The following is a 57,671-nucleotide window of genomic DNA, read 5'->3' as shown; positions in this document are numbered from 1 at the left end:
ACATCTTCAATGTCATAAATACTTATTTTCTCCCCATGTTTGAGCTCATGTCCTATACGTCTAACGATGTTTCGAAAGCTTTGTCTCCATTGTCCATCTACCATCACAGAACGGAAATCCCGAACAACATCATAGGTGACGAATCGAATAGCTGGAAACAACTCGCGCACCGTAGAAGTAAGTACGAGGACGTGCTCATCCGCTGCTAATTCAACTCCATCAATACCTATTTCTTGTTGGGTAAGCCCTTCAGCTATAATCCCATCAACGACAAAGTATCGATCGAGCTCATGGTCGTATCGAGCAATCGTTCCAATCTCAATGGAACCGTACGTATCTGTAATATCCTTTTTATCTAGTCCAAGTCGTTCAGCAATACGTTGTTGCCAAGAAAGTGATGCTACTTCACCGACGAGAACGACTTTACGAATACCGTAAATTAAGGGGTTATCAGAGGCCATGAGAATGCGATCGAGAATAGAGGGCATGGTGTATAACACATCAGGTTTGAAAGTAGAAAGCCGGTCTAAATGTTGCTGTATCGGTAATTGAAATGAAACGGTCTCGACGTCTAATCCTAGTTGATGAAATATGGCTTCAGCAGTGGCTGCTGCATGTCCTGTTCCCATATCAATTAACGCTCGGTGAGCCTGATAACTATTCAAAATAGCTCCCAAAACTTCTGCTTTAATTCGGATGTACCGCTCTTCATCACGTTCAGAATAATAAATATTTTTTCTATAATTTCGACTTGTACCAGATGTTTGATAGCGGTGTAGGTCGTAACGTTGTTCGAAGGGGTGATCTTGAATATAGTAATGTTTCTCCATCACATCGGATGTTAGTAGAGGCAGATCTTTAAGATGTTGCACTTTCGTAAAATCTTGATGTGTTGTTGATCTTAGAGATTTGTACCATGGGAAATGGTTGAATGTACGTTGAATGACTTGTTCTAATTCATGATTGATATGCATCATTGATCCTCCGTAAGTCTGGATACTTACCCTATGTGTATTTATCGTTGTAGGTTCTTCTATTGATAAATAAAGATAATTGGAAGCAGCACCTAAGAAGGCTCTAATCCATAAATTATTAGTAATCGTCCAAATGTACTGAAGAGGAGAAGTTATGTATGAACCGATATAAGAAATATGTCTCTAGTAAGCTCATTAAGACGAAAGTCTTATTGCAAAACCACAGCTTAAATCAATATGTACCCCGAACAGAAAGCTTAACCAGCCATAGGCTATTGCATATGTTGAACCGATACAAAATGGTATATATCAAGCCAGTAAATGGCTCACTTGGCATAGGGGTGATCAAAGTTGAGCAGATCGGTTCGCATTATCATTATCGAGAGGCTATTCAGACATATACCTTCAGAACGTTCCATCAAATGTACGATTCCATTCAACGTCGTATTGGAAGTAAGCCATATTTAGTGCAAAAGGGCATTATTATGTTGCGGCATAACAATCGCCCTTTCGATTTTCGAGTAATGGTACAACGTAACGGTGAGGGAACGTGGGATTGCACAGGTGTAGCTGCCAGACTTGCGCATCCCAAGAGAGCTGTTACAAATGGAAGCCAAGGGGGTACCATTTATACAGCAGAAGAGATACTCCGTAAGGTGACGGACCAAGCGAAAGCGGAGGAAATGGTTAACCTGATGAGGCATATAGGATTATTGACAGCTAAACAATTCGGTTCTTCTTATCCAGCAATGAATGAGCTAGGGTTGGATGTAGCTGTTGATCGTAAGCATAGGTTATGGATTCTAGAGGTAAATACAAGGCCTGACCCTTGTCCCTTTACGAAGTTGCCAGATTCTACAATGATCAAGACGATAGTGGAATATGGAAAGGGTTATGGTAGGACGTATGACTTAAGGTGTACAAAGGCTCGAAAGGCAAAAGCTAATATGAAATAAATATTAGATATTTAAATTTCAGATTATTGCCCGGAAAATATAAAGGCGAATTATTGTATTGCATGTCGGTTCATAAGAGTTGAGTATTAACTGAAACCTCCCGTATCCTTTGAACGTATAGGTATGTATGTTTAAGAATGTCAGGAGGAAATGTAATGAAATGTCCGATCTGTGATGATGTTAGAATGAGAGAAGTAGACAAGAATGGTGTTCATATTGACGTTTGTCCTGAATGTAAAGGGGTATGGCTTGATCGAGGAGAATTAGACAAGTTAATGACGGGTGTAAGAGAAGTGCGCAAAGAGTATGATGAATGGTATCGTGAAGATGATAACAAAAGACAAAATGATAAATACTCGTCAGATTACAACAATAAATATAAAAAGAAAAACTCAGTTCTAGACATATTTGGTGATTTATTCTAAGAAAATAAAAATAAGTAAAATGAGACCTCCAATTCTTCTGATTGGAGGTTTTTCTTCGCGAAATGGTGAAATTGACCCTTAATACGCAATTCCTTATATAATCAGGTCCCATCTTTTAACAAGGACGGCATTGCCGGTTGTAATTGTTAACGAAGCTAAGACATGGAAACATTCGACCTCACACAAGACTAGGTTATCGTGGTATAATAAGATTATCAGTCAATTGGATCATCGACTGATTCCGAAGAAAGGTTGATGATATTGAAATGCAAGAATTTGAAGATTGGAACCAGAAAGTAAAGAAAACTTTCAATGCAACTAGTAATGAAGCCGTGTTAACTATTACCGAAGCAGGGAATTGGTTAGGGCTTACGAAGGATCAGATGAAAGTATATGTTGAAAAGAACAAGTTGAATAAAATTCCAATTATGAGAAGTACGCATAGATATCTTTTACTGAAAAGTGAAATTGAGCAAATTATAAAGAAAGCCTAATTATCGGGTAAATAGAGAATTAGCTAAGACACGCATATATGAATAAGGTGTCTTTTTTAATTTATACAGATTTGGATACCTTCTTTACCGGAGGGTATCCATTTTTTATTAGTGGTGACCAACTTTTATCAATGGATAGGTTATAAATAAATTATTTCATAATTAGGTAACTTTTAGCTAAGCAATAGCGTCAATAATGTATGAAAAGGAAATGTTGGAAGACCAGTATGAAAAGGGAGGGTAATTAATGAAAAAGACCATATACACTTTTATGGCATGTATTCTTATCATATCTTTAGCGTTTCAAACGCAAGTGCAAGCTGCTGGATCTATAGGTATTTATATTAACGGAAATAAGTTGTCAACGGATCAGGCACCAGTTGTAGTCTCAGGTCGAGCACTATTACCTTTACGTGCTATCTTTGAAGCTCTAAATGCACAAGTAAATTGGAATCAGAATACGAAGATCGTAACAGCAACAAAGGATGACAAAACGATTGTTCTAAAGCTGGGAGCAAAGACAGCAACAATTAATAATAGTACGGTAGCGTTGGATGTTCCTGTTCAAAGTATAAAAGGTAGAACATTAGTTCCAGTTCGCTTCGTTAGTGAGGCGCTTGGAGAAAAGGTGGATTGGAATTCATCAACTCAAAGAGTGACAATAACAACGGAAACAAAGGTTAATCCAGTATCGTATGTTAATGCAAAGGTCATTGGTCAAGTTGGAGATGGACGTGATTTACAAGTTAGTTTTCCTAAAGCTTCCGTGGAGTCTGGAGTGAACCAGTATCGTATTCTGGTCGTAAAGGCTGCCCAAACTTCATCCTTTAATCTAGCAGTTGCCTTAACAAACAATAACTATACGCCAGTTCCGGTTCAAGGGTATGATGTTAACGTTACGTTATCCTCTCAGGCTAAGGATGTGAATGGAGATTTAATTCAGGCAAATCAACCCTACGTTATATATGTACTTACGGTAGCTAAGGGGGAAATCCCAAGTGTTCTTTCTAATGGTTCATCGTCTGTAATGATATCTTCGCTTACGCCTTTAGCGGCTATAACTAGTTTAACTGTAAGTGATGTAAGCGACTATAATGATGGTCGAGATCTATTAGTTGGATTTAAACGCGTAAGTGATGAATCGAATATTGATCATTACCGTGTGATGGTTGTGAGATCAGAAAATGCAGGTAGTTTCAATCTAGCAACAGCAAATGGGGTATCAAGCTCAAATTACACTTATATAGCGAAAACAGGTTCAAATATAAGCCAAGTGCTGTCTTCCAGTGCAAAGGATGTTAATGGAGCAACGATTAAGAAAGAAGTAAACTATCGGATATTCGTATTGTCTGTAGGTAAAGGAAGTTACGTGGGAAATAATGCGTTGTCTGCTTATTCATCAGCCATTACGTTAACTAACAATTATAACGTTAATGTGGTGACTAATCTCACTGTAAGTGATGTTAGCGACTATAACGATGGTCGAGATTTATTAGTTGGATTTAAACGTGTAAGTGATGAGTCCAACATTGGACATTATCGTGTGATGGTTGTGAAATCCGAAAATGCAGGTAATTTTAATCTAAAAGCAGCAAACGGAGTATCAAGCTCAAATTACACTTATGTAGCTAAAACAGGCGCGAATATAAGCCAAGTGCTGTCATCTAATGCGAAAGACGTTAATGGAGCTACGATTAAGAAAAATGTAAACTATCGGATATTCGTCTTATCTATTGGTAAGGGAAGTTACGAGGGAAGTAATGCATTGTCTGCTTATTCGTCACCGATTACGTTAACAAGTAATTATAAGGTTAGTGCAGTAACTAATCTAAATGTAAGTGATGTAAGTGACTATAATGATGGTCGGGATCTACGGGTGTCGTTCAATCGAATAGATGATGAAACCACGGTCAGTCAGTATCGAGTTATGGTTGTAAAAGCGGATAACTCAAGTAAATTCAATCTGGATATGGCCAATGCATTATCTAGTTCGAATTATACCGTTGTAAGTAAAACAGGGGCGAATATAAGCCAAACACTTTCCAATACTTCAAGAGATGTAGACGGAGCGACAATTAAGAAGGATGTAAACTATCGGATATTCGTCTTGTCTGTAGGTAAAGGAAGTTACGAAGGGATTAATGCATTATCTTCCAACTCACAAGCAATCACGTTAATGAATAATTATAGCGTTAGTGCAGTGACCAATGTAACTGTAAGTGATGTAAGTGACTATAACGATGGTCGGGATCTACGGGTGTCGTTCAATCAAATAGATGATGAAACCACGGTCAGTCAGTATCGAGTTATGGTTGTAAAAGCGGATAACTCAAGTAAATTCAATCTAGATATGGCCAATGCATTGTCTAGTTCGAATTATACAGTTGTAAGTAAAACAGGGGCGAATATAAGCCAAACACTTTCCTCTACTTCAAGAGATGTAGACGGAGCGACAATTAAGAGGGATGTAAACTATCGGATATTTGTCTTAACTGTAGGTAAGGGGATTGCCGAGGGAAGTAATGGTTTGTCTTCTTATTCTTCGCCGATTACTCTAACCAATAATTATCATGTTAGTGCGGTAACCAATATAACCGTAAGTGATGTAAGTGACTTTAATGACCGTCGGGATTTATTTGTGTCGTTCAATCGAGTAGATGATGAAACTACGGTTAGTGAGTACCGAATTATGGCTGTAAAATCGGTTAATGCAGATAAATTCAATCTGGATATGGCCAATGCATTGTCTAGTTCGAAGTATACAGTTGTAAGTAAAACGGGAGCGAATATAAGTGAAACAATCTCCTCAACTTCCAGAGATGTAGATGGAGAAACGATTAAGAAAGGTGTGAACTATCGGATATTTGTCTTAACGGTAGGCAAGGGGATTTCTGGTGAAAGTAATGGGTTATCTTCTTCGTCAGATTTTGCAATTTCAAGTATTGAGCCTGTACCAGGTGTGACAAACTTATCTGTGACGCTATTAGGTAAAACAGGAGATTCCAGTGATATTCAAGTTGGATTTAATGAGTCTCCTAATGAGAGTGAGATTTCAGAATATAGAATTATGATTGTACGGTCTAGTGGCTCTAAGAAATTTGATATAAGTAAGGCGAGTAGTGTTATTGCAGACAACTATATACCTGTAGCTAAGCAGGGAGGGAATGTTACGTTGGCTTTACCTTCTGCAGCTAAAGACGTTGATGGAGCAACTATTAAGCAAGGATATGGATATAGAGTTTTCGTTCTTACTGTAGTAAATGGCGCAGCCTATTCCAATTCGTTATCAGACCCTTCAGATATTGTTGAGGTAATTGTTAAGTGAGATTAGACTAGTACTATAAAATATAAGTGTAGCTTAGAAGCATCAAAACAAGACTTGAGATGTCATCTCAAGTCTTGTTTGTGTTTACTCAACATAGGAGCCGTAGGTTATGAATTGTAGTCTTGATAGGGTCGAGTATCGGTGATAGGGAATTCAACAATGAAGGCAGAGCCTTTACCTTGTTGGCTCTGGACGTGAATACTTCCGCCATGGGCTTCAACAATAGATTTGGTAATGGATAACCCCAATCCAGTTCCACCGTATTTACGATTACGGGATGAATCGCTACGGTAAAATCGTTCGAATACATGTGTAAGATGCTCTTCATGGATACCAATACCGTTATCTCGTACGGATAGTTCAGCCTTATTATCTAATGTATAAAGGGATATTGTAATTTCCCCAGTTCTGGGATCCGTGTGCTGGACGGCATTCTGAAATAAATTTAGAACGACTTGCTTCACTTTATCAGAATCGAAGGTTCCCTTAATGCCATAAGTCAGATCTAAACGAATGCTACGTTCACTTGCGAGTATCTCAAGTTGAGGTTTCATATCACGTATTAATTTATCTAAATTGACTTCTATTAAATGAAGTTGAGGGGAACGATCCATCTTGGCTAGTAGTAATAAGTCCTCCACTAACTTATTTACCCTTTGGGACTCTCCATGCATACTATTTAATGCGCTTTTGAGTTGTTGAGGGTTATCGGCTGCTCCGCGAAGTAGAACTTCTAGGAACCCATGAATGGATGTCAAAGGTGTTCTCAGCTCATGAGAAGCATCGGCAATGAAGCGACGCATATGTTCACGGGCTTCCTTTTCAGCATTAAATGATACTTCCAGTCGTTCAAGCATTCCGTTAAAGGACACCGACAGACGATCGATTTCTTCCTGACCCTGAACAGGGAATCTTTCCGCCAGATTTCCGACATCTGTATGTTCAACAGATTTAACCATATTAGATAAAGGGACCAATGTTCGCAGTAGTATGGGTAAATATAGAGCCGCTCCACCTACTAATGCAATGGCGGATAAACTAATAAATATGAGTAACTGCTGTATGACCTGATCTTGCAGATGTGATGTCTTCGTACCCATTTGAATGATTCGATCCGAACGGTTTGGAGATCCCAAGGCTTTGAATACAACTAATTGTTCAACACCGTTACTATCTTTCAGAATCTTGTACGGCACTTCTTTATGAAGGTTAGCTTTCTCTAATATCTCGTTATATTCGTCAACGGTGAGCATAGGAGAGACATTTCCATTGTTACCTGTGATGTCGATGAAGTTACCATTATAATCTACTATAGCTAATGAGGAGTCTGGAATGAACAGAAAGGCATCCCCTCCAGGTCGAGTAGAAGGTTTCTCAGGTAATTTGTCAAACATGGATCTCATAAACCATTCCTTTGGCATAGATAACATTTGGGCTTCCATAGTCTCTGCTTGTTTCCGATAGAGGAAATCCTTCATGACGACATACTGTAACAGTCCAACCAATAGAAGGAGCACGGCCATAATTAATAATGAACGGGTGAGAAGCTGGAATCTTAGTGAACGAGGAGCGAATATCCGTCTTAATCTTGTAATCCAGGTCCTATTCATGGCAAATCAATCCGATACCCGGCACCTCTAAGGGTCCGAATAAGTCGATGTTCTTTATCATTTAACTTCTCTCGAATAGAACGAATATAGACTTCAACAATATTCTCTTCGCCTCCAAAATCGTAGCTCCATACCTTATCTAATATTTTACTTTTGCTGAGGACAATACCATGATTGAAAACCATGAATTTAAGAAGCTCGTATTCCGTAGGAGAAAGCTCTAATACTTTCTGTTGATACGTAATTTCTTTTCTTAGATCGTCAATCTGGAAGGGCCCATAAATAACCTCGCCTAATAAGCTGGGAAATTGATTTCGTAGTCGAGCTTGAATTCTCGCTAATAATTCAGCGAAGCTGAATGGTTTCACCATGTAATCATCTGCTCCGAGGGTTAATCCCTTGACTCGATCGTCTACCTCGTCTTTCGCTGTCAGCATAATAATCGCTACATTAAAACCACTCTTTTTAATCATACGGCATGCTTCAAACCCGTCAACACCAGGCATCATTACATCAAGAATGACAACATGCGGCTGAAACTCTTGTGCTAACGTGACAGCACTCATCCCATCGGGGGCCGTTCTTATTTCAAATCCTTCATTCGTTAGGCCAATCTCCAAGAACTGCAATATATGTGGTTCATCATCGACCAACATGATTCGTATTCCTTTAACTGAATTCATCTTGTCACCGTCCCTAGGGGAATTCCTTTTTTTCGTCATGAATCACTAATTTTGAACTTTTACTGAGTATATACTGAACAAGAACTTAATCATAGTATGTACGACTTTTTTCAGCTAACGTTCAGCCATCCCTCATCGAGTATTCAGCAACAATACATACAATATGCGTATATAAGTTCCGTATAATATTAAATTCCTTCAAGTAATAATAACAAATTGTTGTATAAATTGACGCTATAGAAAAGGAGGATATTCAAATGGTTTCTACCCTACGATATTCGGTTGTCATACTCATGTACAACGAAGAAGAAGTCATTCAAGAAACCTACAGACGACTAAAGAGGGTTATGAGTGTAGCGGGAGAGTCATATGAGTTAATCTTTGTTAATGATGGTAGTCAAGATCGTTGTGCTCACATAATTAAAGAATACAGCGCCTGGGATGAAACGGTTAGGCTCATCGATTTCTCACGTCATTTCGGTCACCAGATTGCGATGACAGCGGGTATGGATTATGCGTCAGGGGACGCCATTATTCTTATTGATGCAGATCTTCAGGATCCTCCGGAATTGATCATACAGATGATCACAAAGTGGAAGGAAGGTACGGATGTTGTAAATGCACAGCGTATCAAGCGGAGGGGACCATTTGGGTTCACAAAGTGGGTATCATCAGCCTTTTACCGGATATTTCATGCATCAATGGAGTTCAGCTTCCCCATCGACACAGGTGATTTTCTATTACTAGATCGAAGGGTTTGCGATGAAATACAATGCTTTCCCGAGAAGAGTCGTCATGTCCGAGGGTTAGTGAGCTGGATCGGATTCAAGCAAGTAACGATTGAATACGAAGGGGATGTACGACTTGCGAGCAAGACAAAATACTCTTTTAAAAAAATAGGTAACCTTTGTATTGACAGGGTAACTTCTTTTTCCATTAGACCGTTAAGGCATGCGAGATATATGGGGCTGCTCTTGTCTGGTGGTGGCTTTCTTAATCTACTATATGTATTGTATTTAGTCATATTTGCGAATGCGACGCTCATAGGATGGTCTGCTCTGATTAGTATTCTGTTGATATTTAATGGGTTCGTACTCATCATGCTTGGTATTCTAGGGGAGTACTTAAGTCGAATTTATGAGGAGGCTAGAGGTCGCCCGCTATACATTGTACGTGAGAGTTATGGGTTTGAGGATAGATAGGAAGACATACCTACTCTAATGTCAAAATGCAACAAAATATATCTGAAAACTCATGACATAAGTCATGAGTCTTTGTGTTATTGAAATAATGAAAAGGTTTGTTATAATCTTGTATGTATACATAAGGAAACGTTTACATTTTATTCTAAAACGCTTTCTCACTAGCAGAATTCATCAAGAGTACGAATAGTTTGGCAAGTAAGACAATGCTTAATCAACCGTCATGTATAAACTATTTGGAGGGGGTAGCACATGTTTAAAAAGATGGTGAACTTGTGTTTGATCGCAGTTCTGACTATTCCGATGATGGGTACTAGCTCTATGTATGCTGACAGTTCTAAGAAGGGACCGTCTCCGGACATCTCGAAGAACGTCCAAGCTTATGATTGGGGAAGAGCTAAGGTCGTAGGTGGGAGGATTCATCCCGGGAATTGTCTATAATCAGAAGGAAAGGGACCTTGTATACGCTCGTACTGATATGGGTGGCGCCTATCGTTGGGATCCGAATACGAATTCATGGACCCAACTGATGGATTTTGTGAGTTTTGATGAATGGAACATGCTAGGTGTTGAGAGTCTAGCAACAGATCCTGTTGAACCGAATCGATTGTACATTGCCTCTGGAACATATACGAATGATTGGACGACGATGAATGGTGTTCTATTACGTTCGAAAGATAAGGGGAATACCTTTGAAAGAACAGAGTTACCTTTTAAACTAGGGGGTGATATGCCAGGTCGTTCTATGGGTGAACGTCTTGCTATTGATCCGAACAATAATAAAATTCTCTACCTGGGTGCACAAGTCTCTCTGAAAGTGAATAACGGAAAATTCAATGGAAAACTCACACTTGAGGAAGGTGAAAATACGATAATCATTGAAGCCACGGATATTGCAGGTAATAAAGCATCTAAGACACTTATAGTAGAGTACAAAGGGAAAAACAAAAAGTAATAAATGAGACGGATTAGTACTGGAAAGTGAAGTATCCTATATGGAAGTCTTCTAAGAGAAGTAGATAGACAGGAGTAGCAAATAGTCAGGTCAAGTGTTCCTTGACCTGACTATCTGCTGTGTTTTTTTAGAATGAGATAAATGGTTCTCAGAAGTTTACCTTGCGGTTGAAGGTATTAAAGGGATCTTTAGCTTAACTTTCCGTTCGATCTCACTAATTTGTTGTTCTAATGAGTACGTTTTTTGTTTATAGTCTATAACTTTTTTGATATGTGTAACTAAGGCTTCAAGAGACTTCAGGGTAGAACTGACATGGCCATTTTTAATGGATTGTTTAAAGATAGATGTCTCAGCAGTAAATTTTTTCTGTGTAGTACTGGTATTACTTTTGGTTGTTTGAATCTGTTTCTTTAGAGTAGAGATAGGGTCAAGCATCGCACGAAGTGTTTTTTTAGTTCTCGCCGCATCGTTCTTTGCTGTTGTATGGATGCTCACTTTATTTCGAATATCCGTACGTGCAAGTTGGACTGCAATCTTCATGTTTTCTGTCTGTGTCTGGAGAAGGTTGTAGTACGTTTTGTTAGATAGTTTCTTGGCGGCAGCCTTCTGTTGATTAAGTGACTCATACATATTAAATAGCGGTTCATATCGATTCCTAGCTTCGGTAAGTTGTGTTTGTAATGTTGCGAGTTTCTCCGAATCAACGAATTGGATTTGTTGCTTTATTGCGACTAGTCCTCCCTCATTTGTCGCATGGAGGTCTTTGATCTTCGTGTCCCAGTCTTGACTCTGTTGTTGCAGATTCAGAATGTCGGCATAACGATTGTTCATCAGGTTGGCTGATGTAGCATTAGTAGATGCCACCATTGTATCAAAGGAGCCCTTTGCTGTAGCTGATAATTCAAAAGATGCAGCTAATGCGGAGATGGGAAACGACATAACAAGTATTAGGGTGAGCATAAGACTGAGAAATAATATGGGTATTCTCTTCATCATATATAACCTCCTAAATAATTGGACACAAAAAAACCTGCAAGAAAGGCGTCATAAGCCTTGTCTCACAGGTGCTTCCTGTATCTATACCGAAATGAGAAACTATCAATTTCCATAAATATACATCATTATATATTAGGAGTCAATGTTAGCTTTCAGCTTACGTTCAGCTGTGCTTTAGTTTTATTTCAGAAACTTTATATATAATGATAGCATCTAGTATTTTTCTTAGTATTTGCTTATCTTGTTAGGGTGGGAAGAAATTTATTATTATTTTCTTTACAATAACTAATTTTTTACAAGAAATTGTCATAAAAAGTGGTATAATATTTTATGAGTTGTTTAAATATTTGATGGTAGACATAATGGAGTGGGAGTGAAAGGTTTGCTGTTCAATACGTATGTTTTTATATTCGTTTTCTGGCCGATTTCGGTAGCCGTATATTTCTTACTTAATCGTCTTCGGTATGTCACTGCAGCAAAGTTATCTTTAGTGCTTGCTTCGCTTTTTTTCTACAGTTATTGGAATATTAAATATCTTCCTTTAATTCTTGCTTCGATCGTATTTAATTATAGTGTTGGTCGGTTACTTCAAGTAGCGGTACATGGTAAACTCGATGCAACTCTAGATCAAGACCAGAATATAGTTCATGGCCAACCGTCTAAGAGAAAAGGGTTGTTTGGATCTCCTAGAACACTATTAACCATAGGTCTTGTTGGGAATATCCTATTGCTAGGATACTATAAGTATACCGATTTCTTCTTGATTAATTTAACCAACATATCCGGTCATACATTCCCCTTACTTCAATTGATATTACCTTTAGGAATAAGCTTTTTTACCTTTACACAAATCGCTTATTTAGTGGATGCTTATCGTGGCAAGACTCGTGAGTATAACTTCATGAGTTATGTCTTATTCGTTACGTTCTATCCGCATCTTATCGCGGGGCCGATTCTTCATCATAGTGAGATGATGCCTCAATTTGATAGACTACGGAATAAGCATTGGAATTGGAATAATGCATCTAAGGGTGTTTATATTTTTTGTATAGGTTTATTCAAAAAAGTCGTTATTGCGGATACATTCGCAGGATTTGCAAATGATGGGTTCGCTTCAGCTCACCAATTTGTAGACACTTGGGTTGCAACGCTGTCTTATACATTACAATTGTATTTCGATTTCAGTGGATATACAGATATGGCGATTGGGGCGGCACTCTTGTTCAACATTGTATTGCCGCAGAACTTTAACTCGCCTTACAAGGCATTAAGTATTCAAGACTTCTGGCGCCGTTGGCATATGACGCTTAGTCGTTTCCTTCGTGATTATATATACATCCCTCTTGGTGGAAGCCGACGCGGTGAGTTGATTGCCATGCGCAATGTCATTATCACATTCGTCATAGGTGGGTTCTGGCATGGTGCAGGTTGGACCTTCTTAATGTGGGGATTCCTACATGGAGCGGGACAAGCTGTTCATCGCATGTGGATGAAGATTGGTAAACCTCTTCCCAAATGGTTCGCTTGGTTTATAACGTTCTTATTTATTAATATAGCTTGGGTATTCTTCCGTGCGGATACAGTGCCTCAAGCTTTACGTCTTCTAAAAGGTATGATAGGACTTAATGGGATGGATATGAGTTCCCTTAAGACGCTTGCCCCAGCGGGTATATTTATTCTTATTTTCTTAACCATCGTATTGTTTGCATCCAATTCTTCTGAGAGAATTGAATCTTTCCGTCCAACATGGAAGAAAGCTATATTTATGGCCGTTATCTTTATTATTTCATTACTTTATTTCAACCGTATTACAGAATTTCTGTATTTTAATTTCTAGCTGGAAGGGAGAAAGACGTTTTGCAACATTTAACACCGGAACCAGTGCCAGACTCTTCAAAGAGTCAGAACCATGGGCGATCGGGTAAAGGTCGTCGGAAGCGTGTTACTGCCAAACAGAGTAGAAGAATGCTTATTCAGTTTGCTGCTTCTGCCATTATCATGGCATCTATCGTTATTATGCTTACTGTAGTCCTTGACCCACTGCAGTTTTACCACAAATCCTTTTACCCGGCTATTTATTCAAATGAACAGCGATATCAGAATCCAGGATTAGCTAGGAATTATGATTATGACACGATCATTATTGGAACTTCGATGACGGAGAACTTTCTTCCTTCGGAGGTGGATAAAGATTTAGGTGGTAAGACGCTAAAATTGTCTGTTCGGGGGTCAACGGCCGATGAACATAATGCCATTGCTAGTATTGCACTAGAAACAGGTAAGGTAAAGAAGGTGCTATGGGGTCTTGATTATTTCTCTCTCAAAATGGGGAGTAAAGAAGAAATCGATAATCCACAGTATCTTTATGACGATAAATGGTGGAATGATTATAAGTATTGGTTTAATTATTCTATCTATCAGGATCTATATAAAGAAGCTGTATTAAGACCTCTAAATGGGTTAGAACCAAGACAATTAGAATACTTATATAACTGGAATAGAGAGGTTACTTTCGGAGCGAAGAAGGTAGCAGGTGTTTATAAATCGTCTCGTGCAGGGGAAGCCTACTTTGGTTTAAATGAGGAACCTATTGAGACGATTAAAGAAGCTTTTAATAAATATATTTTAGAACTTGTGGAGAAGCATCCGGATGTTGAATTTGATTTCTATTATCCTCCATACAGTGTCTTGAGACAAAAGGTATGGGAGGATACGAATAATGCTCGTTATATCAATCAACTTGAGATGAAAGAGTGGATGTTTGAGCAGTTTGATAAACTACCTAACGTGAATATATATGACTTCCAAGTGGAGTCCGCATGGACGTATAATCTCGATTTATACAAAGATCTGTCGCACCATAATCAAGATGTGAATAGCTGGATTGCCGATGCGATTGGGAAAGAAGATCCCAAATATAAAGTAACGAAAGACAATGTTAAGCAATTCACGCTTGATATGGAGGAACAACTTAAGAATATTATGGTCACTAGCGAATATAAGGTGGTCAATGCAGAGGTTTCGTTAAAAGAAGGAAATGCAACCACACCTCTGTCATTTACAGCTGTAAACACAGCGGGTAAAGAAGAAGATATCTTCGTTCCTGTAAAAGAGCTGACATCTATGCTAGGTGCAGAGATGGAATGGGATCAGGTGGCGAAGTCAATGACGTTCAAACGTAGGGATCAACAGGTAGTATTGCATGTTGGAAGCACAACTGCTGAGACCTCAAGTGGTTCCAAGGATATTACTTATAAACCACAAATCATTGATGGGACCACGATGGTTCCTCTTGGTTCTGTATCGGCACTATTTGGTTTGAAGTCGACGATCGAGCAACCGGAAGATGGGATTATTCGAATGATGTTAACTTCGTTGGAGTAGAAAACTAGTCTAACAGTGAAGTAGTAAATGGGAGAGTATGTACAAATTAATGATATAACCCAAAGACCCTAGCATTCGTGCTGGGGTTTTTGAGTTTAAAAACGAAGAATTAAATGGTCCAAGGAAGGTGATCTTCTTCACGCCTTTAACACGTTGCTTCATGTTAGTATTTACATTAATTTAGATAGATAACTTCTAGGGGTTCGGATTAAATTTATGAGAGCAGGGGTGAGTTAGACTTATGGGTAAAACAACTGGGTTTATGGAGTACCCGCGTGAAATTCCAGGAGAGGTGAATCCGCTCGATCGTATTAAGCATTGGGAAGAGTTTGTGATTCCTATGGATGAGGAGAGACTTCAGCAACAAGGTGCTAGATGTATGGATTGCGGTACACCTTTTTGCCATGTAGGACGATTACTATCAGGTATGGCTTCAGGTTGTCCAGTTAATAATCTCATTCCAGAATGGAACGATCAGATATATCGTGGTCAATGGCGGGAAGCATTACATCGATTGCATAAGACAAATAATTTCCCGGAATTCACGGGTCGTGTCTGTCCTGCTCCATGTGAAGGATCTTGTACGGTAGGACTTGCAGATTCGCCTGTTACTATTAGGAATATCGAAAAAGCGATTGTCGACCGTGGATTTGCTGAAGGGTGGATCGTACCCGAACCTCCTAAGACTCGTACCGGCAGAAGGATAGCGGTTGTTGGCTCTGGTCCTGCAGGACTTGCATGTGCTGCGCAATTAAATAAAGCCGGACATGAAGTGACGGTATATGAGAGAGCCAATCGCATCGGTGGGCTGTTGATGTACGGAATTCCGAATATGAAGTTAGACAAAAAAACAGTGCAGAGACGTATTGATTTACTCATGGCTGAGGGTGTCACGTTCGTAACGAATACGGAGATAGGTAAAGATATCTCATCTATCGAATTGAAGGAAACATTCGATGCTATCGTTCTATGTGGAGGGGCAACCCAAGCTAGGGATTTATTCGTTGAGGGTCGAGAACTCGGTGGTATTTGTCAAGCGATGGATTTCTTGACACGGAATACGAAGAGTCTACTTGATTCGGATCTAATGGATGGAGAGTATTTGTCTGCTAAAGGCAAGGATGTAGTCGTCATCGGAGGTGGTGATACGGGAACAGACTGTGTAGCGACTGCTATCCGACACGGCTGTCGTAGCGTGAAGCAATTAGAGATTATGCCTCAGTCACCAGTAGAACGTCTACCGAGCAACCCATGGCCAGAATGGCCTAAGGTGCTTAAGGTGGATTATGGACAACAAGAAGCTTCCATCCTGTATGCACGAGATCCACGTCGTTACTTAGTCTCTACCAAGCGATTCGTTGGTGATGAACATGGGGATGTTAAAGAGTTGCACACCGTACAAATGCAGTGGGTCATGGATGACCTGGGACGTTATTCCCCCGTCGAAGTTCCGGGTAGTGAGCAGATCATTCCCGCCCAAATGGTGTTACTTGCTATGGGTTTTACAGGTCCTGATGCAAACTTACTAGAACAGATGGGCATTGCTCGTGATGAACGTTCCAATGTATTTGCTGAATTTGGGAAGCAGGTCACGAATGTGGAAGGTGTCTTCACAGCAGGTGATATGCGTCGAGGTCAGAGTCTTGTCGTCTGGGCAATTAATGAAGGACGCCAAGCTGCCCGCGAGGTCGATCGTTATCTCATGGGTAGTAGTCATTTGCCATAAATAGATGAGATGAACATGATCATCTTATATGAACAGTACAACATCCCATTATCGAGTGAATATGGATAATGGGATGTTGTTTGTTGTTTAGAGTACACATTTTAAATTTGACGCATTAAATAGGCTGATGTAACAAACAAATGTTGACAACTGATGGTGAATATTAGGAAGATGTATCTATGGATGAAGCTTATGAAGATTCGAATAAAAGGTGGTTATGGACACAATGTTAGAAAACATTGATGGGTTTGTAATAGATTTAGATGGAACGGTGTATAAGGGGAAACAGGCAATCGATGGGGTAATGGATAGTATTGCCTATATCAAGTCTATCGGTAAACGCGTAGTGTTCTTGAGCAATCGAGGGAATATATCGAGAAAGATGTGTCATGATAAATTGCAAGGAATGGGTATTGATGTTCAGGAAGAAGAGATTCTATTAACTTCGACGGTAACGGCTACATATCTAAAGAACCATCATAAGGATTGTCAGGTATGGGTATTAGGTGAACAGGGATTGCGTGATGAGATTACGATTGCGGGTATTAAGTTAGCCGAGAAACCAGAAGAAGCTGATTGGTTAGTCATTACGCTGCATGAGACGCTTACCTATAAGGAATTAAATGAAGCATTTAGAGCTGTTCGACATGGAGCTCGGATGATTGCTACGAATGCGGATAAGACATTTCCAGGTGACGAGGGAGACTCCATTGATGTTGCAGGTATGATTGGTGCGATTGAGTCTTCGACCGATCAGAAGGTAGAAGTGGTTATTGGTAAGCCTTCCAGCTTAATGGCTGAAGCAGCTTTGGAAGTGATAGGTTTACCTGCTGAGCGTTGTATGGTCATAGGCGATAGTCTTGTATCTGATATTACACTTGGTAAGAATGCTGGGATGGTAACTACGCTTGTATTGACGGGATCTGTTAGTAGAGAATTAGCAGAAGTAAGTGATGTGCAACCGGATTACATCTGGGATTCCCTTGCAGATTTGAAAAGCATTTTGAAATCCCAATAAGAAGCTAATCTTTTAAATCGTATTTACAGAAGATCATAGGTCGAGGTGGAAGTGGCGAAGGAAACCCCACAATAAATAGAAAAGAGATGATCTTATGACAGATATCATGAGTCGAATTAAACGTGCAGCTCCTGAACTAGATGAGAGTGCTCTAAGAGCGATTGAAATGGATCTAATGATTGAGAATGGAGCAGTTCAGCATGTCGCATCCTATTTGGTTGAGAAATCATACTCTAAAGTTATCATCGTTGCAGATGCGATAACCTATGAGATCGCAGGAAGAACCCTTGAGGAATCCATAAGTCACGTGGGTATTGCTAATCAAGTCACGATTATCAAGCCTAATCATCAGGGGGATGTCATCGCAGATGAGGCTTCCATTATTCAGTTGGTGCTAGAGATTCAGAGACTCGCTCCTGATATTGTTGTGGCAGCAGGTTCGGGAACCATTCACGATATCACTCGATATACTGCGTATACTACAGGCATCTCTTTTATATCTGTACCAACAGCGCCTTCCGTGGATGGATTCAATTCCAAGGGGGCCCCTATTATTCTTCGTGGAGAGAAAACGACGATTCAGGCGATTGGTCCGGATGCTATTTTTGCAGATTTAGAAATTCTGTCACAAGCACCTAGATCGATGGTAGCCGCAGGATTTGGAGATATGATAGGTAAGTATACCTCGTTGTTCGATTGGAAGTTTGGAAGCCTTGTTGCAGGGGAACCTTACTCGGTAGCAGTGGCAGATATCACTAGGAATGCACTACAGTCTTGTGTAGATCAAGTCGATCTTATTGCACAGCGGGATGAAGCGGGCATACGCACCCTAATTAGTTCTTTAATTGAGTCAGGGCTTGCCATGTTGTTGTTCGGTCAGTCCCATTCCGCTTCGGGTGCAGAGCATCATCTGTCGCATTACTGGGAAATGGAATATATTCGTCTTGGCAAAAGACAACTGTTACATGGCGCCAAAGTAGGTGTGGCTTGTATACAAATCTCACAACTATATCATCAACTGGCCGAATCTTCATTCGCTAAGGAAATGACGGCATCTGATGATAATGCGATGCTAAAGGATCGAGCTTCAGCTATTCAAGCACATTGGGAGGAAATTCAACAGGAGATCACTACTATTCCAGATGCAGCTAGTCTAGCTAGCCTTTTAAACAAAGTAGGAGGACCAACGGAGCCGTCAGAACTTGGGATTGAGCAGGAACTTCTTGATCGTAGTCTTCATGAAGCTCATCATGTGCGTATGAATCGGTTTACATTGTTGAGAGCGCGAAATGAATTGTCCATATGAGTTACGGAATCCCATGAAAATGATAGTAAATATTTAAATAGTAAAATAACAGACATCTAAAGGCTTCATCATCTGTCACTTTTGGCGTTATTTTGCACCTGTTTTAAGTGCTATTTCGCATTATAAGAAAATAAAAAAGGCTACCATCATCCGAAATGATAGCGCATTATATTTACTTAATTCCGATACTTGTGAAAAATGATGCCCCTTCATTAACTGACAAAGATGTTGACCGGATGTTTGACCGATTTTATATGGCAGATCAATCCCGTTCGCGCCAAAGTACCGGGCTAGGCTTGTCGATTATAAAAAACTTTATGGAAAAAATGAGCGGGACGATTACGGGAAAGCTAAATGATGGGCAACTGTCCATCATTTGTGAATGGGAAACAGTGAAAAATAAATAAATATAGAATTTAGAATGGAGTAGTATATGTGTAAGAAACTAGGTATTGTTTTTCTAATGGCAATTATTTTATTGAACTTATGGAACCATCCTTTATCAGCTCAGGCTGCTGAATCGTTCGATACAGCAGATGTTGATGAATTTGTTACGAAGTATCTCGAACGAAACGGACTGCCCGGTACATCCATTGTAATTGTAAAAGAAGGCAATATACTGTACGAAAAAGGTTATGGCCACGATTCTGATGAGAAACCCTTAACAGAAAAGTCGCTCTTGAGAATAGGTTCTGTTTCCAAAACATTTACGTCATTTGCCGTTTTACAATTGGTTGATGAAGGAAAAATCCAATTGGATGACCCAGTAGTAAAATATCTACCAGAAGTTAAACTTGATGATTCTAGATGGAAATAAGTTACAATACGTCAACTATTGAGTCACACATCAGGGATTCCGAATCCAACCATTGTAGCTCCAGCGAATAACTTAAAATCGGGTGTGGAGCGTTTACATGACTTGAAACTTCAATCGCAACCTGGAGAGAAATATGCCTATAGCAATCCGAGTTACTGGATTTCAGCTTTTTTAGTAGAAAAAGTGAGTGGCATCGAGTTTTCTGATTATCTTAAGCAAAAAGTATTCTCTCCACTAGGGATGAATGACTCGCTCACGGCTGTGAACTCCGGAGATCCTGTACAAGGGCTACCAAAAGGATATGTAACGGCATATGGAACTGCAATACCATGGACAGGGCTTGAAAATATGTTTATGGGGTCAGGAGGAGTCATATCAACAGCATCAGATATGGGGAAATGGCTTTCTATGCACACGAACGAGGGGAAAAATGAATTAGGAGAACAATTATTATCAAAAGAATTATTGGAAGAATCTTATTCACCGCAACCCGGAAGTGAAAAATACGGACTTGGCTGGTCATTAAGTTCTCTAAACGTAAAACCTGCTCGCATTTCACATAGTGGTACGTTAACTACTTATCAAACTCAACAAGACATCGTTCCAAGTAGTGGGTATGCAGTAGCTGTATTACTCAATAGCTATACCACTACTTTAGAACATGCATATGAGATTAGTTCAGGGATTATTCAATTGACTGAGGGACACGAACCCAAAATGAAAGCCCCTGTACCTACAATAATTGATTTATCACTTGGTATCATTACATTGATATACCTGGTTTTAGGAATCAGAGGAATGATCCGAAGTGAAAAATGGTCGAATAAACGAAAACAACATCCTGTTTGGAGATTTTATCTGCGGTTAATCCCGCAATTGGTGCCAGTCACGGGTATCGGATGGATATTCTTTATTGTTCCGACACTACAGGATAATAGTTCTACAACGATAGATGCTTTTGGTATTTGGCCAGCAGCGATGATCTTATCGGCAATTGTTTTCATCATTGGATTGGTTGTTACAACTATGAGAGTCTATTATCGAATAAGGTTAAGCAGAAATTAGGGATTGTGAAGAATTACACTTAAAGTAACGGGGCGTCAAAAGCCATTTATCAAGTATCAGTAGGCCAAATAGCCCCCACCTAGCGGCGGGAGCCACGGATGTGCAGGACTTTTCCGTTGGCGATGAGGTGTTCGGCATGGTTCGCTTTCCTAGCTTTGGGGAGAGCGCTGCTTATGCCGAGTACGTCGCCGCGCCGGCGTCGGACCTTGCACTCAAGCCAGCTGGCATCGATCACGTGTACGCTGCAGGGGCGCCGATGGCAGTTCTCACCGCGTGGCAGTTCCTGATCGAGCTGGGGCACAATGAACCGAACCCGCTTCAACCGGAGAAGCATCGCCCGTTGCCGCTGGGCGGCAAGAAGGTGCTAGTGAATGGTGCCGCGGGGGGCGTAGGACATTTCGCGGTGCAGCTTGCTAAATGGAAGGGTGCGCACGTTATCGCGGTAGCATCGGGCAAACATGAGTCGTTCCTGCGCGAGCTTGGTGCCGACGAATTCATCGACTACACCAAGAGCCCTCCCGAGGACATCGCACATGACCTTGATCTCGTCCTCGATTCTCTCGGTGGTCCCACCACTGGTCGTTTCTTGCGTACGCTCAAGCGTGGCGGTGCTTTGTTCCCGGTGTTCTTAGGATTCTCCGACGCTGAGGAAGCTGCGAAGCTGGGAGTCACGGTCTCGATGACCCAAGTGCGCTCGAACGGCCCGCAGCTGACTGAAGTCGGACGCTTGCTCGATACTGGAACGATTCGCGTCGCCATCGACAGCACGTTTCCACTTGCCGATGCTCGCAAGGCGCACGAACGAGCCGCCCATGGTCACATCCAAGGCAAGATCGTGCTCACGGTCGAGTGAGGATGACAGCTCGGATGATCATCGCACTCTTCTTAGAACGTCGCAGTTTAACAAAGTGGGGAAACAGAATCAAAATCGACACTCTAAAATACGATGCCTCAAACGAACGCTCGTTCATGGAGTGAAAGAGGGAGGGTAGACTGGAGAAGTCCCCCAGTCTCTTACAGAATAACACTGATGGTCTCCCTTGATTCGGCGTTTGTGATCCAAACGCGGGCAGGCAGTCCTTTGTGCTTCTACATATTTGGGATATCATGCGGACATGCATAGCCACGATTCGTGATTAAAACCTACTTTAATATTAATTCCAAGTAAACTATACTGTTATAATAGGGATTGATGAAGGGGAGGCTATATCGCCATGACACAACAGCGGATATCAGACTTTTGTATACGTAATGAAAGAGAGGCTGAAATAGCCTTACTGGCGGATCAACTAGCTATAAAGTTTGCAGAACGTGCATCGAAACATGATAGGGATGGTTCATTTCCCTTCGATAATTTTACGGATTTACGGGATTCGGGATTTTTGAAACTAGTCGTATCGAAGAAATATGGAGGGGAAGAAATATCTCTCTATGAAATGGTCATTGCACAGGAAAGAATCGCTCGTGGTGATGGTTCAACTGCTTTAGCAGTGGGTTGGCACATGCATATGATGTTAAGTCTACGATATACGAATCGTTGGCCTGAAGACTTATTCTCGCGGTTCAGCGAAGAAGTGGTTAAGGATGGAGCGATCATCAATCATTTTGCCAGCGAACAAGCAACCGGAAGTCCAACACGAGGCGGTAAGCCCCAGACGACAGCAGTTAAAGTAGATGGGGGTTGGTCCATTAGTGGACGCAAAACGTTCAGTTCGTTAAGCCCCATTGTAGAACACTTTACGATCTCAGCGGGGATTGAGGGTACAGACGAGGTAGGCGAGTTTTTCGTTCGAAAAGGCCCTGGATTGAGTATCGAAGAGACCTGGGATACTCTAGGTATGCGTGCTACAGGAAGCCATGATGTGATTCTACATCATGTATTTGTGCCTGACCATGAGGTGATTAGCCTTTCGCTTGTATCGAAGCAACAGCAAGTGACAGATGATGGGGGCGGATCGCTTCTTCATATTCCAGCATGTTATATCGGTATTGCCTATGCTGCCCGTAATTTCGCAGTAGAGTTCGCTAAGAATTATCAACCGAATAGTCTACCTGGACCTATTGCAGAGTTACCACGTATTCAGCAACAGATTGGGGAGATGGAGGCGGAGTTGATTACAGCACGTACCTTGCTATATTCCGTAGCCGATCGTTGGGATCGTGATCCTGCTGGAAGAGTTGCGCTGAAGCCAGACCTTGGACTCGCCAAATACATTGCAACCAATCACGCCATGCGTATTGTGGATAAAGCGATGCGTATCGTTGGGGCTACAAGTCTATCACGTAACCTACCCTTGGAGAGAATGTACCGTGATGTGCGTGCGGGTCTACATAACCCTCCGATGGACGATGTAGTTCTACAGATCCTCGCAAAGCGCGCAATTCATGAATAGAGAATGTTGTGAACATAGCGCTTGCTTGAATGAGGATGGACCCTTACAGGACTTTAGATAAAAAAGATTTCGTTCTTTCGTGGGTTGGACGCTCGAAGATTTCTTCGGGTGTACCCTCTTCCACGATAACACCTTCTTCCATGAATAACACACGATCTCCAACCTCGCGAGCGAACCCCATCTCATGGGTAACCACGACCATGGTCATTCCTTCTTTAGCTAAATCCTTCATGACCGATAGCACTTCTCCTACCATTTCTGGATCTAGAGCGGAAGTAGGTTCATCGAACAACATAATCTTAGGCTCCATAGCTAATGCTCGTGCAATTGCGACACGTTGGGCTTGGCCACCCGATAAGGAATTAGGGTATACGTTTGCTTTTTCTGATAGCCCTACTTTTGTGAGTAATTCAATCGCTTTGTTTCGTGCTTTCTCAATAGACCACTTACGGACTTGAATAGGTGAGATGGTGATGTTGTCTATGACTTTCATATGTGGGAACAGATTAAATTGTTGGAACACCATACCCACTTCGGTGCGGATCTCAGAAATCTTAGTATTGGGATCCATTAAGGACTGACCTTCGATAATAATGTCGCCACCTTGTGGTTGCTCTAACAGATTCAAACAACGAAGAAACGTTGATTTACCAGATCCGGAGGGTCCAATAATAACGACGACTTCTTGGTTGTGTACCTTCAGATTAACCTGTTTAAGAACGGTATGTGAACCGAAGGACTTATTTAAATCCGTAACGTGTATCATGGGATCCATACTCAGCTCAATCTCCCTTCTAGCACAGTTAATAGTTTACTTAACGAATATGTAAGGATGAAATAGATGAGTGAAGCTAAAAGGTAAGGTTCCCAGATCCGGGAGTATTGGCCGCTCATTCCGTTACTCCAATACATAATCTCTTGAGCGCCAATAATGGCTACCAATGAAGAGTCCTTAACTAGTACAATAAATTCGTTACCAAAAGCGGGAATCATTCGTTTAATGGCTTGTGGTAAAATGATGAATCGCATAGCTTGTCTGTGTGACATCCCAAGTGAATAGGCAGCTTCGGATTGGCCTGCACTTATGGATTGAATACCTGCTCTGAATATTTCGGCAGAATACGCTGCTGAGTTCAGTGAAAGTGCAAGAATGGCTGCCGTAATCGGTTCGGTACTTCCGAATATGAGAGGAACCAGGCCAAAGTGTACCATTAAGATTTGAACATACAGTGGCGTACCCCGAAAGAAATTAATGTAGGCACTCATAGGCCAGCGTAGTATCCATTTGGATGACATTTTGCCAAATCCAATGACCAGCCCGAGAACTGATCCAGCGATGATGGACAGAATGGAGATACCTATGGTTAACAAAGAGCCTTTTAAGACAATGGGGAGGTAATCGAGAATAATATCCAGTCTGAAATCCATAAGACTCTTCCTTTCCAAAATGTAAGCATGCGTAAGCAATAAACGTTACGCATGCTTATAGTTATTTACTGTAATTTTAATAAATTCGTTGTGTCAGGTGCTTCGCCGAACCATTTTGTATATAGTTCTGCATATTTCCCGTTCTCGATCACTTTTTTAATAGCAGGATCAACCTTAGCCTTCAGATCGCTACCTTTCGGAAAAATGATGCCATAATACTCGGAATCGAAGTTAACCGGATCTAAGATGCCTATTAATTTAGATTTTGGATTATTTTTCATGTATTCCCGAACAATCGCTACGTCTGCTACTACTGCATCTGCACCACCTTTTGAAAGGTCCATAAGTGCTAGGGTGTTGCTATCAAATCTTTTTAGATTTGAACTGGTTTGACCCATAATGCCAGACATAAGGGTATCCGCTGTTGTAGCGCCTTGAACAGCCACATTCAGATCTTTTAGATCAAGTGCAGTCTTAACAGGGCTATCTTCTCTGACCATGATCATATTAGTAGACTCGAAATAGGGTGCAGAGAAATCGTAAGTCTGTTTACGCTCGTCTGTAATAGATACGCTCGAGATGCCTCCTTTATACTCCTTGCCTTGTTTTACACTCTCAAGCATCGTGTCCCATCCGATATTCTTAATGTCGTACTCAATGCCTGCCTCTTTCATGACTTCTGCGAGGAAATCAATATCGAAGCCGGTGATCTTGTCCTTATCCATGTATTCCATAGGAGCATAGGTAGCATCTGTTGCAATCTTAATCTTGTCACTCGAGTTACAACCCACAAGCCCAACCACAGACAGTGTTATTATTGCTGACGCAAACCACTTTTTCATTTTCATTTCCCCCTCGTTAATGCGAATCTTTTTAGAGATATTACCAGTAAAATGAAGTTTTAACAATTACTTTTTTTAATTTATGTCATATTTCCTAACATGTAATAAAGAGAGATAAATGATCGAGTTCCTACGTTCGGATGATAGATGTCGTATCCACTGAGAGGTTTGGGATAAAGATATTCCCGAATTAAATCGTATACAGTGTTCCTTTTTTCTTTCGCGGTGTATATTAAAAAAAGGGTTGATGGGCTTGGTTTCGAATACCTGTAAACACTTTTGAAAGGGGTTACATTGTGAAGAAGTTATGGCTTGTGTATATTTTGCTTATCGGAATTTTCATAGTCTATGTCTTGAATTATAAGCAACATACGGAATCTGCTGATCCTTGGGATTCGGTCGGTTTACGCGGCAATATCGAAGATACGTATGTTATGGTCACCTTTCAGGTCGGTATCGATTATTGGAAAAGTGTTCTTAAAGGCTTCGAAGATCGAGCGGAAGAACTGAATGTTTCTGTCGAATACCATGGTTCAACACAACATGATGCGAATGAGCAGATGACGGTGCTGGAACAGGTCATTGCGAAGAAACCCGCGGGTATTGCCATCTCGGCTGTGAACTCGAAGTTACTTACTGCTACGATAAACAAAGCCGTTGAGAGTGGAATTCCGGTGGTTTTATTTGATTCCGGAGCCCCAGATAGTAAGGCGTACTCCTTTCTAGGAACGAATAATTATAGTGCGGGTATTGAAGCAGCACATACGATGGCTCAAATGACAGGTGGTAGTGGAGAAGTAGCTATTGTTACAACGCTCGACCAGCACAATCATCAGGAACGGACGAACGGCTTCCGTGACACGATCACAAGTGAATATCCTAATATGAAAGTTGTGTCCGTGAAAGACGGACGTGGAGACCAAATCGCCTCGAGGCACGCTATTGAAGGTGTCCTATCCGAATTTCCTAATCTAACGGGTATCTTTGCTACTGAATCTAGAGGTGGCATTGGTGTGGCTGAAGCAGTAAAAGCACATCAATCAAGGGAAACGCCACCCATCATTATTAGCTTCGATACGGACAAGGGTACACTCGATCTTGTGAAAGAGGGTACGATCTCCGCGACGATGGCCCAAGGTACATGGAATATGGGATATTGGTCACTAATGGAACTATTTCAGCTTCATCGAGATCTTGTTATGGATGACTCTGTGTATATGAATAATAAGCCTGTGCCTGTTCCAGATTCATTGGATACAGGTATTGATGTGGTTACCAAGGCGAATGTCGATAATTACTATGCCAAGTAGACACTACATCACAGGAGGAGACCAATGAGAGATAGTCGCAGATTGACGATGGATAAGTTGAAACTGAATAATATGCCCTTACGATATAAGTTGATCATCCATTTCTTATTAATTAGTATCCTGCCTGCCATTGGTCTAGGACTTCTAATCGGCTGGACGGTTGATCGGATTGTAGAAGAGCAGAGCAATGAGAATACAATGCAGTTAATTGGAAAAGTGAATACAGCTCTAGAGAACGATGTGGAGAATCTGCAAAAAATCTCTTATTTAATATCATTTGATCCAGGTGTGCAGACCTTTTTAAAGGGCCAGATGAAACCGGACGCGACAGAAAACGGTGAATCTGCTGAATATAACATTCGTAAGTTTTTGCAGGGTTTTACGACACTTAGTTCCGAGATTGCTGGGATTATGATTGTAAATAAGGATGGAGAATCCATTAGTAATGAGATGTACACTCGCCCAGGCACGCTTGCGACGGAAGAAGAATGGTATAAGGAAGCGGTAGCTAATAAAGGGATATTCAAAATTATCGGACAACCCTATGGAAGGGCTGTTATGTCTCATGTGGATTACAAGGAAAGTGAAATTGTCTCGGCTGTTCGAGCGATTATTGATCCAGAGACTCAGATCGTTCAGGGTGTCGTTCTGGTTGATCTGAAGCTTCGTGTGATTGCGGAGACAGCTCGTGATGTTACGTTAGGAAAGACCGGATATTTAACGGTAGTCAATAGTAGCGGAGATATAATCTATGCACCTCGGCAACCTTTTATGAAGAATATTCCCACAGAGCTATTCACTGAGACCTCTGGCATTACCTCTGATAAGGTTGGGGATCGTCATCTACAATTGATATACAGGACATCGCCATTTACTAATTGGACGACCGTGGGTGTATTTCCGATGGAGGAGTCGGCTTATAGCGTACGGGAGATTACGTTTAATGTTGTCATCTTTGTATTCGTAGTCTGTATGTTGGGCATGACCGCCTCATTTTATCTAGCAACATCCATATCGCGTCCTATTGCACAGTTGATGTCATTCATGAATAAAGCACAATCAGGGGACTTGACGATACGTTATTGGGGAAATCGTTCGGACGAGATTGGGATGTTAGGTAGGCGTTTCAATACGATGTTAGCTCAGATTAGCCGATTGCTGTCGTTAACAGAACTTCAGGAACGGCAGAAGCGGGAGGCCGAGCTACGTAGTCTGCAGGCGCAGATTAAGCCTCATTTTCTATATAATACGCTAGATACCATCCATTGGATGGCACGTAATAAAGGAGCCGAAGATATCGCTGAAGTTGTCCAATCCCTATCTAGACTCTTCCGCCTGGGACTTAGCAAGGGGAGTGATATTATTCCTCTAGCAGATGAACTCGAGCATATTGTCAGCTATTTAAAAATTCAACACGTTCGTTACAGTAACAAGCTAACCTATAGTATTAATGTCGATAGTGAGCTTGAGGAGCTTCAGGTATTGAAGTTATTACTACAGCCGATCGTCGAGAATGCTATTTATCATGGGATTAAGGAACGTAGAGGTCCGGGGCATATCGCTATTGATGTGGCTGAACGAGAAGGAGATCTACATTTAACGGTGCGTGATAATGGAGCAGGTATGTTACCCGAGCGGCTCACGCTTTTAAGACATAAGTTTGATATTGTAGGCATGGACAATCAGTCCAGTGAACCGGAGAATCCCATTCCGAATAGCTCCGGTAGTGGTTACGGTATTCTTAACGTGCAAGCGAGGATCCGTCTTAACTATGGCGAAGCGTATGGAATAAGTATCGAGAGTGAACTAGGAATTGGGACTACCGTAAACGTGCGGCATCCCATTGTCCGAGACTGTCATAATGCCAATAAGAATAATTAGAGAGCATGGTTAATACGGAGGAGTAATGACATGGATATTTGGAAAGTAATGATTGCAGATGATGAGATGATTATCCGTGAGGGAATTAAGCAATCTGTTGATTGGGACGGGCTAGGCTTACAAGTTGTCGCAGAAGCTGAGGATGGCGAGGAAGCATTGGAACAGGCACTTTTACATTCAGTAAATATCGCACTAGTTGATCTTAATATGCCGATTATGCACGGAATTGAAATGATGAAGAAATTAAGAGAACAGCTTCCCGATTGCAAAATCGTAGTCATAACGGGACATGATGAGTTTACGTATGCGCAGGAATCGATTCGATTACAGGTGAATGATTATATTCTGAAGCCAGCTGATCCGAAACAGCTCATGCAGGTCATGCGCCGAATTCGAGATGAACTGAATCAAGAGAAGCAGCAAAGTCAGCATCTAGCGCAGGCTTCCAAGCAAATTCTGAAGAACTTCCCGCTATTGCGCGAACGCTTTTGCCAGGAATGGCTAGATGGTAATCTGAGTCAGCAGGAAATTAAGGAGCAACTCCAGTTTTTGAAATTACCACAAGTTCGACCAGAACTACTCGGTATTATTCGTTGGAGATGGGAAGTACAGAACTCTGGAATGAAAGAGAATGAGCGCCAGTTGTTTCTTTTTGCAATCGAGAATATCACGATGGAGTTGCTGAACGATTACGCCCATGTTATTTTCCGTGATTCTATGGGCCTTATTATTATTCTCCTATGGGACGGTAGCGCCGAAGCGATATTAGCTAGGGTGGAGCAGGAAGTGCGTACGAACTTGAAGATTGCTGTAGAAGTCGGTATCGAACCTGTACAGGAAGAGATTACGGAGTTGACCACGACTTACCGTAGATGCAGAATCACCTTATCCAAAGAAGTACCGCTATCTCCGATCGTTCGAAGAGCGAAACAATATGTGTTGGAAAATTATGATGAATATGGCTTAACGTTAGAATCTATAGCAGGTCATTTACAGGCATCTCCGGTCTATCTTAGTCGTTTGTTCAAGCAGGAGCTCGGTTCCTCATTTGGTACTTACCTGACACAGGTTCGGATTCGGAAAGCGGCACAGTTGCTAAATGCTACGGATATCAGTGTACATGATGTGGCAGAGCGAACGGGATATGAAACTCAGCATTATTTCAGTACAGCCTTTAAGAAACAGACGGGCGTATCACCTTTGCAATTTCGTAAAGGTATGAATCCAGAGGAAGACTCTCCATTATAGGGGGGGACTACTGAAAAAAGGTATTTTGATATAGGGACTGCACCTGAATAGATATAAAGGCGGATTTTCATTCAACTCTGAATGAGAATCCGCCTTTGTTCTTCATGTTTTCTTATATTTATTAATTTAATAGAGTCAATATTCTCTTTAAATTGACAGCGAATATGGCGACCGGGCCTTGCATGTTCATGCCAATGAGACAATTGGGGCCATCTGAGAGTTGAAGAGGCTCCACCAGATCTTCTACGATATCTAGAATATTATTCGAAGTAGCGAAGGTGGCGGAATTGTCCTGTAGAAGCGTAAGCGTTCGCCTACAAGTTTTCCGTAGGAAAACTACATCGAAAGCATATACTTGCCCTCAGATTTCAACTCCTATAAGCAGTATACAATCAAGAAATCGGAGGGCAACAGCGATCGTAAGGACAATCCGTTATCGTAGCGGCCATCCAAACCACTAATTCTAGAATTATTTAATGGCAATTATGAAAACGCTAACAAAAAATGTTCGATTTTTATAAAAACAGTAGTTTTATTGTAAATACGGTCACCTATTCGCCTTGATATACTCAACTTGTCAGACGGAGCAGACGTTTCGTCCAAGAAACTAAATGTTCGAGGGGGTAGTGCAGGAATGAAGAAATATTCATGGATCATGTTGATGATGGCGTTCGCACTTATGATATCCGGATGTGGTAATGGATCAGGTAGTAGTTCTGAAGGGGCTAACGGTAAGGTCGGAATTGCTATGCCAACGAAATCTTCAGAGCGCTGGGTAAATGACGGCAATAACATGGTGAAAGAATTCGAGAAGTTAGGATATGGCACAGACCTGCAATACGCTGAAGATGTCGTGGAGAATCAAGTGTCTCAAATTGAGAACATGATCACCAAGGGTGTAAACGCGATTGTCATCGCGTCGGTTGATGGTGAGTCTCTCACGGATGTGCTACAAAAGGCACATGATGCCAATGTGAAGGTCATTGCGTATGATCGTTTAATTAAGAAAAGTGAGTATGTCGATTATTATGCTACGTTTGATAACTTCAAAGTGGGTGTGCTTGAAGGGTCATATATTGAAGAAAAGCTTGGGCTAAAAGAAGGGAAGGGACCTTTCAACATCGAGTTGTTCGGGGGTTCACCGGATGATAACAATGCATACTTCTTCTTCGATGGGGCAATGTCCATTCTGAAGCCTTATATGGATTCCGGTAAGCTCGTTGTTCGCAGTAAACAGACAACAATGGCTCAAGTAGCTACACTTCGTTGGGATGGCGCAGCCGCTCAAGCACGCATGGATAATTTGTTGAGTGCGAACTACGCCTCCGACAATTTGGATGCAGTTCTTTCTCCTTATGACGGGATTAGTATCGGTGTACTTTCCTCACTTAAAGGGATTGGTTACGGTACAGCAGATAAGAAGCTTCCTATAGTAACAGGTCAAGATGCTGAGTTAGCTTCTATTAAATCAATTATTGCTGGTGAACAGACACAAACGGTATTTAAAGACACACGGGAATTAGCTAAGAAGGCCGTTGAGATGACTGAAAGTGTTCTTAAGGGTACTGAGGCAGTCGTGAATGATACAAAAACTTATGATAATGGTGTGAAAATTGTACCGTCCTTCCTGCTTGATCCGGTCTCCGTAGATGCTACGAATGTAGATAAGGTTCTAGTAGAAGGTGGCTACTATACGAAGGAGCAACTGGGGCAGTAAACAACGAACTAGCAGATAGATATACAAATGATAGGTTAGCGGTGGCGGCCTGTAGAGGCTGCTTCCCCGCTTCCCGTTCCCGTATGACCAGTCAGAAAGAAAGCTAGGTGAGAAGCATTGACGGACTACATTATGGAGATGAAAGGAATCACGAAGACCTTTCCCGGCGTCAAAGCGCTCGGAGATGTTAACTTAAAGGTCAAGGAAGGCGAGATTCACGCATTATGCGGAGAGAATGGTGCGGGTAAGTCTACGCTGATGAAAGTACTTAGTGGTGTGTATCCTCATGGAACGTACGAGGGGGATATTATATTCAAAGGACAGGTATGTCAATTCAAGGATATTAAGGATAGCGAGAATCTAGGGATTGTTATTATCCATCAGGAACTGGCGTTGATTCCGTATTTGTCGATTTCGGAGAATATCTTCCTAGGCAATGAACAGGCCAAGCACGGGGTAATCAACTGGAACGAAACGACGGTGAAGACGATTGAGCTATTGGAAACCGTTGGCCTTAAGGAATCGCCGTTTACACAGGTAAACTCGATCGGTGTCGGTAAACAACAATTGGTAGAGATCGCGAAAGCACTCTCCAAGGAAGTGAAGCTGCTCATTCTCGACGAACCCACTGCGGCGCTCAATGAGGATGATAGTGAGAATCTATTGGAGCTCATTCTAGAGCTCAAGAAACAAGGGATCTCCTCCATTATCATTTCGCATAAATTGAACGAAATCGAGAAGATAGCGGATTCTGTAACGATTTTGCGTGATGGATTGACGATTCAGACCCTAGATATGAAGAAGGATCAGGTTACGGAGGATGTCATTATTAAGGGTATGGTTGGTCGAGATATGACGCATCGATATCCAGAGCGAACGCCAGACATTGGAGAGATGATCTTTGAAGTTCGTAACTGGGAAGTCTACCACCCAACACAACAAGATCGTAAGATGGTCGACAACATTCATATGCATATCCGAAAAGGTGAAGTTGTTGGTATTGCAGGTCTGATGGGAGCAGGACGAACCGAGTTTGCTATGAGTATATTCGGCAGGTCTTATGGTAAACGCATTAGTGGTCAGGTATTCATGAACGGTAAGGAAGTGCATTTAACGGATATTAATAAGGCAATGGAGAATGGATTAGCCTATGTTACCGAGGATCGGAAGCATTATGGGCTCATTCTAATCGACGATATTAAGCGCAATATTTCACTCAGTAATCTGAAGAATTTATCCCGGCGTGGCGTCATTAACGAGAGCGAAGAGGTACTTGTAGCAGAAGAATACCGTAAGAAATTGAATATCAAAACACCAAGTATTCTGCAGACAACAGGTAATCTTAGCGGTGGTAATCAGCAGAAGGTGGTACTTAGTAAATGGATTTATACCAAACCAGATATTCTTATTCTGGATGAACCTACCCGAGGTATTGACGTAGGTGCGAAATACGAAATCTACTCCATTATTAATCAACTGGCGGCTGAAGGGAAGGGGATCCTGCTTATCTCCTCAGAGTTACCTGAAATTCTAGGCATGTGTGACAGGGTCTATATTATGAATGAAGGCCGAATTAGTGGTGAAGTAGCAAGGCAGGATGCGACGCAAGAGACATTAATGAAATACATGACACGGAGCAGGGGGTAATATCGCATGGGAGCCATAAGTAAACTTTTCAAAAAAAATATACGTCAATACGGCATGATTATCGCACTTGTGTTTATATCTATTTTCTTTCAGATCCTTACAGACGGTATCTTACTTAAACCACTTAACGTGACCAACTTGATTCTGCAGAACAGTTACATTCTAGTACTAGCTATTGGGATGGTGTTAGTCATTATTACCGGTCATATTGACCTTTCAGTCGGATCGGTAGCTGCCTTCATTGGGGCACTATCAGCAATCATGATGGTGAATATGCAGATGAACCCCATTCTTGCAGTCATTCTGTCTCTCTTAATGGGTGCACTTGTGGGTGCTTGGCAAGGCTTCTGGGTCGCTTATGTCAAAATACCAGCGTTCATTGTCACCCTAGCAGGGATGTTACTGTTCCGCGGTCTCACAATGATCGTACTGAATGGGCAGTCGATTGCTCCTTTCCCCAAATCTTTTCAAAAGATTAGCTCCGGATTCATTCCCGATTTCTTTCATGGAAGTACCATCAACCTACTTACGATGGTGATCGGTGTTATTCTATCGATTCTGGTTATATATCAGGAATACAAGAACCGTAAGGTTCAAAGTAGATATGGATTTGATCAGTCTTCTGTCTGGCTATCCGTCGCTAAGGTTGGTGCGCTTGTCGTACTAATTAATTTATTTACCTACGTATTGGCGCAATATAACGGAATTCCTAACATTCTCGTAATCTTGCTAGTTCTTATTGTGATCTACTCCTTCGTTATGAATCGGATGACCATGGGTCGTCAAATCTATGCTCTTGGTGGTAATGAGAAGGCAGCAAGTCTATCTGGTGTCAAAACGAAACGTGTCACCTTCTGGGTATTTGTGAATATGGGTGTCATGGCTGCATTATCGGGATTGCTATTTGCGGCACGTCTCAATTCGGCAACTCCCAAAGCAGGTGTGAACTTCGAACTTGATGCGATCGCGGCCTGTTTCATTGGTGGGGCTTCCGCTTCTGGAGGGATTGGAACGGTTGTAGGTGCCATCATTGGGGGCCTTGTAATGGGGGTCATGAATAATGGGATGTCTCTGGTTGGCCTGGGTGTAGATTGGCAGCAAGGAATTAAGGGGTTAGTCCTATTGCTCGCTGTTGGATTTGATATTTATAATAAGTCGAAAACGGCATAATTGAAATAACCCAGTCGGTATTTCTAATGAAATAATGGGTATATAAAGGCTCTTCCCAATGATGATCATGGGAGGGGTCATTTTCTAGATGAGAGATAGTAATTCTTTCTTAAATGGGGAAGTGAAAAACATAAATTTCTAAAGTGAATGATCGAAAACCTAATGTTTATGTCTTCATTTGCCGATATTTGAAGTAATAAGGCGATTTTAAAATGAGAACTGGAGGGAAACAACATTGATTATTAGATTCAAAAAATCATTATTAATGTCATTAATTTTAATTGTTAGTTTGGCTAGTGCAGGTACGACTTGGGCAGCAACAGCGGTATTAGACAAAATTGTGCTATCTAAGAATGAAATATCCATGGAAATTGGGTCAACATCGTCATTAACGACAACAGCTGTGTACGACGACGATACAAAGAAAGATGTAACGTTATTCACCACATGGTCGAGTCCTGATGATTCCATTGCAGCGATTTATAATGGTATGGTAACAGCTAAGAAGGAAGGTACCATCACTGCAACGGCAACGTATGGTGGTGAGACTGAAACCATTAAGGTAATTGTTACGAAAAAGGTTAAATCTTTAACGAAGAATGTGCAAAGTCTCGATCTTCGTAAAGGCGACAGTGAGCAAATTACACTAGAAGCTACTTATGCGGATACTGCAGTGACGGAGACTGTTACTGACAAAGCAGATTGGTCTTCAAGTAACAATGAAGTTGCAACGGTCGTTAATGGTAAAGTACAAGCTCTTGGCGCAGGTGTAACAACGGTTAAAGCTTCTTACGGAAACCAGGTCATTACAGTAGAAGTGAACGTAGAAATAGTGAAACGACTTGATCTAGATGTAAGTTCAGTATCCCTATTGATGAAGGATCCTAAAGATTCACAAACCGTTAAATTAACTGCGACATATCCTAATGGTGATCCTAAAGATGTGACAGCAGATGCGGAATGGACTACGAGTAACGAGAAGGTTGCTGACGTACTCAAAGGTAAGATTACAGCCTACGGTGCAGGAACAGCTACAATAACAGCTAGTTATGGCACCAAAACCATCACCCTTGAGGTTGATGTAGACAAGACTCGTAAATTAGTCGTTGATAAAACGAATGTTTTCTTAAGTGTTATAGATTCAACTAAATCAGAGAGTCAGTTGTTATTGACAGCTATTTTCCCTGATAATACATCACCTGTTGATATTACTAGTCTAGCGACATGGACGACTAGCAATGCGTCTGTGGCGTATGTAAATAAAGGACTTATCTATGCTGAAGGAACTGGATCAGCAACGATTACGGGGCAATACGGTGATAAGAGTGTAACCGTTCAGGTTGATGTTGATGTTCCTCGTAATCTAGATATCGTTGAAAAAGTAGGAATGAGTGTTGGACAGACGAAGGAATTAGAGCTTAATGCAGCATACGGGGATGTATCGACTAGAACCAACGTGGCAGACAAAGCGGTATGGAGCTCAAGTGATGCTGCTGTAGCCTATGTATCGTACGGTAAGATTACAGCTTACAAAATGGGTGAAGCAACGATTACAGCAACGTATGGTGGACTAACGGTTACAACAAAGGTTAGCGTAGATATTCCTACTTCGATCTCATTGGATTCCAAGTTAATTGATATTAAAGTAGAGAATCCATATCAAGCTAGCCTTGTAGCGGTGTATGACGTAACGGATCATTCAAAAGATGTTGATCTTACAAGTAAAGCCGAGTGGAGCACGCTTGATGAGAAGATTGCTAAAGTCAACAGCGATGGACTTATCACAGGGGTAGCAACGGGTTCCACGACGATTACAGCATTGTATAATAATACGAAGTACACTATGAAAGTAAATGTTGGATTAGTAAGTGAGCTTGAATCAGATTCTAGTCTTATTATCTTGAGTTCTGGTGAGAGCAAGTCAATCGTCCTTGCTGCAAAAGATTCATCGAGTAATGATGAACCGATTACGGCAGCTGATGTGGCTTGGAAATCAAGTAACCCAGCTATAGCAAGTGTGAAAGATGGTGTAGTAAAAGGTTACAGTAAGGGTAAAGCGACCATTACAGCAGAATATGGTGGCAAAAAAGTAACGATTGCAGTAGAAGTTGATGTCATTAAAAGCATTGAAGCAACACATCAATCTCTTTCCTTGAAAACAGGATCACAGGGACCAAAAACAGATCAGATCAACGTAACTGTTACATTAAGTGATGGAACAACGAAGGATGTTACTAGTCTTGCTGAATGGAAGACAGGTAATTATAAAATAGCAACTGTGAATAAAGGAAAAGTCTCTGTCGTAGCTTACGGTAAGACAAAAATTACGGCTAAATACGCAGGGAAAACGATAAGTATTCCAGTGGATGTTGATACATTGAAATATCTACAGACGGATGAAGTTAGCCTGAACTTGAAAGTGAAGGATGAGGTTAGTGTGATTGCCACAGCGACCTATGCTGATGGAAGCGAAGATAATGTTTCTAAGGCAGCGTTATGGACTTCATCGAAAATTCTAGCGGTGACGGTTAAAGATGGTAAGATCAAAGCTACTGGTAAAGGAAAGGCAACGATTACTGTAAGTTATGGCGGTAAGAAAACAAAAGTGGTTGTCGTTGTAGAATAAATACGATTCAATAGAAAAGAGTCGGTGTCTGTTAAATACAGACACCAACTCTTTTTTTGTAAAAATATTAGAATTTATAAGTATTTCTGCTTATAAATAATCTTATATTTCAACGCTAAACGTTTCTTCGCCGCTAAAGGACGGCGAGGCCGTTTATGCTTGTTTCTATGTCAGAGATGTTGAAACGGTTATTCTACAGTCTCTACTTCAAACACAGGTACGGATATTAATTCATCCTGAACATAAATATCCTCATACCCATTAAACAATCCCGTTAAGGAAACTAATCCCTCGTAAAAGTTAAAGCTACCTGTGAGTTTAATATAACTGTCACCCATCGTAGCAAAGGCTTCGGCATATCCAGGTTGGATAATGGTCGTGTGAAATTTCACCTTTTCATTTGGATGTAGTAATAAATCCTCGACAGAGATATCAATGAAATCTTGCTGGACACCCACAAATTGATAACTATCCCCGGAGCGTTGGTACATAGCCACTTGTCCAGTGCCTTCTTCCGTGTCTGGATTAATCATGATTAACATGCCATTTGAATCCACTTGATAAGCATCTGCATGTAGCTGAAATAAGGTGACCATGGTATTAGATTGCACCTCGAGAGCTGTATAGCGTGCCTTACGTGAGTCGGATTGTTCCGTGATCAGAATTACAGGAAGTTGTTTCGAACTGAGGGAGCTCTCAATGGATAGGTCTTGAATCGATCCATCCTTTTGAAATTCCTGGTTAGTTAAGATCTGTACATTATTCTCACTATCCAATGTTCCAAAGTAAATGATATTCCGCTCATCTGTCGCAAGCACGTCTGTAATAGAGCCGAAACGTTTACTACCAGAACTCACATGTTCAAATACACGTGTTGGGTCACCATTCTGCAGGATCCGGATTGGATCATGGATATTCCAAGCGAGTTGCGCTTCCTTCACCTCGAGAGTTGTGTCCTTGTAATCTTTAATTCCCATGTATATGGCAATGGCCTTCTCAAACTCTGCTCTGGATAGGTGACGTTTCGCAGTCTTCATCCATGTATTTATCTGTTTCTCAATGTAAGTCTCCACAGTAGACTTGAAAGATATACTATGAACAAAGTTCATATAATTCTTCGCATGTGTCACGAATACGGAATAGCTGTCATTCTTTGCGTCATTCACCAAGAATGTTCTAACAAGATCATCGGATTGATCGGTAATCCAGTCTGCTTGTACATCGTGAGCCTTATATTGCTGTAACATAGCGGCAGATTCATCTAAAAGATCCTGAAATTGGCCATTTGCTGCCATTCGAGCCATTTTGCGATCATCATAGGCCTTCAATTTCGCATAGATTTGCGTAATCTTCTGTTTCTCATCACCATAGAATACATTCGGTATAGTTAATAAATTCCACTTAAAGGACTCGTCCTTATATAGATTGTTCTCAAGATTATGCTCCATTTGCTCATTAAAAAGGGTTTTAGAGTTATGGAAGTATTGGGTGAAGTCTTCGGAAATTTCATATTTAGCAGATAACTGGCGATAATAGGGTTCATAGGGGATATCCCCCTTCATATAATCACTTCGAACAGCTTGTAAGCGGGTATACACAGACATTAGTTGATCGAAATCTTTGATATCGTTCGCACGCTCAGCCTGACTATCAATCTGGCTAAGTTGAATGTTAATATCTGTAATCGGTGCCAATTCCCGTAATCGGGAAGAGATTAGTTGTTCCTTATATCGTATCGATTGATTTTGTTGAGCTTTATTATACCAGGCTTCCGCTTCAATCAGATCCTTAAGATCATACAGGCGATTGGCCTCGGTGACCGATGTAATCTTCTCCTGAATGTGATATCCCTTCATTCCAATTAGAATAAGCATGGCCGCACAGCACAATATGAGAAAATTTCGCAGGGTTATCCATCTTACCATCGTCATAGTCTTATAGCCTCTCTAACTTTCTTATTGAAAATCAGAATCCCATTCATATTGCTCTTGACGGATGAGAGCTACTTCATTAGCCAAATTGCCCCATGAAGCATTTGGACGCTGTTGAATCATTCTGTACAATCGTAAGAAACGATCTTTGGGAATGTGTCTTGCATAACGTCGAATAAATTCAGGATAAGCCTCTACATATTTCTGTAATCGAATGGCAGCGCCAGCAACACTTGATAGGATGTCCATCCCATTCCCCATTTGGAGTATATGAGGTTCATAGGTAAGAATATAATGAATGGAGCTGTTCTTAATTAGGTCTCGCTGTACCTTGGCCACTTCACCGATGTAGGATGCCAAATCGGTATCGAAACTCTTTATAAGTAAGGGTTCCACTACTAAATCCATATCCTTACGTAGTACAAAGGATTGAAGAAGGACCACTTGCTGTAGACGTATTTTATCATTATGTACGAGGGTACTAATCTCCCGTAACATAACATACGTAAGGAGTTCATCTTCCTTTAATGCGGCAACAGCAGTCTTTCGATTATATTTTAAATCCTCTAGAATCTGTGGTTGTTCTTCTTCAAATATTCTCTCCATTTCCAAAGGAACTTCGGAAGGAAGCATTCTATTCTGAAGGAACCACAGGAGAGCAATGAGTAGGATGACCGCTCCGGCACAAAGGATCATTTGTAGAGAAGTCTGACCGAAGTAAATCCCGATTAATCCAATTAAAAATGCGATAAGTCGTTGGTTTACCATGGTACGTTTAACTTTAGAGGTTGCGCGTTGACGAATAGAAATGAGTGTAGCTTTGCCGCAATGGGCACATTCCTCTTCCCACAGCACGGTGAAATGCTGACAATGACGGCATACTCTTAACTTTTCATACGCATAACGCGTCTTTATATAGGGTTTAAAAGTTACAGCTCTCTTTTTAGTCATGGCGCTCACCCTCATGGTTTATTAGGGACAAAAGCTTCATATCTAGTTCATCGGAAGAAGGGGTATATTTACGGTGTTTCATATATACAGATGACTTGATAGCAATAAAAAGAATCAAAACGCCTAAACAAACGTATGTAATCATGATCGGATTCCCTTCTTGTTTAGTATAAGCCAGCATTTTTCCATGATACATTGAACTTTGAAAGGTTTAATTATATCATAATGTCATACTAATGGTAGAATTTAGACAAAGTAGCGGCATAAACTTAATACTTCTAGGCAAATATTTTAATGTATGTTAAGGGTTTCTTAAGAGGTTCTTAAGACTTTTCACCTAGAGTGGAATAGATGAGCATCCTACTCGTACTTCATCTCATAATAAAGGGGTATAACTATGCTTCAAAGAAATCAACTCACACTCCGTATATTGGTAGTCATGTCGATATTATTACTACCATTCTCGTATGTATTTAGAATACAGGAAGTTGCAGCTGCAGATCAGTCTTCACATATTGATGCCATGTTAGTCGTAGATGCAAGTAATTCTATGAAGAAAAGTGATCCTAACAAAATAGGTAACGAAGCGATGAAAATGTTCATTGATATGTTATCTGTTCAAGGGGACAAGGTTGGAGTTATCTCGTATACGGATCAGATCCAGCGAGAGAAAGCGCTGCTTGAGATTCAATCAGCTGCGGATAAAGAAGATTTGAAGAAATTCATAGATCAGCTCGATCGTGGAGCCTATACGGATACAGCTATCGGAATAAAGGAAGCTGTTAAAGTATTGCAACAAGGATCCGATGCTAGTCATGAACCCATGATCGTACTACTAGCCGATGGAAACAATGATCTTAACGAGGCTACTGGCCGAACAGATCAACAATCGGCACAAGAGTTAGATCAAGCGATTGTCGATGCCAATAAAAGTGGTATTCCAGTATATACCATTGGTCTGAATGCGGACGGTAAATTAAACAAGGATGCTTTAGCTGAGATTGCTGAGAAAACAGGAGGTAAGGCGTTTTCCACAAATACAGCGGATGATTTACCGCAGATATTAAGTGAAATATTTGCGAGTCATCAGAAACTTAAGATTGTTCCAATACAGTCGATGACAGGGGACGGAAGCTTTCAAGATGTAACGATTAATGTCCCCAATGATAATGTACTGGAAGCTAATATTTCTATCATGTCAGCCCAATCCGTAGAAGTCAAATTAACAGATCCGACAGGAGCGAGCAAGTCCATTCCTGCCAAAGATATTCTTTATTCCAAATCCAAAAGTTATACGTTACTTAAGCTAATAAGTCCAGTAAAAGGGGATTGGAAGCTTCAAGTGAAAGGTGTAGCTAAGGACAAAATCGATATTAATCTAGTGTTCAATTATGATATTGAACTTACGATGGATCCTCTTCCAAGTAGCACGTATAAAAAGGGTGATAAGATCGATATCACAACTTATTTTACAAGTAATGGTCAAAGGTTACAAAATAGCACCCTTTATAAGAATATGAATGCTAGGCTAGTGGTGAAAGATATGGATACGGGTGCGACAGAAGAAGTAGCACTGTCTAGTCCAGGAGATCAGTTCAAGGGGACCTATAAGGTTATCGATGCACATGATTATGAACTCACAGTCATCGCGGAAGATAAAAGCCTTTATCGGGAATCCCCTGTCGTGAAGATTAGTGCTAAGAAGGGTGGAGCCACTGCTACAACTCCAAGTAAGACAACTCCTGTAACAGAGGACGAGAAGAAGGATTCGTTCCCCGTCATGCCCGTAGTTCTTGGGGCGATTGGACTTATAGCGGTCCTTGCAGCAGCATACTTCATTCTTGCAGCTGTGAAGAAAGCCAATAAAGGCTTTGTCGGCCAAATGATCATCGAGATTCGAGATGAGAATACCGGTGAGAAGACGCATCCGCAATATAAGAAATTGAATGGCTTCAAAGGAAAGATCACTCTCCATCAGTTGTTACAGTTAGCACCAGAACTGAAGGAAACAGAGAAGATCCTTTTCATCCCAAGTAAGAATGATCGAATCATGATCAAGAATGGATCAACCGTGAACATTGAGAAGTCAGGACGCGTTATTGATGCTAGTAACGGATATGAATTAAAAGGCGGAGATCGCATTACCCTTTCTCTACAAAGTGTAGATAAGACGATCATGTTGGAATATCTAGTGTGAGTATAAGATCGAAATGTTTAATGGAGCAACAAACATTAGGATTGCGTATGTCCGCTACGATGACGGATTGTCCTTACGATCGCTGTTGCCCTTAGAATTCCTGATTATATAAAACCCTTTTAGAGGTAGAATTCGAACGTCAAAGCATATGCTTTCGAAGTAGTTTTCCTACGGAAAACTTGTAGGCGAACGCTAGCGCTTCTACAAGACAATTCCGTCCTCTTCGCTACTTCTACGCGATCCATAAGTTTTCCGCAAGTATTAAGGATTTTGAGCTTAAATAGATGGGTTGTAGTATAAAAGACCAAGAATATGCTTACGAAGTGAGTTTTACTTCGTAAAACTTAAGATAATGCTTACGAAGCAAGCTTTACTTCGTAAAGCTTTTAGGGGGAAATACAATGAAGCCAGTGGTTAGGGAACATATTCAGCAATTGGACGTTTCATTAGGTGGGGGGATTGTCAGCGATAAGATCCGCGTGGATACGATTGATAATCCAATCCTCATTATTGGGCTTGGAGGTACTGGTATTGATGCATTGCTACGACTGAAATATCAGATTAATCGTAGATTTAAGCTGCCGGAAGATCCATTGTCCAAGAAGAAACGTGATAAACCGGATAATGTGGAGTTCTTAGCTTTTGAGACGAACGAACAAGATCGTGGGAAGAAGTATAAGGGTGTTGGACTCGATCCAATCAATGAGTTCGTGTTACTCTCGAATGCGGAGATCGGTGGATTGCTACAAAATCGTAGTGTTCTAGAACCCTATATTACGGATTGGTTATCTCCTGAGATGAGTATTACAGATGGTATGAATGGGGCTGCAGGGGTTCGTCAAGCAGGACGTTTACTACTATTTACGAAGATCAATCAAGTTGTTCAGGCTATTGATAAGAAGATTAAGACGTTGTCTGTTGGTACCAATAAGAAACTCATGGTGTTTATGCTTACGGGATTATCTGGGGGTACCGGTAGTGGTTGTTTCTTGGATATCGCCTATATTGTGAGAGGTATTATTGAACGTGACCATGGTTCAGCAGGGATTGACCGTGTGAACACACTCGGTTATTTGTTTACACCAGATATTAACTTGGCCAATAAGAGCTTGAGTGAACATACGCGTGAATATATCAAAAAGAATGGATATGCCGCTCTGAAAGAGCTGGATTATTGGATGAATGTGGACAGCCGTGGGGAACGATTCCAGCAACGTTATGGGAATATTCTGACGGTTAACTCGCCACTTCCACCTTTTAATCTATGCCATTTGATCTCAGCAACGAATACCGAAGGCAAGCTACTAGAGAATGCTTATGACTACTGTATGAATGTAACGGCTGAGAACATTACGAACTTTATGGCTAGTGAAGAGAAGGCGTCGGGCGAAGAGTTCGCCATTCATGACTATATTAGTAACATTAGTACGAATATTGCACAGATGAACAAGATGTATCCAGCGAACTACGATTATAATATTATCGGTGCTTCCTCTGCGGTATTACCGATTGAAGAGATGACGACGTATCTAGCATTTCGGTTGTTTGGTAAGATGGAGAAAATGTTCGAGAAAGCGCCGAGTCAAGACGATGTGGAGACTTTTGCCCGTAAGTTAGGGATTGACCTTGATACGATGGTGAAGACTTTCGAATCTCGCGTACCTGAGCCACTTCCAGGGTATGAGAATAGTGAGCGCATGAGTTATAGCAATGTCGTGAAGAATCAGGTTATTAGTATGGATACAGAACTTGAACAGAATTTCTTGGCTCGTGCTCGTGAAGAGTATATTAAAGCTAAGAAGCAGCTACCAGGTGAGATTGTAGGACAGTTCACGGATCAGATTCGCCGAATATTCCTACATCCAGAACAAGGGCCATTCTATGTTTCAAGACTGATTTATACGGAAAAAGGCTTCAGCCTACTCAAAATGTTACTCTCCTATATCGAGACATTGCGAGAGAACCTACATCGGATTCCAAGAGATATTGAAGTTGCAAGAGAGCAAGCTGACGATAGACTCGGTGATGCTAAGAGTGCATTTGTGTCCAAAGATAAGAAGAAGAATATCTATATCGAAGCGAAGATTAATGAATATTGGCTTCAAGCAGATGTTGAACGTACAGAGCAGATGATCGAGTTCTATGAAGATTTATATGAGCTATTAAACAATGAGAATACGCGCATTTATAACGTATATACCGAAATATTGAATGCATTGAATGCTATTTTTGAGAAAAATGGTGAAATCCTGATTAAAGGTGACGAGCAGGCCGATCATAAGGGCAACAAAACATACTATTGGAACCTTGTGAGTGTGCCAGACATTTCGAAAGTCATTGGTAAAATGATGGAAAGTAAAGATGTGGATGATCTTATACGTGATTTCACGTTGGAATTGTTGAATCATTCGAATCAATGGGTTAGAGAACAAGAAGTAGACATCGTAAGTTCGATCTCGGAGTTTCTTGGAGATAAATTCGGTGATCTGATTACGCAGTCGATGGAGGATTTCTTGATCATGAAATTCGGTCACGAGGAGTCTATCGAGAAATTTGTTGAGCGTAATATCGCAAGTAAGTTGGATGAGGAAGCTGTTCCTGTGTTCCACCTGAGTAATAGTTCAGGCAATCTATATTTCCCTTCATGGGGATTTGTATCTGTCCCTGTTGGGGCACCAAGCATTCTTAAAGGAATTCGCAATTACCAGGATAACTCCATTGGGAAATCCCATTTCACTGTAAAAGAGAGCCAAGTGAAGAACCGTATTTTCTGGTTAAATACAAAGAATGGTGTGCCGTTGTTCGTCTATACACCCCTTAAAGTATATGAAGAAAGTTATGAACGAACGATTCTAGATAAAGAAGGTATTGGACGCCACTTGGTACAGACAGATAAAGCGAACTGGACCTACCTTCCTTCACCAATTCCAGAGAGATCTTGGGGCGATACGTATCTGAATACGCGTGTTCAATCCTACAATGCTCGTGTTCGTTCTGAATTCACTAAGGCACTGTCGCTGAAAGTAATTATTGAGAAAGACATCGATCATAATACAAGTAATCGATTCGCTGTCGTCATGACGAAACCGTTCGATCTGAATGATTACCTTCGTGGATACGATCTGCAACTAGATTCGGCTAAACCTAATCTTGGGGAAGTAAAGCGTGCTCTGATTGATTTGAAACGTATCCTTGTACAGGGACTTGAGAAGGTATCTAGTAAAGATATATTCGGTAGTATTTCAGAAGATTTAGCGAAAGAAAACTTAATTCGTACGCCTGAACTTATTACGCGTGTACGAGAAGAGTTAGCTAAGTATGCTATCATTAGCGCAAAAGCTACTGAATTCGAACAATTAATGAACCAGCACCAAGACGAAGAGAAATGGCTTGATCAATTCATTGAAGTACTATATACAGAGACTATTACGAAAAAGGGTGCGCTCTACGTCTATGATCGTGATCCTGAGGAAGAAACATGGGAACCTTTTGCTAATCTGATGAAGAGTCATAATTATGTTGAGTTCGAAGTGTTCGGGCACTTCCATAATCTTGATGAGAAAAGTAAGAGCACATTGTTGCGTAAAGCAGCACGTCGAGGTACGGAACTAACAGCATCAGAAGACATTACCGCTCTAATCACGAAGTTAGATGAATTGTATGAAGTTTTCCTTAACGGTCGGGATCAGTTGGAATATGAGAAGATCGAACTGGCAAATGGAGAAGAAACGTATCAATTCTACAAACAGATGTTATCTAAATTAAACGATATTCGAAGAAAGTTGAAATAATCATGAAGGAACTACTAGAAAAGTACGCTACGGAATATGCCATTGCAGAAGAGAAGCTTGATGGACGAGAAGATGATCAGAGCAGCATTCACTACCCTGCTGTGTTTGTGTTTCTCGGAGACAAAGTGTCTGATGCGATTGAACCTATTATGGCCATTCATGATAAGAAATGGGACAATAGCGCGGGTGTAATGTACGTACACATTGCTTCCGAGGGTCAGAAAGAGAGTGACCATAGCGATAAAAATGATAGTTCCGTTAGTTCCCTGAGTTCTTCGGGTGATCTATCATCAGGTTATCGTTCTGGCTCTCTGTCGGGCACTGATCGTGAAGGCGTACTTACTCATCCGCGTCTGACTCGGTTCGAACTACCTCGGCCAACAGAGATGGGTGCAAGTTCTATCACTAGTGAAGGCACCTGTACTGCAAGTGGAAGTACAAGTACAAATGCAATTCCCAATGTAGGTGCACATACAGGTGTAAGTCCAAATATAGGTGGTGCTAAGAGCTTACGTAAAGATCAATATAAGAGCTTTTATGAGAATGAACACCATTTATTTGAGTTGAATCGGACTTTACGAAAGGTTAGTCATAACATAGCGGATTTCGGTCGAATGTATTCTTCCTTCGATCGAATCCATCTTACTTTCATTACGCGGGTCGATGACCCGCTTAATGTGTTCTTACCGGAAATATCGTTATTAACCAAATCCATCTTTAGCCAGTCTTTTAAGTCTGTGCAGATGGATTTGTATGGGTTAATTAGCGAGAAAGAGGTCGAAGCTTTCGGATACAGTCATTCGGTAGGTGTAGCTTTTCTTCGTGAACTCGAATACATGCAACAAAATGACTTTACATTCTCAGCCAATCTTCATGTTACCGAGGATGGGATATCGATTCCTGTGACGCATGCACCGTCTCCACTTTTTGAATTGGTATATTTATTGTCCGATAAGAATGAACGTGGGATTTCCTCATTCGATGAAATGCAGGACAACTACGAGATTATCTGTCACGTCAATTTGCTGAAAAACCGTAAGCTGAAGGATGTTCAGCATCAATCAAGCAATCGGAACTATAATAACATGTCTTTTAAAAGTAATATCAAGTCAGATTCAGGTCGGGAAGGGTTCGTATCTGCGGGGTTCTCCAAAGTGAAACGTCCCAACCAATCGATTGCACTGACGGTGTTGTACCATTTCTATAAACAAATGGTTACTCGCATGAAGACGGGTATTCAGTTAACCAATAAAGAAAAATTAGCATTCTTCGGGATTGATTCGCAGGCAATATCTAATAGCGTAAAAGCGACGATGCCAGATGAAAGTAAGCTAGAAGAGATGACTGGTATTATGATGCATCAGACAAGCTTTCATTCGTTGAAACGGATGTCGCTTCGTGAAGCGGAATATGAGCTGTATGGTGAGGGATGCGAGGCGTATTTCCGTGACAATTATGTTAAAGAAATTCAAGCTCGCTTAGAACATGTTCAGACAGGTGAGGAATTGTCGCAAGCGGTTAAGAAACAAATCCTTGATCGACCGCAGATTGAATTCTTCCAAGTAGCGGAATGGAGCGATGATGCAGGTCAATCGGGAAGTGTGATGGAGGATTTACGAGGCACTATTCGTGACACAACGAATGAGCTACAATCAGCGAAGGCCGAGCTTGAGCAATGTTACCAGGGAATAGTGGAGGAACAATCTTTCTCCCGACTGCCACTTATGGATAAGCATAATTTGCGAAGCTTTATTCGATTTTTCCTCGATGCAATATATCGAAGAAAACTTTATATTTTACAATTAGAAACCGAGCTTAAGTTACATCAGCGTGTGGAAGCCGAGCTGGGTCGCATGCATAAGCATTATAAACAGCAAGTGGATCAGATGGAGAGACTGGAAGGCACCTTACGTGCTGCAGCTCTGGAGAGCATTCGTACCGCGGATGACTATATTGGGCAGAATATTATGGAGTACTACGAAGTTGTGACCGAGGATGTTGTACGAGAGATTGAGGCGAAGCGTGGTACGTCAGTCTTTTTCGAAGATCGATATCTGGGGAGTGTGACGCAACTACTGGATGCCGGATTGGACCAATTGGTAGCGAAACTCATTCACATCTGTCGTAATCATATCCTAACTGCAGAACCTTTTGCACAGACTTTTGAAGAGGAATTGTTACGCCGTGCTAATGTCACGATAGATTATAGTAACACTCAAGTATTGTCTAAAGATGAGTTATTTAAGAAATTATATCGAACTTTGGAGGACCATGCTGCGATTAATGTGCGGTTGTTGGATTACACGCAGGAACATCGCTATGAAGAGAAATATTTCTTTGGAGATTCAGAGAGCGAATTTATTCGCTACTCGCTTGAGGCTGATGATACATCGCGTATCTATAAACTGGGTTATGTTCATGAGCAGCGGAGTAGCGGAGTTGAGAAGTTGAATTTAATGGGTGGGTTCCATATTGAGGACCTCATGTATTATCGGAATGGTAAAATGTATTATGAAACTTACCTAGAGAACGGCTATGAATTCCATGGCCTGGATCCGAATCTACTTCCCGAGCTTCGCTAATTGAACGATAATAATTCATGTTGAAAAGGTGGTTGGAAAATGCAACGAAAAATAAATCTTCTCATGCTGTTGTTCAGCCTTATTGGTGGTGTCATTGGTTGCGTAATAGGAGAAGTTATACTGGGCCGTTATTATGGAGAATTACCAAGTATCATCGTGGTAGGGTTATATTGTGGAGTTGTTGCTTTATGTATCGTTCTCATGTGTCTTATTGCTGAGATGATTGATCCTCGTTTAAATGGTCCCTCTTGGAGACAACGGTATGTTAGTTCTTCATGGAAACTACTTGTACCTGCAACGTTAGGACTGTTATTCGTGCTGGGACTTATACTTGAACTTCTGTATGGATTGAATATAGGAAGCGTTAAACCTGTTAAAGATATTGTACTCGTAATCGATAATTCTGGTAGCATGCGGGAGACGGATCCGAACAATGGACGTTATGAAGCGGCTAAGAGTCTTATAGGACAAATGGATAAAGATAAACGAGTAGCTATCGTTGAGTTCAGTGATGATGCGAAGTTGGTACAGCCTTTTGTTTTAGTAGATAGCCCCGCGGTTAAACGCCAGGTTTCTACAACTATTGATACGCTTGAAGCAGGCAATGGTGGAACCGATATTGCTCGTGCACTTCAGGAATCGATGCTACACATTAACGGCACATCAGATGGTGAACGCGGAACGATGGTTATCCTTCTCTCGGACGGTTTCAGTGACATCGATTTGAATACCGAACTTGTTGATTACGAACAGCAGGGTGTCGTCATTAATACGGTTGGCATGAGTGCCGTCAACTCGGATGGTTCGAGATTACTTAATGAGATTGCTAATCGAACTCATGGAGAGTTTATCGACGTAGATAATGTAGATAATCTATCCTTCGCATTTCAACGATTATATGACAAAATCGGAGATCGCACGCTCATCACAGAACGGACGGGATCGACACAAGACAACACCTACTATGCAGTGTTAAGGATTGTGTCCATTATCCTAATAGGTGCAGCCATTGGAGTATCTCTCGGTCTAGTATTTGATAACCGCTATCTGGCGCGGAGCTTCGGTATTGGGGGGAGCCTAGCTGGGATCCTTGCAGGGATCGTGTTAGAATTTGGGTTGTCAGGACAATCACCGGAAGATAGTCTGATCCGTTTATTGGCCTGTCTTATCATAGCGGGTATCATTGCTATCTTTACATTAGTTGTACCTGTGAAAGAAAATGGCCGTATACAAGAAGGTAGACATCGACCCGGACATGCGGGCGTAATTACAGATGGAAATGAGCGAAAGAAGAATAGTAGTAAAGGATTTTAGTCGTAAGGGGGTAAGTGGGTATGCAATATATCCATGCGGATATAGACACGCCAATCATACGTGAACTGGTACATCAAATGGACGAAGATCGCTGTATCCTAAGATGGCGTTGGCCTGAAGGTGTTCAGGCAGTCTACATACATCGTGCTGCATCGGATGAAGCCTTGTTGGAACAACCAGCAATCCATAGCCTAAAGCTGTACACTAGAGATGAGTATAAGGCGAACAATGGATACCATGAGCGAGTTCAGGGCATTGGTGGCAGGGTGTATACGGTGTTTGCATGTTCAATGGATCATGGTGAACCCGTTCTCATTGTTCAGGAGGATGGACAGAATCGTAAAGCCATCAGTACCGGAAGAGCGCGGATTAAATATTCGATTAAGCAGAAGCATGGATTATTCCAGAAAAATAAAACCATTCAAATGCGGGTGACCACAGAAGTCCCCGTGGCAAAAGACGTTCTATGCTACGTGAAGAAACAGGGTAGTTATCCATCTAATAAGTCAGATGGAACCGTGTATCCTTTCGTGCAACATTTCGAAGCAGGCAAGACCATCCTGCCCGCAATCGAGGTAGGCAAGAACGACTTCGTCCGTATATTCTTCACTGACGGCCCTACGTACGGCCAGTTGTACGAGTTAATGCCGGAGTAGGGAAGAAAGCAGAGTAGTGATGTAATAAGTAAAGTATTGTATCTGTAAATTGACCGGAATAAGCGAAGCATGAAGGTCCATGCTTTTAAGGAAATGACGACGTAAGTTTTGAGAGGTATGTTTACTGAGAATAATGGCTAATGCTGGCTGCAGCGAAGGGAGCGGAATTGTTCTGTAGAAGCGTTAGCGTTCGCCTTTGACCTCGGATTTCTACCGCTAAGAGCGGTATATAATCAAGAAATCCGAGGTCAACAGCGATCGTAAGAACAATCCGTTACCGTAGCGCCACCCATCCACACCATTATCTTCAGTCACAAGAGGCTCACAACTTTAAGGAGGAAGCATATGGGGATTTTCGATATGTTCAAAAAGAAACCACAAGCGGAACCGAAGCCGCTGTTCTATGATATTGTATGTCCGTATTGTTTCGAGAAATTCACGCCAGAAGCTGTCGTATTTCGTGCGGCGCATCATCGTGAAGATGACGAGAATTATGCATTAGGGGAAGATGATGAATTGAATCGATACCGCGAGCGCTTCGGACTTGACACGGTAGATGACATTGAAGCGATCATCCATCCGAATGACATTCCAGAGGAACATCAGATCTATTCAGATAATGTTCTAGTTGGGCTAAACGACCGTTATGGTGTGCTTACCCGTAGAAGACTGTGCCCGAAGTGTCACAATGAGTTGCCTGTTACTTCTGGTAAAGTACCGAGTAATATTATCTCCATCGTGGGTGCATCGCAAGTGGGCAAGTCCGTGTATATGACGGCCCTGATTCATACGCTACAGAATACAACAGCGGATCATTTCGATGCGGCTTGTATGCCATTGAATGCGGAGATTAGCCGTAAGTTCCGAACGATGTACGAAGAACCATTGTTTGAACGTGGCGATCTGCTAGCTTCTACGCAAAAAGAGAAGATGCAAGAGCCATTTATTTTTCAATTTGTATTTAAAGATGAGACCAAGCCACCACTTACCCTTGTATTCTTTGATGTAGCGGGTGAGGGTATGGTCGATCAAGATTATTTAGGTCTACATGGTCAGCATATTAAGAATTCATCGGGAATTCTGTTCATGGTTGATCCATTACAAATACGCTCGATCCGCGAGAAGATTCGAATTAAATTCGGAGATACCGAAGGCGGATGGGTGTCCCAATATGATGAGCCGCGTGATGTGGTGCTCACGATGTTCGGAGACTTCATTGCCTATGAAGATAAAGGGAAGACGGATATTCCAACCGCTGTCGTTCTGACGAAGAGCGATATGTTACATTCGTTGAAGGACGAAGAGGGCGAGTATATCAAGTCGAATAGTAATGTTTTTAATAATATGATTCATCGTAAATGGCTTAATTTGACGGAGTTCGAGAATATTGACGGGGAAATCCGCCATTTCATAGAGAAGGTCGATCGGCCGTTTAAAGGAACGATGGATGTGTATTTCTCCAATACAGCGTATTTCGCAGTGTCAGCACTGGGTAGTAACCCCGTTGACCAGAAGTTACAAGGAGTGGCAAGTCCGGTTCGGGTGGATGAACCGTTCATATGGCTACTCTATCAACTAATGTATATTGAGGGGAGAGAGGAATAGTGGAGAACACGACTCCCCAACCTATTCAACAGCAGCTATATACTCGGGAGCGGCGAGGGATCTTTCGATCAACGGAAGGATTCGATACGATCGCAAGATCGAAGGGGTTAGATCATTCTTTTATCAAAAAAACACTTCATCCTTTCTGCGCATACGATGCACCAGCTGAATTGTATGCACGTGGTGAGAAAGATGAGACTGTGTACCCCGATGCGTTGCATCTGTATCATACGGATAACGGTCAGACGATTATTGGACGTAGTGTGTATCAATCGGCAGATTTCACGGGACTTCGGAGTGCCTTTTTTACACATAACTATATTATTCCTAGCGAGCGTTCAGACGAGGTTTTATGGGATTATTCAGCATGGCTACATGCGGATTTCGCTGAAACATATGATATTGAACAAGGGTTGGATATACCTGAGTTAATCGAGGTACCTGTTAAGGGGTCAATTAGATCTGTGAATGCAGCGAGCATTCTTGCCAGTCTAAATATCGATGAGAAGATGTTCAAGCAACTATTGATCGCAGTGATGATAGCTACTACAGGTAAGAAAAAAGTATATATCGCGCTAGATGTACCAGCTGAACAGATATCCACAGTTGCGAAGCAACTACTTGAAGTGATATATGCCAGTATACCGTATGCTTTTCGCAAGTTACTGGGGTTCTTAACGTATGCTAATGAGCCTCAGAGTAAAAAAGGAATTCATATCATGTTCGTCGAGAGAGGGAGTCTTCGCCCGGGCGATCGAAATGTCGAGAAGGACTTCACATTTGATCTTGTGTCGAAGCGGGTGCTGAATGTCGATATCGACCCCTCGAAACAGCCCTATTTAGATTTCGCTTGGAGTAATCTAGGTCGTCCCAATCGTGCAGAGAGTTTCTATCAGTTCGCTGATGAGATGCTGGCAGATATGGATATGATGCGGAGAACAGCCATTTCTAGCTACAATGAGTTGTCTATCTTTTATCAGATTGAGGAAGGCAATGAATCACTGTTTGTAAATAATAAAGGAACCATATTACGTGGATTATTGGAGTATATGCCAACACCAGATGCGTTATCTAGTAAAGTGCGTTTGAATGATATTTTCCTCGCGCGATTTGATCAAGAGTTCGATGCTATTAAGCAGGGGCAGTTGCCAGATCTCGTTATTGTGGAAGCATTTAAGGACTATTACCGTGTCTGCGGTAAGCATAATGAAGCCAAAATTGTTAAATATCTCATGGTCGCCATTAGCCATGCTATCTCGTCGAAGCGCAAAGAGGCGATCTCTTCCTTTTATAAGGTGATCGAGAGTAATCCGCGTCTGAGTAAGGCTTTTTTCGATATGGTATTAAGCAGTGGTTTCACGAAGCAACTATTTGAACCGTATATACTAGAGAAGTATATGAAAGCATCTAGAGTTAGTGATGTTATGCAATTGGTTGGGGTATGGGGTAAGAACCATCCTGTGGTAACTCGAAACATCTATTTCGTTGATCTAGCGAAGTCCCAACTACTAGCGAAGTTACGTAATGAGTCGGACCCGGTGACCGCTGTCAATAATCTGTTGGAGCAGCAACGGAAACTCGAAAGAGAGTGGGAAATTCCACAAGGACCCGGTACGCTGATTCCTGATTTCGAGTTAATGGACCAACTTGCTTACGTGGTGAATCTCTTTTTATTAACAGAGCTAGATTTGGGTGTATTGACGAAACAACAGCTATTAAATATTAAATTTCTAAAAGAACGCAAAGAAGTAAAGTCATGGGCGGCTAAATTTGATGCTCGAATTAAGTCTCAAGCGGCAGTCATGTTGGCAGCCTATGCATGGTTCAGTTATGACCATCCTGACGAGAGCGTATTTGATGGACTCAGCCCCATGGAGCTAGATCGTGTACAACAAATGGGTTGTCGTTGGTTAGAAGATCAGGTTATACCTGAGCAATTCAGTCATTTGGCGCTGGCTTTCTATCAAGGTGGACAAGCTGGAGTCAATTACTCGGGACTGCTGAATTTTATTCGGAGACATGCTAAAGATCATGAAGTTGTATATCAATTCATTCAATGGTCTGCGGGACAGCATATGTTCACTGGAGAAAGAGGTCTTATTCCGGCGTATGCTTCAGCTATTCTTTCTTATTTTAAAAATTATGATAGAGAAGCCTTTAAGAAGAAGGATCTAGTGAAGAAGTACTTTCACGCTGCGAAACCTAAACTTAAATCCGTATATGCCAAAGTTGAAATTGAGTTGTCTACACCTTTCGTTAAATTCATTCGCCGCAATCGTAAACAGTTGATTCGTACTTCTGTATTTGCAGGAATTTTACTTGTCGTCGTGGTTGGTGGCCTATTCGGACTCAAAGCAGCGGGTGTATTTGATAAAGAACCGGAGATTGTTGCGACTCCAACGCCTCCAGTTGTGCCTGAGGTTATCTCGGATGATATCGTAGTGTATGCAGAACCGGTGAAATCTGCGGAGGGTACTGTAGAAGATAGTCAGCTTGTCTTCTTGTTCAAGGATGCCGGCACTTGTGAGGCTTTTGATGCTAGCAGTATTACACTGGCGTCAACGGATGGTACTAATCCAGAGGTTCTGGAAGGCTTAACGCCTGAAGTCAAATGTGAAGTAGGGGTAGATCCAGACACAAGTGTTGATGATAATAGTACCGCTGTACCGGATGCTGGGACGGCAACGAGTACTGAGGACGTAGGTGCTGGGGATGCCAATAAGGTGTCTGATCCATCTGGATCTGGAGATGTAGGTAAAGAAGCAGATACAGCAGATCAGAGTGCTGGAGATACAGCTAAGGATGTAGATACAGCTAGTAAGGAACCAGGAGATACAAGTAAGACTGATGATACAACAGATCAAGTAACCGGAGATACCGATAAGGACGCTGTGGCTACAGGTAAAGACTCAGAACCAACGGGGGATGGGGTTACAGGTAAGGGATCTGAGACTACGGATAAGGTAGACGGGGTTACAGGAACCAAGGGTACTACTGGTTCAGTAGAAGGAACGACGGAAACAGAGAAACCTACACCTACCTTAAACTTAGCGGATTACAAGAACTCGGTTACAGTGGCCATACCAGATTTCGCGACGGATAAATTGATTGGTAGAGATATTATGATAGGCACAGAGTCTTTCAAACTAATAGAGAAACCTACGTTGTTAGGACAGTAGATGTTAAAGTTCTGTGGTAAGGACAGTGGATGTAAAGTCCTCAGATGAAAGATTTCAGCCTTTGTGGTCTGATTTCTTCAAGCATTCGCTCAAACCTCACGTAGATAAGACAACAGAGAGGATGTAAGGAACATGGAGAAAGCAACGTTTGCTGGAGGATGCTTCTGGTGTATGGTTACACCTTTTGAGGAATTACCGGGTATTCATGGCATTGTATCTGGATACATCGGAGGTACAACAGTGAACCCAACCTATGAAGAGGTTAAAAAAGGAACGACAGGTCATTATGAAGCGGTGCAGATCACATTTGATCCAGCCCTTTTTCCATATGAACAGTTGCTTGAACTCTACTGGCCACAGATCGATCCCACCGATGCTGGTGGGCAGTTCCAAGATCGAGGAACACAGTATCGCACAGCGATCTTCTATCATAATGAAGAACAACATGCAGCTGCACTTGCGTCTAAAGAGCAGGTAGCTACAAGTGCTAGATTCAGTGGTCCAATTGTGACGGAGATTATCCCAGCCGTAACGTTCTACGAAGCAGAGGAATATCATCAGGACTATCACCATAAGAATCCCAAGCATTATAAGGAAGACCGCGAACAATCGGGGAGAGATCCTTTTATTGCGAAGCATTGGGGTGTGTAGGTAGGGTGCTTGGATAAATAAGAGATTAAAAAGATAATAATATGAAACCATTTCAAACCAATGGACTTGCGGTAGCACCGGAAGGCAGATTGCTCTAATGAGCGATCTGTCTTTTTTTTGAAGTATTAAGAGGTACATGTTCCACACACTACACATTTATTACATTTCTCGAAGAGGCGGTTACCTCGCTAGCCTAACCACCTAAAGGACGACAAAACTGATTGCTTTGTTCAAGTTTGTGAGGGTGGAACATATCAATGAATTGGAGGATAATGGAATGAGTGGAGCGAATGTATATTCATCAAGTCAATATGTTATGTTGGATTGCGCCGAGAATGGTGATGTGATTGTAAAAACGCCATATATTGAGGATTGGATTAAGCGGATTAGAAGTGTTCCCGGTCGGAAATGGAATGCCGCTGATAAATGCTGGGTGATTCCTGGGACGAAATCAGCCATTCTATTACTGTGTAATGTATTGAGGGAAATGCCTGTAGAGTTGAGAAACACTCAATTGGGAGAGCAGTTTCCAGAACTATTACAGCTTCAATCCGGGGATGAGAAGGCTGCATTGCAAAGACTGAGTGAGAGCTTAAAATTGAAAGGATATAGCCTCAAGACTCAAAAAGCATATATCGGTCACGCTGAACGCTATTTACGAACGCTACCGATTCCGTTAAGAGATGCTGAATTTAAGCATACACGGGAGTATTTACTGAATCTGTACGAAGAGTCTCGATCATCTTCTTATGTGAACCAAGCGGTAAGCGCTCTTCGGTTCTGGCATGTTACGGTATTAGGACGTAGTGATTTGAAACAATGGATTAGGCCAAAGCGACAAAAGAAACTTCCCGTGGTCCTTTCTACAAGTGAAGTAGCTAGATTGCTGAAGTCCGTGGAACATGTAAAACACCGTACTTTACTAGCATTGATCTATTCCTCTGGTATACGAATAGGTGAAGCTGTACGTTTAACCAAACAGGACATCGACCCTGAACGTAAAACCATTCATATTCGTCAGGGAAAGGGAGCTAAGGATCGATTCACAGTTCTCTCTACTGCAGCTTATACGCTACTACAGCATTACATGGATAATCAACCTATAGTCGGTTATTTGTTTCCTGGAGGGAAGGGTCTTGATCATCACCTATCGGAACGTTCTGTGCAACATGTATTTGAGAAAGCCATACAGAAGGCAGGAATAACTAAGCCCGCAACAGTTCACACATTACGGCATTCTTTTGCGACTCACTTACTTGAGAATGGCACAGATCTTCGCTATATTCAGGAACTGCTAGGTCACGCAAGCTCTAAGACAACCGAAATCTACACTCATGTCAGCATCAAAGATATCCGTCGCATCCAGAGCCCACTGGATCGTATGACAGATCTTGTAGAAGACGAGTAGCTTCGTCTATCACACTACGAGAGGTATATATACGAATTCACCTATCTAGCTGTAGAGGAGGGATAGATGAGTTCGTAGATTAGTAGTTATCAGAAAGATCAGCAAATCTATTTTAAACATTGAAGGAGCACTATATGGCGACTATAGCACTGATAAGGCATGGTAGCACCAGTTGGAATAAAGAAGGACGAGCACAGGGTAACTCTGA

40 protein-coding genes and 2 pseudogenes (1 of these 42 running past the window's edge) are annotated in these 57,671 nt (G+C 41.5%); 33 read left to right on the top strand and 9 right to left on the bottom strand.

Features of this window, described 5'->3' with window-relative positions; translation table 11 throughout:
- A protein-coding gene (locus AC1D7X_RS23330) for a phenylacetate--CoA ligase family protein (protein WP_495458529.1) crosses the window boundary here: on the bottom strand, positions 1–977 show its 5' portion. Its footprint begins 277 nt before the window's first position; only the first 977 of its 1,254 coding nucleotides appear in the window; its start codon is at positions 975–977; the stop codon falls past the left edge of the window.
- Positions 978–1,132: 155 nt separating this feature from the next.
- Between AC1D7X_RS23330 and AC1D7X_RS23325 the strand changes: the two genes are divergently transcribed.
- From AC1D7X_RS23325 to AC1D7X_RS23310, 4 genes are all read left to right on the top strand, one after another.
- Complete coding sequence (locus AC1D7X_RS23325; RefSeq protein WP_495458530.1) at positions 1,133–1,930, top strand: YheC/YheD family protein; 798 nt, start codon at positions 1,133–1,135, stop codon at positions 1,928–1,930.
- Positions 1,931–2,085: 155 nt separating this feature from the next.
- Positions 2,086–2,355 carry a TFIIB-type zinc ribbon-containing protein gene (locus AC1D7X_RS23320; protein ID WP_495458531.1) on the top strand — a complete coding sequence of 90 codons (270 nt, stop codon included), beginning with the start codon at positions 2,086–2,088 and terminating at the stop codon, positions 2,353–2,355.
- A gap of 266 nt (positions 2,356–2,621) precedes the next feature.
- Complete coding sequence (locus tag AC1D7X_RS23315) at positions 2,622–2,849, top strand: hypothetical protein (protein ID WP_068528433.1); 228 nt, start codon at positions 2,622–2,624, stop codon at positions 2,847–2,849.
- A 247-nt stretch (positions 2,850–3,096) separates the two neighbouring features.
- Positions 3,097–6,174 (top strand): copper amine oxidase N-terminal domain-containing protein, encoded by a 3,078-nt coding sequence (locus AC1D7X_RS23310; RefSeq protein ID WP_495476200.1) that lies wholly within the window; start codon positions 3,097–3,099, stop codon positions 6,172–6,174.
- Positions 6,175–6,281: 107 nt separating this feature from the next.
- Here AC1D7X_RS23310 and AC1D7X_RS23305 read toward each other — a convergent pair whose 3' ends face one another.
- Both AC1D7X_RS23305 and AC1D7X_RS23300 read right to left on the bottom strand, forming a co-directional pair.
- Positions 6,282–7,784 (bottom strand): sensor histidine kinase, encoded by a 1,503-nt coding sequence (locus tag AC1D7X_RS23305; protein WP_495458533.1) that lies wholly within the window; start codon positions 7,782–7,784, stop codon positions 6,282–6,284.
- Positions 7,781–8,467, bottom strand: coding sequence for a response regulator transcription factor (locus AC1D7X_RS23300; protein ID WP_495458534.1), 687 nt, complete (start codon positions 8,465–8,467; stop codon positions 7,781–7,783). The genes AC1D7X_RS23305 and AC1D7X_RS23300 overlap by 4 nt, the downstream gene beginning before the upstream one ends.
- A gap of 257 nt (positions 8,468–8,724) precedes the next feature.
- Here AC1D7X_RS23300 and AC1D7X_RS23295 point away from each other — a divergent pair, with 257 nt between their 5' ends.
- The 3 genes and pseudogenes from AC1D7X_RS23295 to AC1D7X_RS23285 all read left to right on the top strand — a co-directional run bounded on the left by AC1D7X_RS23295 (position 8,725) and on the right by AC1D7X_RS23285 (position 10,624).
- On the top strand, positions 8,725–9,669 hold the full coding sequence (locus tag AC1D7X_RS23295) for a glycosyltransferase family 2 protein (protein ID WP_495458535.1): 945 nt from the start codon (positions 8,725–8,727) through the stop codon (positions 9,667–9,669).
- Positions 9,670–10,050: 381 nt separating this feature from the next.
- Positions 10,051–10,474, top strand: a pseudogene (locus tag AC1D7X_RS23290) (xyloglucanase); the annotation flags it as partial.
- A gap of 12 nt (positions 10,475–10,486) precedes the next feature.
- Complete coding sequence (locus tag AC1D7X_RS23285) at positions 10,487–10,624, top strand: hypothetical protein (protein ID WP_495458565.1); 138 nt, start codon at positions 10,487–10,489, stop codon at positions 10,622–10,624.
- 156 nt (positions 10,625–10,780) lie between these two features.
- On the opposite strand, the gene AC1D7X_RS23280 is transcribed toward AC1D7X_RS23285, so the two are convergent.
- The gene (locus tag AC1D7X_RS23280; RefSeq protein WP_495458536.1) at positions 10,781–11,620 is read right to left on the bottom strand and encodes a hypothetical protein; all 840 of its coding nucleotides are present in this window, start codon (positions 11,618–11,620) and stop codon (positions 10,781–10,783) included.
- Between the two features lie 382 nt (positions 11,621–12,002).
- Between AC1D7X_RS23280 and AC1D7X_RS23275 the strand changes: the two genes are divergently transcribed.
- The 9 genes and pseudogenes from AC1D7X_RS23275 (at position 12,003) to AC1D7X_RS23235 (ending at position 23,329) form a co-directional block, all read left to right on the top strand.
- Positions 12,003–13,457 (top strand): MBOAT family O-acyltransferase, encoded by a 1,455-nt coding sequence (locus AC1D7X_RS23275; RefSeq protein WP_495476199.1) that lies wholly within the window; start codon positions 12,003–12,005, stop codon positions 13,455–13,457.
- Positions 13,458–13,477: 20 nt separating this feature from the next.
- Positions 13,478–15,004, top strand: a complete 1,527-nt coding sequence (locus AC1D7X_RS23270) for a copper amine oxidase N-terminal domain-containing protein (RefSeq protein ID WP_495476198.1) — start codon at positions 13,478–13,480, stop codon at positions 15,002–15,004.
- A 241-nt stretch (positions 15,005–15,245) separates the two neighbouring features.
- Positions 15,246–16,730, top strand: a complete 1,485-nt coding sequence (locus AC1D7X_RS23265) for a glutamate synthase subunit beta (RefSeq protein ID WP_495476197.1) — start codon at positions 15,246–15,248, stop codon at positions 16,728–16,730.
- 226 nt (positions 16,731–16,956) lie between these two features.
- A complete protein-coding gene (locus tag AC1D7X_RS23260; RefSeq protein WP_495476196.1) occupies positions 16,957–17,748 on the top strand; it encodes an HAD-IIA family hydrolase in 792 nt (263 codons plus the stop codon).
- A gap of 94 nt (positions 17,749–17,842) precedes the next feature.
- Positions 17,843–19,054 carry a sn-glycerol-1-phosphate dehydrogenase gene (locus AC1D7X_RS23255; RefSeq protein ID WP_495458541.1) on the top strand — a complete coding sequence of 404 codons (1,212 nt, stop codon included), beginning with the start codon at positions 17,843–17,845 and terminating at the stop codon, positions 19,052–19,054.
- 155 nt (positions 19,055–19,209) lie between these two features.
- Entirely contained in the window at positions 19,210–19,461 is a 252-nt protein-coding gene (locus AC1D7X_RS23250) for an ATP-binding protein (protein ID WP_495476195.1), read from the top strand.
- 26 nt (positions 19,462–19,487) lie between these two features.
- Positions 19,488–20,936: pseudogene (locus AC1D7X_RS23245) on the top strand (serine hydrolase domain-containing protein).
- 100 nt (positions 20,937–21,036) lie between these two features.
- Positions 21,037–21,789, top strand: coding sequence for an NADP-dependent oxidoreductase (locus tag AC1D7X_RS23240; RefSeq protein ID WP_495458544.1), 753 nt, complete (start codon positions 21,037–21,039; stop codon positions 21,787–21,789).
- A 361-nt stretch (positions 21,790–22,150) separates the two neighbouring features.
- Positions 22,151–23,329 (top strand): acyl-CoA dehydrogenase family protein, encoded by a 1,179-nt coding sequence (locus tag AC1D7X_RS23235; RefSeq protein ID WP_495476194.1) that lies wholly within the window; start codon positions 22,151–22,153, stop codon positions 23,327–23,329.
- A gap of 43 nt (positions 23,330–23,372) precedes the next feature.
- On the opposite strand, the gene AC1D7X_RS23230 is transcribed toward AC1D7X_RS23235, so the two are convergent.
- The 3 genes from AC1D7X_RS23230 to AC1D7X_RS23220 form a co-directional block, all read right to left on the bottom strand.
- Positions 23,373–24,095: an amino acid ABC transporter ATP-binding protein gene (locus tag AC1D7X_RS23230; RefSeq protein ID WP_495458566.1), complete on the bottom strand. Its 723-nt coding sequence runs from the start codon at positions 24,093–24,095 to the stop codon at positions 23,373–23,375.
- Between the two features lie 11 nt (positions 24,096–24,106).
- Positions 24,107–24,757, bottom strand: coding sequence for an amino acid ABC transporter permease (locus AC1D7X_RS23225; protein WP_495458546.1), 651 nt, complete (start codon positions 24,755–24,757; stop codon positions 24,107–24,109).
- A gap of 65 nt (positions 24,758–24,822) precedes the next feature.
- The gene (locus AC1D7X_RS23220; protein ID WP_495476193.1) at positions 24,823–25,599 is read right to left on the bottom strand and encodes a basic amino acid ABC transporter substrate-binding protein; all 777 of its coding nucleotides are present in this window, start codon (positions 25,597–25,599) and stop codon (positions 24,823–24,825) included.
- Positions 25,600–25,895: 296 nt separating this feature from the next.
- On the opposite strand from AC1D7X_RS23220, the gene AC1D7X_RS23215 reads away from it, so the two are divergent.
- From AC1D7X_RS23215 to AC1D7X_RS23185, 7 genes are all read left to right on the top strand, one after another.
- Positions 25,896–26,909 (top strand): substrate-binding domain-containing protein, encoded by a 1,014-nt coding sequence (locus tag AC1D7X_RS23215; RefSeq protein ID WP_495476192.1) that lies wholly within the window; start codon positions 25,896–25,898, stop codon positions 26,907–26,909.
- 24 nt (positions 26,910–26,933) lie between these two features.
- The gene (locus AC1D7X_RS23210; protein ID WP_495476191.1) at positions 26,934–28,790 is read left to right on the top strand and encodes a cache domain-containing sensor histidine kinase; all 1,857 of its coding nucleotides are present in this window, start codon (positions 26,934–26,936) and stop codon (positions 28,788–28,790) included.
- 30 nt (positions 28,791–28,820) lie between these two features.
- Positions 28,821–30,038 carry a response regulator transcription factor gene (locus AC1D7X_RS23205; RefSeq protein ID WP_495458550.1) on the top strand — a complete coding sequence of 406 codons (1,218 nt, stop codon included), beginning with the start codon at positions 28,821–28,823 and terminating at the stop codon, positions 30,036–30,038.
- A gap of 634 nt (positions 30,039–30,672) precedes the next feature.
- Entirely contained in the window at positions 30,673–31,755 is a 1,083-nt protein-coding gene (gene chvE, locus AC1D7X_RS23200; RefSeq protein WP_495458551.1) for a multiple monosaccharide ABC transporter substrate-binding protein, read from the top strand.
- Between the two features lie 132 nt (positions 31,756–31,887).
- The gene (mmsA, locus tag AC1D7X_RS23195; protein WP_495458567.1) at positions 31,888–33,402 is read left to right on the top strand and encodes a multiple monosaccharide ABC transporter ATP-binding protein; all 1,515 of its coding nucleotides are present in this window, start codon (positions 31,888–31,890) and stop codon (positions 33,400–33,402) included.
- Between the two features lie 6 nt (positions 33,403–33,408).
- Positions 33,409–34,572 (top strand): multiple monosaccharide ABC transporter permease, encoded by a 1,164-nt coding sequence (gene mmsB / locus AC1D7X_RS23190; protein ID WP_495458552.1) that lies wholly within the window; start codon positions 33,409–33,411, stop codon positions 34,570–34,572.
- 235 nt (positions 34,573–34,807) lie between these two features.
- Entirely contained in the window at positions 34,808–37,198 is a 2,391-nt protein-coding gene (locus tag AC1D7X_RS23185; RefSeq protein ID WP_495476190.1) for an Ig-like domain-containing protein, read from the top strand.
- A gap of 188 nt (positions 37,199–37,386) precedes the next feature.
- Here AC1D7X_RS23185 and AC1D7X_RS23180 read toward each other — a convergent pair whose 3' ends face one another.
- Together AC1D7X_RS23180 and AC1D7X_RS23175 are read right to left on the bottom strand one after the other, a co-directional pair.
- On the bottom strand, positions 37,387–39,129 hold the full coding sequence (locus tag AC1D7X_RS23180) for a hypothetical protein (protein WP_495476189.1): 1,743 nt from the start codon (positions 39,127–39,129) through the stop codon (positions 37,387–37,389).
- A 24-nt stretch (positions 39,130–39,153) separates the two neighbouring features.
- Positions 39,154–40,080 carry a hypothetical protein gene (locus AC1D7X_RS23175; protein ID WP_495476188.1) on the bottom strand — a complete coding sequence of 309 codons (927 nt, stop codon included), beginning with the start codon at positions 40,078–40,080 and terminating at the stop codon, positions 39,154–39,156.
- A gap of 397 nt (positions 40,081–40,477) precedes the next feature.
- Here AC1D7X_RS23175 and AC1D7X_RS23170 point away from each other — a divergent pair, with 397 nt between their 5' ends.
- The 10 genes from AC1D7X_RS23170 to AC1D7X_RS23125 form a co-directional block, all read left to right on the top strand.
- Positions 40,478–42,277: a vWA domain-containing protein gene (locus AC1D7X_RS23170; protein WP_495476187.1), complete on the top strand. Its 1,800-nt coding sequence runs from the start codon at positions 40,478–40,480 to the stop codon at positions 42,275–42,277.
- Between the two features lie 401 nt (positions 42,278–42,678).
- Positions 42,679–46,068, top strand: a complete 3,390-nt coding sequence (locus tag AC1D7X_RS23165) for a tubulin-like doman-containing protein (RefSeq protein ID WP_495458557.1) — start codon at positions 42,679–42,681, stop codon at positions 46,066–46,068.
- Positions 46,069–46,070: 2 nt separating this feature from the next.
- Positions 46,071–48,650 carry a transcription initiation factor TFIID gene (locus tag AC1D7X_RS23160; protein ID WP_495458558.1) on the top strand — a complete coding sequence of 860 codons (2,580 nt, stop codon included), beginning with the start codon at positions 46,071–46,073 and terminating at the stop codon, positions 48,648–48,650.
- A 39-nt stretch (positions 48,651–48,689) separates the two neighbouring features.
- Positions 48,690–49,964, top strand: coding sequence for a vWA domain-containing protein (locus tag AC1D7X_RS23155; protein WP_495458559.1), 1,275 nt, complete (start codon positions 48,690–48,692; stop codon positions 49,962–49,964).
- Positions 49,965–49,984: 20 nt separating this feature from the next.
- Positions 49,985–50,620, top strand: a complete 636-nt coding sequence (locus AC1D7X_RS23150; protein WP_495476186.1) for a beta-mannanase — start codon at positions 49,985–49,987, stop codon at positions 50,618–50,620.
- Between the two features lie 345 nt (positions 50,621–50,965).
- Positions 50,966–52,225 (top strand): hypothetical protein, encoded by a 1,260-nt coding sequence (locus tag AC1D7X_RS23145; protein ID WP_495458561.1) that lies wholly within the window; start codon positions 50,966–50,968, stop codon positions 52,223–52,225.
- Positions 52,225–55,404 (top strand): GAP1-N2 domain-containing protein, encoded by a 3,180-nt coding sequence (locus tag AC1D7X_RS23140; protein ID WP_495476185.1) that lies wholly within the window; start codon positions 52,225–52,227, stop codon positions 55,402–55,404. The genes AC1D7X_RS23145 and AC1D7X_RS23140 overlap by 1 nt, the downstream gene beginning before the upstream one ends.
- 132 nt (positions 55,405–55,536) lie before the next feature.
- On the top strand, positions 55,537–56,055 hold the full coding sequence (msrA, locus tag AC1D7X_RS23135; protein WP_495458563.1) for a peptide-methionine (S)-S-oxide reductase MsrA: 519 nt from the start codon (positions 55,537–55,539) through the stop codon (positions 56,053–56,055).
- Positions 56,056–56,332: 277 nt separating this feature from the next.
- A complete protein-coding gene (locus tag AC1D7X_RS23130; RefSeq protein ID WP_495476184.1) occupies positions 56,333–57,463 on the top strand; it encodes a tyrosine-type recombinase/integrase in 1,131 nt (376 codons plus the stop codon).
- 134 nt (positions 57,464–57,597) lie between these two features.
- A partial coding sequence (locus AC1D7X_RS23125) for a histidine phosphatase family protein (protein ID WP_495476202.1) occupies positions 57,598–57,671 on the top strand: 74 nt, incomplete at its 3' end.

Source organism: Paenibacillus sp. Y568 (assembly GCF_059445545.1).
Note: the sequence above shows the minus strand (reverse complement) of the source record. Positions and strands in the feature narration are given on the sequence as shown.

Bases quoted from the DNA above. Each gene is read 5' to 3' on its own strand.
- AC1D7X_RS23160 (WP_495458558.1), top strand. From the start codon at position 46,071: ATGAAGGAACTACTAGAAAAGTACGCTACGGAATATGCCATTGCAGAA.
- AC1D7X_RS23260 (WP_495476196.1), top strand. From the start codon at position 16,957: ATGTTAGAAAACATTGATGGGTTTGTAATAGATTTAGATGGAACGGTG.
- msrA (WP_495458563.1), top strand. From the start codon at position 55,537: ATGGAGAAAGCAACGTTTGCTGGAGGATGCTTCTGGTGTATGGTTACA.
- AC1D7X_RS23325 (WP_495458530.1), top strand. From the start codon at position 1,133: ATGAACCGATATAAGAAATATGTCTCTAGTAAGCTCATTAAGACGAAA.
- AC1D7X_RS23235 (WP_495476194.1), top strand. From the start codon at position 22,151: ATGACACAACAGCGGATATCAGACTTTTGTATACGTAATGAAAGAGAG.
- AC1D7X_RS23145 (WP_495458561.1), top strand. From the start codon at position 50,966: ATGGGGATTTTCGATATGTTCAAAAAGAAACCACAAGCGGAACCGAAG.
- AC1D7X_RS23165 (WP_495458557.1), top strand. From the start codon at position 42,679: ATGAAGCCAGTGGTTAGGGAACATATTCAGCAATTGGACGTTTCATTA.
- AC1D7X_RS23180 (WP_495476189.1), bottom strand. From the start codon at position 39,129: ATGACGATGGTAAGATGGATAACCCTGCGAAATTTTCTCATATTGTGC.
- AC1D7X_RS23170 (WP_495476187.1), top strand. From the start codon at position 40,478: ATGCTTCAAAGAAATCAACTCACACTCCGTATATTGGTAGTCATGTCG.
- chvE (WP_495458551.1), top strand. From the start codon at position 30,673: ATGAAGAAATATTCATGGATCATGTTGATGATGGCGTTCGCACTTATG.
- AC1D7X_RS23130 (WP_495476184.1), top strand. From the start codon at position 56,333: ATGAGTGGAGCGAATGTATATTCATCAAGTCAATATGTTATGTTGGAT.
- AC1D7X_RS23320 (WP_495458531.1), top strand. From the start codon at position 2,086: ATGAAATGTCCGATCTGTGATGATGTTAGAATGAGAGAAGTAGACAAG.
- AC1D7X_RS23150 (WP_495476186.1), top strand. From the start codon at position 49,985: ATGCAATATATCCATGCGGATATAGACACGCCAATCATACGTGAACTG.
- AC1D7X_RS23225 (WP_495458546.1), bottom strand. From the start codon at position 24,757: ATGGATTTCAGACTGGATATTATTCTCGATTACCTCCCCATTGTCTTA.
- AC1D7X_RS23300 (WP_495458534.1), bottom strand. From the start codon at position 8,467: ATGAATTCAGTTAAAGGAATACGAATCATGTTGGTCGATGATGAACCA.
- AC1D7X_RS23255 (WP_495458541.1), top strand. From the start codon at position 17,843: ATGACAGATATCATGAGTCGAATTAAACGTGCAGCTCCTGAACTAGAT.
- AC1D7X_RS23155 (WP_495458559.1), top strand. From the start codon at position 48,690: ATGCAACGAAAAATAAATCTTCTCATGCTGTTGTTCAGCCTTATTGGT.
- AC1D7X_RS23305 (WP_495458533.1), bottom strand. From the start codon at position 7,784: ATGAATAGGACCTGGATTACAAGATTAAGACGGATATTCGCTCCTCGT.
- AC1D7X_RS23265 (WP_495476197.1), top strand. From the start codon at position 15,246: ATGGGTAAAACAACTGGGTTTATGGAGTACCCGCGTGAAATTCCAGGA.
- AC1D7X_RS23250 (WP_495476195.1), top strand. From the start codon at position 19,210: ATGATAGCGCATTATATTTACTTAATTCCGATACTTGTGAAAAATGAT.
- AC1D7X_RS23295 (WP_495458535.1), top strand. From the start codon at position 8,725: ATGGTTTCTACCCTACGATATTCGGTTGTCATACTCATGTACAACGAA.
- mmsB (WP_495458552.1), top strand. From the start codon at position 33,409: ATGGGAGCCATAAGTAAACTTTTCAAAAAAAATATACGTCAATACGGC.
- AC1D7X_RS23280 (WP_495458536.1), bottom strand. From the start codon at position 11,620: ATGATGAAGAGAATACCCATATTATTTCTCAGTCTTATGCTCACCCTA.
- AC1D7X_RS23205 (WP_495458550.1), top strand. From the start codon at position 28,821: ATGGATATTTGGAAAGTAATGATTGCAGATGATGAGATGATTATCCGT.
- AC1D7X_RS23315 (WP_068528433.1), top strand. From the start codon at position 2,622: ATGCAAGAATTTGAAGATTGGAACCAGAAAGTAAAGAAAACTTTCAAT.
- AC1D7X_RS23230 (WP_495458566.1), bottom strand. From the start codon at position 24,095: ATGATACACGTTACGGATTTAAATAAGTCCTTCGGTTCACATACCGTT.
- AC1D7X_RS23210 (WP_495476191.1), top strand. From the start codon at position 26,934: ATGAGAGATAGTCGCAGATTGACGATGGATAAGTTGAAACTGAATAAT.
- mmsA (WP_495458567.1), top strand. From the start codon at position 31,888: ATGGAGATGAAAGGAATCACGAAGACCTTTCCCGGCGTCAAAGCGCTC.
- AC1D7X_RS23310 (WP_495476200.1), top strand. From the start codon at position 3,097: ATGAAAAAGACCATATACACTTTTATGGCATGTATTCTTATCATATCT.
- AC1D7X_RS23175 (WP_495476188.1), bottom strand. From the start codon at position 40,080: ATGACTAAAAAGAGAGCTGTAACTTTTAAACCCTATATAAAGACGCGT.
- AC1D7X_RS23220 (WP_495476193.1), bottom strand. From the start codon at position 25,599: ATGAAAAAGTGGTTTGCGTCAGCAATAATAACACTGTCTGTGGTTGGG.